Origin of the sequence: Methylosinus sp. Sm6, from assembly GCF_019802345.1 — a bacterium.
GTDB lineage: Bacteria > Pseudomonadota > Alphaproteobacteria > Rhizobiales > Beijerinckiaceae > Methylosinus.
In genome coordinates this window covers 1-55820 of sequence record NZ_JAINDZ010000003.1, presented here as the reverse complement: position 1 = coordinate 55820, position 55820 = coordinate 1, and the positions used below count along the sequence as shown (strand labels likewise).

Here is a 55820-nt window from a genome sequence, read left to right as displayed (position 1 = left end):
AGAAGAGATCATGCGCCGTCTCGAGGATGCGATCGCGGGCGGATTTGGTCTCGCGGGTCATGACCGAGCTATAGACAACTCTGTCCACCTGGGCTAGGCAGACGACGTAGACAGATCTGTCTACGTCGCCCGGAGCGCCCGCCGATGGAACAAAGACCGCCGCTTCCTCCATTTACCGAAGAGACCGCTCGTCAGAAGGTGCGCGCGGCCGAGGACGCCTGGAACTCTCGCGACCCGGCCCGCGTCGCCGGGGTCTACGCGCCGGATACGAAGTGGCGGAATCGGGCGGAGTTTCTCGAGGGTCGCGACGCCGCACGGGCCTTTCTCGAGCGCAAATGGGCGCGCGAGCTCGACTATCGCCTCATCAAGGAGCTTTTCGCCTTCACGGGCGATCGCCTCGCGGTGCGCTTCGCCTATGAGTGGCGCGACGACTCCGGCCATTGGTTTCGAAGCTATGGCAACGAGAATTGGGAGTTCGACGCGAACGGCCTGATGCGGCGTCGCTACGCCAGCATCAATGATTTGCCGATCGCACCGGAGCGGCGCATGTTCCATTGGCCGCTCGGCCGCCGGCCCGACGATCATCCGGGCTTGAGCGATCTCGACTTGTAACGGAGGGTTCGAACTGCGAGCTCGAGGCTCGCAGCCTCAATCGCCCCGCGCCGGAATGGCGATGCGCGGCGGATTGCCGAGCCGGCGGTCGAGATAGGCGTCGACCTCCGAGATCAGCGGCTCGATGCGGTTCTCGAAGAAGTGGTTGGCGCCCTGGACCACCGCATGCTCGATGACGATGCCCTTCTGCGTCTTGAGCTTCTCGATGAGCCCGGTGACTTCCTTCAGCGGCGCGACGCGGTCGAGATCGCCGTGGATAAAGAGGCCCGAGGACGGGCACGGCGCCAGGAAGGAAAAATCGAAGCGATTGGCCGGCGGCGCGATCGAGACGAAGCCCTCGATCTCGGGCCGGCGCATCAGCAATTGCATGCCGATCCAGGAGCCGAAGGAGACGCCGGCGATCCAGCAGGCGCGCGCTTCCGGGTTCACGGCCTGGGCCCAGTCGAGCGCGGCGGCCGCGTCGGAAAGCTCGCCCGCGCCGTGATCGAAAGCGCCCTGGCTGCGGCCGACGCCGCGGAAGTTGAAGCGCAGCACCGAGAAGCCGCGTTCGGCGAAGGCGTAATAGAGGTGGTAGACGATCTGATTGTTCATCGTGCCGCCGAACTGCGGATGCGGATGCAGCACGATGGCGATCGGCGCGCCGCGCTGCGCCGACTGATGGAAGCGGCCTTCGAGCCGGCCTGCGGGGCCGGTGAAAATGACTTCGGGCATGGAACTCCTCGTCGTGCCGACGCGAGAACGTCATTTTCGGTCGGGACGGTTTCCGCCGACGCCGAAAATGCGTTATGATCCGGACGGGCCAGTCCCGGCGGGGCGCCACGCTCCGACGCGCCCGGGCTCCCGCAGCCTGTCCGGCCGAGCGGGCCTTCTAGCATGTACGCCGGGGCGATAGGCAAGAGTTTTGAAGCTCCCGTCGCGCCATGACATCGGCCCGGCGCCGAACGGGAGCCCGCCGGGTTCGATGCGCGCCTATCTCGATCACAACGCCACGACGCCGCTGCGGCCCCAGGCCCGCGCGGCCATGCTCGCGGCGCTGGACATGGTCGGCAACCCGTCTTCCGTCCATGCCGAGGGCCGCGCCGCCCGAGCCGCCGTGGAAGGCGCGCGAGCAGAGATTGCCGCCGGCGTCGGGACAGCCACTAAAAATCTCGTCTTCACCTCGGGCGCGACCGAGGCCGCCAATCTGATTTTGACGCCTTTCTTACAACGCGGCCACGACGAAGCCACCTTCGATCTGCTGCTGGCCGGCGCCGGCGAGCATGCCGCCGTCCTCCAAGGCCGCCGCTTCCCCCCGGGGAATGTGGAAAGCGTTGCGCTGACCGCCGACGGGATCGTCGCGCTCGACGCCCTGTCCGGCTTGCTGCAGCGCAACAAAGAACGCCGCATTCTCGTCGCCCTACAGGCCGCCAACAACGAGACCGGCGCGGTGCAGCCGACGCGCGCCGCGGCCGATCTGATCCATGCGGCGGGCGGGCTCCTGATCTGCGATGCGACGCAGGCGGTCGGACGCATCGAGACGACATTCGCCTCGACCGGTGCCGATGCATTGTTCTTTTCCTCACACAAGCTCGGGGGACCCGCCGGCGCCGGCGCACTGGCGCTCGCCGACGACGCTCTCCATATCAGGGAGGCGCTTCTGCGCGGCGGCGGGCAGGAGAGCGGCCGGCGCGCGGGAACCGAAAACCTCGCCGCCATCCTCGGCTTCGCCGCGGCTTTCGCAGTCGCGAAAGAAACGCTCGCCGAGGAAGCCGAGCGGCTCTCCGGGCTGCGCGGCCTGCTCGAGGAAAAAGTAAAGGAAAGCTGGCCGGAAGCGGTGTTTTTGAGCGCCGGAGCTCCGCGTCTGCCCAACACGTCGGCCTTTCAGACGCCGGGCGGAAAAGCGCATACGCTGCTGATGGCGCTCGACATGGAAGGGATCGCCCTCTCCACGGGCTCCGCCTGTTCCTCGGGCAAGGTGCGGCGCTCGCATGTGCTCGCCGCCATGGGGCTCGAGGAAACGGAAGCTTTGCGGGCGAGTCTCGGTTGGTCGACGACCCGAGAGCATGTAGATTTGTTTGGTATCGCTTTTGCACGGATCGCGAAGAGGATCAGGGCGCGGCGGACGGCCGCCTGAAAAGGCCGCCCCGGCGGCCCGAAATTTCGGCCGGCGGGCCTTGAACCCGTCGAGACGAGGAGAGGACACATGGCGGCTCGCCAGGAGACGGTGGCGCGCGTCGAGGAAATCGACGTCGACGCGTATAAATACGGCTTCACGACCGATATCGAATCGGAAAAGGCCCCCAAGGGCCTCAGCGAAGATATCGTCCGCTTCATTTCGGCGAAGAAGAACGAGCCCGAATGGCTGACCGAGTGGCGCCTCGAGGCCTATCGGCGCTGGCTGACGATGGAGGAGCCCAAATGGGCTCGGGTCGACTATCCGCCGATCGACTATCAGGACCTCTATTATTACTCCGCGCCGAAATCGACGCCCGGGCCGACCTCGATCGAGGACGTCGATCCGGAGCTGCTGCGCACCTATGAGAAGCTCGGCATTCCGCTGCGCGAGCAGGAGATCCTCGCCGGCGTCGAACAGCGCAAGATCGCCGTCGACGCGGTGTTCGACTCGGTCTCGGTGGCGACGACCTTCAAGGAGGAGTTGTCCAAGGCGGGCGTGATCTTCTGCCCGATCTCGGAAGCGGTGCGCGAGCATCCCGAGCTCGTTCGCAAATATCTCGGCTCGGTCGTTCCGGTGACCGATAATTTCTATGCGACGCTGAACTCGGCCGTGTTCTCGGACGGGTCCTTCGTCTACATCCCGCCGGGCGTGCGCTGCCCGATGGAGCTCTCGACCTATTTCCGCATCAATGAGAAGAATACGGGACAGTTCGAGCGCACGCTCATCATCGCCGACGCCGGCTCTTACGTCTCTTATCTCGAAGGCTGCACGGCCCCCAAGCGCGACGAGAACCAGCTGCACGCCGCGGTGGTCGAGCTCGTCGCTCTCGACGACGCCGAGATCAAATATTCGACGGTGCAGAACTGGTATCCCGGCGACAGCGAGGGCAAGGGCGGCATCTATAATTTCGTGACGAAGCGTGGCGATTGCCGCGGCAAGAACTCGCATATCTCCTGGACGCAGGTGGAGACGGGCTCCGCGGTGACGTGGAAATATCCATCCTGCATTCTGCGCGGCGACAATTCGCAGGGCGAGTTCTATTCGATCGCAGTGTCGAACGGCTATCAGCAGGTCGACAGCGGCACGAAGATGATCCATCTCGGCAAGAACACCAAGAGCCGCATCATCTCCAAGGGCATCTCCGCCGGCAATTCGCAGAACACCTATCGCGGACAGGTGTCGGCGCATCGCAAGGCGGAAGGCGCCCGCAATTTCACCAACTGCGACAGCCTGCTGATCGGCGACAAATGCGGCGCGCATACGGTGCCCTATCTCGAATCGAAGAACGCCTCGGCTGTCTTCGAGCATGAGGCGACGACGTCGAAGATTTCCGAAGACCAGCTGTTCTATTGCATGCAGCGCGGCCTCTCGGAAGAAGAAGCGACGGCGCTCATCGTCAATGGTTTCGTGCGCGATGTGCTGCAGAAGCTGCCCATGGAATTCGCAGTCGAAGCACAGAAGCTGATCGCGGTGAGCCTCGAAGGCAGCGTGGGATGACAGCTCGAAAGATGCATCTCGTTTTGCCGGGCGATCTCGAGGCGGAAGTCGCCTCGGCCGTCGCGACAGGCGAATATGCATCTGAAGAAGATGTCCTTCGCGATGCTGTCGCCGAGTGGCGAGCGCAGAGATTGGCGGAGGCGATGGGGCTCGAGGAGCTGCGTCGTCTCTGGCAAGAGGGCGTCGAGAGCGGCGCGGGTCGGTCATGGTCGATCGATGAAATCAAAGCGGAAGCGCGCCGCCGAACGTCTCTCACGAGAAGCTGAGTGCGCATTGTTCGATCAGCACGCGCAGAAGAGGATTTGATCGAAATTTGGGCCTATGTGGCCCGGGACGACGAAAGCGCCGCGGATCGCCTGCTCGATCGTTTGGAGAGAAAAACCAGACTGCTCGGCGAGAATCCGAAGATAGGGCGCGAGAGGAATGACATAGCGGTCGGAGTGCGAAGCACCGTGTGCGGGTCTTACTTGCTGCTGTATCGGATCGAGGCCGATCACGTGGAACTGGTTCGCTACATCCACATGAGACGGAGCCTCGAAGGCGCGGCACGGTAATTGCGGTCACAGCGTAACGCCAGACGGAACGTCGTCGAGAGGAACCAGAGCAAATGATCGAAATCAAGAATCTCCACGTCTCCATCGGAGAACGCAAAATTCTCGACGGGCTGAACCTGACGGTGAAGGACGGCGAGGTCGCCGCCATCATGGGTCCGAACGGCACCGGCAAATCGACGCTCTCTTACGTGATCTCGGGACGCGAAGGTTATGACGTGACCGAGGGCGAGGTGCTGCTCGACGGCGAGAATATTCTCGGTCTCGAGCCGCATGAGCGCGCCGCCAAGGGCGTGTTTCTCGCCTTCCAATATCCGGTCGAGATTCCGGGCGTCGCGACGATGACCTTCCTCAAGGCCGCGGTGAACGCGCAGCGCCGCTCTCGCGGCGAGGAGGAGCTGCAGACGCCGGACTTCATGAAGATGGTGCGCGAGGCGTCGAGCAAGCTCGGCATCAATATGGACATGCTGAAGCGTCCGCTCAACGTCGGCTTCTCCGGCGGCGAGAAGAAGCGCATGGACATTCTGCAGATGAGCCTGCTGGAGCCGAAGTTCGGCATTCTCGACGAGACCGACTCCGGTCTCGACATCGACGCGCTGCGCATCGTCTCCGAGGGCGTCAACGCGCTGCGCTCGCCGAGCCGCGGCTTCCTCGTGATCACCCACTATCAGCGCCTGCTCGACTACATCAAGCCGGACACCGTGCATGTGATGGCCAAGGGCAAGATCCAGAAGACAGGCGGTCCGGAGCTCGCGCTGGAGCTCGAGAAGAGCGGCTATCGCGATTATGTCGGCGAAGCGGCGTGAGGTGAAGCCATGACCGTGCAGGCGATCGACAAGAAGAGCGAAGCCGAGACGGCGCTCGCTGGCGCCTTCGAGGCGATGAAGGGCAAGGGCGCCGCGGCGCTGCGCCAGGCCTCTTGGGAATTCTTCGCGCGCAAAGGCCTGCCGACGCGGCGCGTCGAGGCGTGGCATTACACCGATCTGCGCGCGGCGCTGCGCAGCGTGGCGCCGCTCGGCGCGCCGGGAACGGTCGCCGTTCCGGCTGCGGCGGACGGGCGCGTGCGCCTCGTCGTCGCCGATGGCGCGTTTCGTCCGGATCTGTCAGACGTCGCCGCTCTGCCGGCCGGCGTCGAGCTGTCTTCGCTCGCCGATGCGCTGGCAAAGGACGATTCCGCTGTTCTGACCGCGCTCGGCCTACCCGAGAACGCCGGCGCCGACGCGGTCGTCGCGCTCAACGCCGCGCTGATGCAGGACGGCGTGGTGCTGCGCATCGCCCCGGCGACCGAGGTGGCGAAGACGATCGAGATTCTGCTGCTATCCTCGGGCGACGCCGCGCGCTCGGCCTTCACGCGCTCGCTCGTCGTCGTCGGCGACGGCGCCAAGGCCAAGATCGTCGAAACCTCCGTCGCGCTCGCGCCTGCCGGCGTGCAGGAGAACCATGTGCTCGCCTTTTCGATCGGCGCGGGCGCCGAGGTCGAGCATATCGCCGACATCGGCCCGCAGTCGGAAGCGGCGATCCGCCTGTTCAGCCTGATGGTGACGGCGCAGACCAAGGCCTCGTTCAAATCGCTCGGATTCGTCGAAGGCGGCGGCCTCGTGCGCCGGCAAATCTTCGCGCGTCTCGCCGGTGAGCAGGCGAGCCTCTCGCTCGATGGCGTCGCCCTGCTCGGCGGCAAGGATCACGCCGACACGACGCTCGTCGTCGAGCATGCGGCGCCGCATTGCCAGAGCCGCGAGCGCTTCCGCAGCGTGCTCGACGGCCAGTCGACCGGCGTGTTCCAAGGCAAGGTCGTGGTGCGTCCCGGCGCGCAGAAGACCGATGGCTCGATGCAGTCGCGGGCGCTTCTCCTCAGCGAGAACGCCACGATGAACAACAAGCCGGAGCTCGAGATCTTCGCCGACGACGTCGTTTGCGGCCATGGCGCCACTTGCGGCCGCCTCGACGCCGACCAGCTGTTCTATCTCGAGGCGCGCGGCCTGCCCAAGCGCGAGGCCGAGGCGCTGCTGATCGAAGGCTTCGCCGGCGAGATCGTCGACGCGGTCTCCGAGGAGGCGACACGCGAATCCTATTTCGCGCGCATTCGCTCCTGGCTCGGCAGACGGGAGGACGGCAAGTGAACCAGCCGCTCTTGAAGGAAGCGACCGCGGCCTATGACGTCGAGGCGATCCGTCGCGATTTTCCGATCCTCTCGGAAAAGCCCTATGGCAAGGATCTCGTCTATCTCGACAACGCCGCTTCGGCGCAGAAGCCGAAACAGGTGATCGAGCGCATCTCCCAGGTCTACGAGCACGAATACGCCAATGTGCATCGCGGCCTGCATTATCTCGCCAATGCGGCGACCGACGCCTACGAGGGCGCGCGCGAGACCTTGCGCCGCTTTCTCAACGCCGAGTCGCGCGAAGAGATCATCTTCACCCGCGGCGCCACCGAAGCCATCAATCTCGTCGCCTCGTCCTATGGCCTCGCCCATATCGGCGAGGGCGACGAGATCATCCTCTCGATCATGGAGCACCACTCCAACATCGTGCCCTGGCACTTTCTGCGCGAGCGCAAGGGCGCGGTGCTGAAATGGATCGAGACCGACGATGACGGCGTGTTCTCGCTCGAGGATTTCGAGAGGCTGATCACGCCGAAGACCAAGATCGTCGCGCTGACGCATATGTCCAATGTGCTGGCGGCGCCGACGCCGGTCGCCGATGTCGTGCGCATCGCTCACGCCCATGGCGTGCCGGTGCTGGTCGACGGCTCGCAGGGCGCCGTGCATCTCGACGTCGACGTGCGCGCGCTGGACGTCGATTTCTACGTCGTCACCGGCCACAAGCTCTATGGGCCGACCGGCATCGGCGCGGTCTATGGCAAGAAGAAATGGCTGGAGAGCCTGCCGCCCTTCGCCGGCGGCGGCGAGATGATCGAGATGGTCACGCGCGACACCGTCACCTACAACACGCCGCCGCATCGCTTCGAGGCGGGCACGCCGCCGATCGTGCAGGCGGCGGGGCTCGGCGCGGCGCTCGACTATATGCAGAAGATCGGCCGTCCGGCGATCCGCGCGCATGAAGCCGATGTCACGGCCTATGCGCATGAGCGGCTCGCCGACGTGCCGGGGCTGCGCATCTTCGGCCACGCCAAGGACAAGGGCCCGATCGTCGCTTTCGACATGCCGGAGGCGCACGCCCACGACATTGCGACCATCATCGACCGCTCCGGCGTCGCCGTGCGCGCCGGCACCCATTGCGCCATGCCGCTGCTGCAGCGTTTCAACGTCACCTCCACCTGCCGCGCTTCGTTCGCCATGTATAATACGCGCGGCGAGGTGGACCGCTTGGCGGAAGCGCTGTTGAAGGCCAAGGCGCTGTTTTCCTAAAAAGGAGCGACGAGCGTGACCAAGACGGATGATGCGGTGGAGCCGCAGGAAATCGTCGGCGATGCCGGCCTCTCGGCCGAAGCCCCCCTGCCACACGGCCGCACCAAGGAGCAGGTGGAGCAGCTGACGCAAAACATCATCGCTGCGCTGAAGACCGTGCAGGACCCGGAGATTCCGGCCGATATTTTCGAGCTCGGCCTCGTCTATCAGATCGACATCTCGCCGGAGGATGTGGTCCATATCGAGATGACCCTGACCGCGCCGGGCTGCCCGGTCGCCGGCCAGATCGTCGAGCAGGTGCAGAGCTCGGTGAGCCTCGTGCCGGGCGTTCTGGCGGTGGTGGTGAAGCTCGTCTTCGATCCGCCATGGGATCAGAGCCGCATGTCGGACGAAGCGCGCATGACGCTCGACATGTGGTGAGATCGGAGGGGCCGAATGAACGCTCCCGCGCCGAGAATCGACGGCTGTCTCGAGACGGCGATTTATGTCGACGATCTGGCGCGGGCGGCCCGGTTCTACGAGACGACGCTCGGCCTCTCGCCCATGTTTTCGGACGAGCGGCTCGTCGCCTATGATTGCGGTCCGCGCAGCGTGCTGCTGCTGTTCTTGCGCGGGGCGACAACCGAGACGGTGAGATTGCCCGGCGGCGAGATTCCGCCGCACGACGGTTTCGGCAGGATGCATTTTGCTCTGGCTACGCCGGCCGAAGATATGGAGCGTTGGGAGCGGCGCCTCGGCGAGACGGGAGTCGCGATCGAGGCGCGGATGGAATGGCCGCGCGGCGGGCGGAGCCTCTATTTCCGCGACCCCGACGGCAATCTCGTCGAGATCGCCTCGCCGGGCCTTTGGGCGAATTACTGAGCGCGCCGAGCGCTGCGGACGAATGGACCTAAGGAGAGAACAATGACGGTCATGACCCTCAGCGACGCCGCTGCCGAACGCGTGCGCGGCCTGCTCGCCGGGCACGAGAACCCCAGCGCCGGGCTGCGCATCTCGCTCGAAAAGAGCGGCTGCGCCGGCATGGCTTATAAGATGGAGCTGGCCGCGCCGGCGCCCGGCGACGAGGTGATCGAGGAGAAGGGCGCGCGCGTCATCGTCGACGGAGCCGCAGTGCTCTATCTGCTCGGAACGCGCATGGACGTCGAGACCTCGATGTTCTCGTCGAGCTTCGTGTTCCAGAATCCCAACCAGACCTCGGCTTGCGGCTGCGGCGAGAGCGTGGAGCTGCATCCGGCCGATCAGGGCGAGGCCGAGAAGCAGCTGCACGGCTGAGAACGAGGCGTCTTCGATCTGCAAAAATCAGCGAGCCTGAAGGCTCGCGGTCCAGGGCGAAGTTCGGACCGCGAGCCTTCAGGCTCGCATCTCTCCGCCGCCCCGCGAAACCGATTGCGCCGGCGCGCGTAAGGCGTTAGGCCGCTGGCTCGAAATCATCGCGGGACAGGGCATGGCGGAAAAGGGCCTCACTTATGCGCAGGCCGGGGTCGACATCGACGCCGGCAATCGTCTGGTGGACCTCATCCGCCCCGCGGTTCGCGCGACCCGCCGGCCGGGCGCGGACGGCGAGATCGGCGGCTTCGGCGGCCTGTTCGACCTGAAGGCGGCGGGATTTGCCGATCCCGTGCTGGTCGCGGCCAATGACGGCGTCGGCACCAAGATCAAGATCGCGATCGAATCCGGCATTCACGACACGATCGGGATCGATCTCGTCGCCATGTGCGTGAACGATCTCGTCGTCCAGGGCGCCGAGCCGCTCTTCTTCCTCGACTATTATGCGACCGGGAAGCTCGCGCCCGAGGCCGCGGCAGCGGTCGTATCGGGCATTGCGGCCGGCTGCGTCGAAGCCGGCTGCGCGCTGCTCGGCGGCGAGACGGCGGAAATGCCGGGCCTCTACGCGCGGGACGATTATGACCTCGCCGGCTTCGCCGTCGGCGCCGCCGAGCGGTCGCGCCTGCTGCCGCGCGCTGTGAAGGCAGGCGATATTTTGCTCGGCCTGCCCTCTTCCGGCGCCCATTCCAACGGCTTCTCGTTGATTCGTCGCATCGTCGCGCTCTCGGGCCTCGCCTTCGACGCGCCCGCGCCTTTTGCGCCGGGCGCGAGCCTCGCCCGCGCGCTGCTGACGCCGACGCGGATTTACGTGAAGCCGCTGCTCGCCGCGCTGAAGGCGAGCGACGCCATTCTGGCGCTCGCGCATATCACCGGCGGCGGCTTCCCCGACAATCTGCCGCGCGTCCTGCCGAAGGGCCTCGGCGCCACGCTCGATCTTTCGGCTTTCGCCGCTCCGCCCGTGTTCGCCTGGCTGGCGCAGCAGGGCGGCGTGGAGCAGGCCGAAATGCTGCGAACCTTCAACTGCGGAATCGGCATGGTGGTCGTCGCCGCGCGCGGGGGCACCGAGGATGCGCTGGCGGCGCTGCGCGCGGCCGGCGAAGCGCCGATCGCGATCGGCGAGATCGTCGACGCGGGCGACGGCCCCCGCGTCACGACGCGCGGGACGCTTCGCTTATGAGGCGGCGTACGGCGATCCTGATCTCGGGACGCGGCTCCAATATGGATGCGCTGATCGAGGCTGCGCGCGCCCCAGATTTTCCGGCGGAGATCGCGCTCGTCGCCTCCAACAAGCCGGACGCCGCCGGGCTGGCGCGCGCCAAGGCGCAGGGAATCGCCGTCGCCGCGGTCGACCACAAGATCTACGCCGGGCGCGAGGAGTTCGAGCGCTCGCTGCAGATCATCCTCTCGACCCATCGCATCGAGCTCATCTGCCTCGCCGGCTTCATGCGGCTGCTGACGCCCTGGTTCGTCGAGCAATGGCGCGGGCGCATGCTGAACGTCCACCCTGCCCTGCTGCCTGCCTATCGCGGGCTGCACACGCATCGCCGCGCTCTCGCCGACGGCGCGAAAATCCACGGCTGCACGGTGCATTTCGTCGTGCCGGAGATGGATGAAGGGCCGATCGTCGCCCAGGCCGCCGTGCCCGTGCTGGACGCGGACACGGAGGAGACGCTCGCCTCCCGCGTGCTCACGCAAGAGCATCTGCTCTATCCGCGCGCGCTGCGGCTCATCGCCTCCGACGCGGTTCGCGTCGAGGGCAATCGCGTGCTGGGCGCGGGTGCCGTCGCCCCTGGGACGCTGGCGGTTCCCTCTTCGGCGGCGGACGCGGCGGAGCAGGAGGCGCCGTCGCGAAATCCGTGAGCGAAGGGATAGGCCGCGCCGCTGCGGCATGGGCTGCGCGCGACGAAGGCGAAAAAATAAGCGCAGAGCGCCAGCAATTTGGCGAGAACGATCGCGCCGTCGGACGGCGCCGCGAACACAACGGCGGCGAGCCCCGAAAGGCCCGCGATACGCCAGATCCATCCGCCTCGAGCCATCATCGCCTCCGCCCGGTTGCCTCTTCGCCAGTCCTGTAGAGCGCACGCCGTGATTTTCCAAACTGTCCTGCCGCTAGGTCGCAAAACAGCTTGACGTTCTTGTTTTGTTCGTTTATCCGCACGAATCACGCGATCACCGCGCAACATCCGAGGGTCGATTGTCATGATTACCCTTTATTCGTTCGGACCATTCTTCGGCCTGCCCGACGCCAGTCCCTTCGTGCTCAAGGCCATGACCTTGTTGAAGCTCGCAGGCCTGCGCTACGTCGAGGATCACGGCGGCTATTCGCGCGCGCCGAAGGGGAAGCTGCCCTATATCGACGACGAGGGGACGATCATCGCCGATTCGGCCTTCATCCGCTTCCATATCGAACGAAAATACGGCGTCGATTTCGACCAGGGCCTTTCGGCCGAACAGCGCGCGAGCGGCTGGGCGATCGAGAAGATGCTGGAGGATCACTATTATTGGGCTCTCGTCCACACGCGCTGGGTCGACGACGCCAATTTCGCGGCGAGCGCGGCGCAATTCTTCGCCGCGGTTCCGGCGCCGTTGCGACGGCTGGTCGAGGCGATCGTGCGCCGGAAGATCGCCACGAGCCTGAGGGCGCAAGGGATGGGCCGGCATTCGCGCGAAGAGATCGCCGAGCTCGGCCGGCGCGACATTGAGGCGCTCGCCACCCTTATGGGCGACAAGCGCTTTCTCTTCGGCGACGCGGCCTGCGGCGCGGATGCGACTGCCTTCGCCTTCGTCGCGGAGAGTCTTGCTCCCGAGCTCGATTCGCCCTTGCGCGCCGCGACTTTGGCGAACGCCAATCTGGTCGCCTATCGCGACCGCATGCTCTCGGCCTATTTCCAGAAATACGCCGCCTGACGCGCGCGCGTCGCGATCAGCCGACGATCTCGTTGCCGGAGAAGAACTGCGGAATCTCGATCGCGGCGGTCTCCGGCGCATCGGAGCCATGCACCGAATTCTCGCCGATCGACACCGCGAATTCCTTGCGGATCGTGCCCGGATCGGCGCTCGCCGGATTGGTCGCGCCCATCACGGCGCGATATTTGGCGATCGCGCCCTCGCCCTCCAGAACCTGCACGACCACCGGGCCGGAGGTGATGCTCTCGATCAGCTCGCCGAAGAAGGGGCGCTCCTTATGGACGCCATAGAAGGTCTCGGCCTGCTCGCGCGTCATGCGGATGCGCTTCTGCGCGACGATGCGCAGGCCCGCGTCCTCGATGAGGGCGTTGATCTTGCCGGTCAGGTTCCGCTTGGTGGCGTCCGGCTTGATGATGGAGAAAGTGCGTTCGATCGCCATGCGCGCGTCGTCTCGTTCGTTCGGAATTGAAGAAGCGCGGCGCTTATAGCGAGCGGCCGGGGACGCGGCAACCCGCCCCGCGCGAATTGTCGCGCGCAGCGCCTGAGGCCAGCCGAAGCCTCGCGCGCGGAACCTTCGCCTCCCCGCGCGAATTGCGGAAGCGCGGGGCCGCTGATATGGCCTCGCTCTCGCGTCCGCTCCGATTCTAGAGCAGTTTTCGTTCCGAATGGATCGAAAACGGCTCCAGGTCTTGTTTAATTTGGAGCGAATTCTGATCGATCGAACGATTCCGTTCGATCGGAACGCGCTCTAGAGGGAAGGCTCGCCATGGCTTCCGATCCGCGTCCGCTCGTCGCCGGAAACTGGAAAATGCACGGGCTGAAGGCCGCGCTCGGCGAAATCGAGGCGATCGCCGCCGGCTATGACGCCCTCCGCCCGCGCGTGGAGCTGGTCGTGTGCCCGCCCGCGACGCTGCTCGCGGCGGCGGCCGGCCTCGCGACGCGCTATGGCCTCGGGCTCGGCGGACAGGATTGCCACGCCGAAGCGTCGGGCGCGCATACGGGCGATATCTCCGCCGCAATGCTGGCCGACGCCGGCGCCTCTTATGTAATCGTCGGGCACAGCGAGCGGCGCGCCGATCACGGCGAGAGCGACGCGCTCGTGCGCGCCAAGGCCAGCGCCGCGCTGCGCGCCGGCCTGACGCCGATCGTCTGCGTCGGCGAGACGCGCGCCGAACGCGATGCGGGGCGCGCCGTCGAGATCGTCGAGCGGCAGCTCGCCGGCTCTCTCCCGGACGATGTCGCGGCGGAGCGGCTCGTCGTCGCCTATGAGCCGGTCTGGGCGATCGGCACGGGACTGACGCCGACGACCGCCGACGTCGCCGGCATGCACGCGGCGATCCGCGCGCATCTCGACGCTCGCTTCGGCGCCGGGGCGAGCGCGCCAGCGCGCATCCTCTACGGCGGATCGGTCAAGCCGTCCAATGCGCGAGAGCTGCTCGGCGCCGAGCATGTCGACGGCGCGCTCGTCGGCGGCGCCTCGCTGACGGCGAAGGATTTTCTGGCCATCGCGCAAGCCTGCCGATGATCCGCCGCCGAGCCGCGGCTTGACACGATCCCGCGCGCCGATTTAACTCCAGTCCCATGACCTTCGTGCCCGCCGCGCCCTTCTATTGGTATTTCGGCTATCCCGCGCCGGCGGCGAAGGGCATGCGGGCGGTCGACACCTGACCGTCAGACCCGCGAAACCCCTGGAGCCGCCAGACCCGCTGGCGGCTTTTTTTGCGTCGCCGGCCTCATTCACCGCAAGGAGCCGCGCCGTGCCGACCGAAACCGACGATCTGCGCATCGTCAAGATCAAAGAGCTGACTCCACCCGCGACGATCATGCGCGAATTGCCGCGCAGCGAGCATGCGAGCCACGTCGTCGCATCCGCCCGCGCCGAATTGCGGGAGGTTCTGCGCGGCCGCGACGATCGTCTCGCCGTCGTCATCGGCCCCTGCTCCATCCATGATCCGGACGCCGCCCTCGATTATGCGCGCAAGCTCGCGCGGGCGCGCGACGAGCTCTCCGACCGGCTCCTGATCATCATGCGCGTCTATTTCGAGAAGCCGCGCACGACGGTCGGCTGGAAAGGCCTCATCAACGATCCGCGCCTCGACGGCAGCTTCGACATCGAGACGGGGCTGCGCCTCGCGCGGCGCCTGCTGCTCGAGGTGAATGAGCTCGGCCTGCCCGCCGGCTGCGAGTTCCTCGACATGACGACGCCGCAATATATCGCCGATCTCGTGGGCTGGGGCGCGATCGGCGCGCGCACCACGGAGAGCCAGGTCCATCGCGAGCTGGCCTCCGGCCTCTCCTGCCCGATCGGCTTCAAGAACGGAACCGACGGCAATGTGCGCATCGCCGTCGACGCGGCGCTGTCGGCCGCGCAGCCGCATCATTTCCTCGCCGTCACCAAGGATGGGCGCTGCGCCATCGCCGCGACCAGCGGCAATGAGGATTGCCACCTCATCCTGCGCGGCGGCAAGACGCCGAACTTCGACGCCGCCAGCGTCGCCGCCGCCTGCGCCGAGGCGGGGAAATCCGGCGTCTCGCCTTTCGTCATGGTCGACGCCTCGCACGCCAACAGCGGCAAGAAGCCGGAGAACCAGCCTCTCGTGATCGAGGAGCTGGCGCAACGCATCGAAGCCGGCGAGCGCAGCGTCATCGGCGTGATGATCGAGAGCCATCTCGTCGGAGGCCGCCAGGACCTCGTCGCCGGACGCCCGCTCGTCTACGGCCAGAGCGTCACCGACGGCTGCCTCGATTGGCCGCTGTCGGTCGATTGCCTGCGCCGGCTCGCCGGGGCCGTCGAGCGCCGGCGCGTGGCGGCGACGATCGAGGCGAGGCTCTGACCCCGGGGCGCGGCCTGCGACGATCCGCCACATCGGAGTCGTACGAGCGCCGTGGGACAGACTTGGCGCGGCCACGAAGCGCGCCTGCGAGGGCCGATGGAGTCGACGCAAATGGAAGTTTCTCTGGACCAGGCCGTGGAGATCCACGCCCGCGTGCTCACGCATCGGCTGGCGCGCGAAGCGCCCGCCAAAGCGCGGGAACACGCGATGGATCTGCAGCGCGCCGGCGACGACGAGGGTCACGAGGTGTGGCTCAAAGTCGCCCACACGGCCGAGCGTTTGCTCGGCGGGGAGGCCGCCTCCACGGCCGAGGCGACGCAGCTTCAGTAATCTCCACAGGCGCGGCGTCACGAAAGGTCAGTCTGAGACCGTTAGAGCCCCCGTCGACTCGAAAGTCGACGGAGCCGATAATGACCTTCCTGACGGAATCGCTCGAGCCCTTCGGCCTGCCCTGCGTCCCGCAGTCGGCTCCGTCCGACGCGCATCAACGCAGGCTGAACAGCTATCTGCTCAACCGCCATCGCGGCGCGGCGGCGGTTCGCGACATCATCCTCGCCGACATTCGCGGCTTCGCCGATCTCGGCTTGCCCGATGTCGCCGCGGATCTCGCGATCGTCTTGCGACTGCTGCTCGTCAAATGCCCTGAGGCGCGCGCCGAGATGCGCCGGCTGCCGGCCTGGGACGATAGCGCAGCGGCGCGCCTCGGGCTATAGGCGGCGCTTCGGCCATTCTGCAGCCTCGAGAGCGAAGCCTTCAGGCTCGCCCTTTCACCCCTGTCAACTCGGCTGAATCACGCCACTAGGCGCTGGCCGGCGCGGAGAGCACGGAATCGAGAGCGGCGAGAATGCGCTCGACGGCGGCGCTCTCCTGTTCGAAATAAGCGCGCTCTTGCCGTTCCAGCTCGTCCGCGCCATCGGGCTCGCAAAGCTCGCGTCGAATATCGCACAGACGCTCCGCCCGCCGTCGCAGCGTGCCGACGAGCGCTTCCACGTCGCTGCGCGCGAGCGTGAGCACGACGGTCTGTTCCATCTTCCCCTCCTCGAGAAATAGAACAAATGGCGTCGGCGCCATGTGTACGCAACGAGCCGAGCGGGCAAAGCATTGATCCATCGCAAATGCGCTCCAAATGGGAAAAAACTTTTCCCGAACGAGGGAGGAACGACAAATGGAACGCCGTCAATTCGTCGCCGCCATCGGCGCCGCCGCCGCGGCGACGTCGGCCCGGGCTTTTGCTCAGGCGACCGCGCCGGGCGCGCCTGTCCATCACCATCCGGCAAAATTCCGCACGCTGATGGAGACGAGCGCCAAATGCGTGTCCACGGGCAATGAATGCCTGCGCCATTGCTTCGGCATGCTGTCGATGAACGACGCCAGCATGGCCGATTGCACCAAGGCGTCCTACGATCTCGTCGCCGCCTGCGCGGCGCTGGAGACGCTGTCCGCGGTCAATTCGCCCGCGACGCCGGCGCTGGCGAAGACCGTCTATGACGTCTGCATGGCCTGCAAGAAGGAATGCGACCGCTTCCCGCAATATGTGGAATGCAAGAATTGCGGCGATGCGTGCAAGGCCTGCGCGGACGAATGCCAGAGAGTGTCGAGCTGACCAGCCGCCGCGCTCGGCGCGCGCGAGAGACGCGAGGCGCCGCCGCTGGGCGCAGCGTCGCCTCCGCGCGGGCGAGCACGTTCGAGTCGTGATCTTTTGTCGTCCTTGCCAAAAACATGACGTCAGGGCATTCTTCGCGTGAAGCTCTAGCTGGCGCTCGAGGGCGTCCGTTTTTTCAATTTCTGCTCATGCGGGGAATTTTCACGATGAAGCTGCATCTGATCCTGGCGCTCGTCGTCACGGCGCTGTCCACTCTCGCCACGCAGCCGGCGCGGTCTGCGAGCTACTCGTTCACCTCGCTGACCTATTCAGGAAACTTCCAGCGCGGCGGCCAGATGAATGTCGTCGCCACGCTGACCTCGTCGGCGGCGATCAACTCGAATTCAGTGTGTGTGACTTTCGTCGCCGCGGACCAGTATAATTTCTGGAGCTGTCGCCCGGTGTCGCTCGCCGCCGGCGTCAACACGATCGATTTCGACCTGACCATACCCGCCAACTCCGAAATCACCAGCTACAACGGATTTATCACCGTCAACAACAACAATCCATGGACCGAGCTCGCTCACTCGCCGACCCTGGCGACATTGACGGTCTCCCAATTCTCGCCGGCTGTGCTCTTCACATTTTCTTCGCTCAATTACACCGGAGCCGCAGTGAGAGGCGGGCAGTTGAACGTGACCGCCGTTTTCAACGCCTCGACGGCGACAACCTCCGATTCGGTCTGCGTCGGATTCGTGGCGCCAGATCAATATGCATTCTGGAAATGCCTGCCCATGACGATCAACGCCGGCGTCAATACGAAGAATTTGACGGTCGACATTCCGGCCGACGCCGAGCTCACGACCTATACGGGGACGATCGGGATCGCTTATAACAATCCATGGACCGACATCGCGCGGTCGCCCGTGCTGTCGACAGTCGCCGTCGGCGCCAATCCCTCGACCAGCCCGCCGCCGCTCACCGGCAATGGGGCGGCTCTGGTTTGGCAGCAGGACTTCAGCGTCACGCCGCTGACCTTGCGGACCGGCGCGAACCCGACCGCGGGCGTGTGGATGCCGAACGACATGACCTGGCAGTCGCCCGTGCAGGGCTATGTCGATTTCGCCGTGCAGCCTTGCGCCGCGGCCGATGTCGCCTCCGGCGTCTGCACCCGCGCCGGCGGCACTTTCGACATCAATCCTAATGATCCGACCATGCTCGGCGTGAGCCCGTTCAGCCAGGGGAACGGCTATCTGACCATTTCCGCGCGCCCGACGCCGAGCAATCTCGTGTCGGCGATCCAGGCGGAGATGACGGCGCAGGGAAACGGCGGACTGGTCCCGTCCTACATCGGCGGACATCTCCAGACCAATCCGGCGGTCTTTCCCGGATTCACCTATGGCTATTTTGAATTTCGCGCCGCCTTTCCGAATGGCGGGCGAGGAATGGCTGCGGCGCTCTGGTTCTATTCGACGCCGGGGCAAAACCCCGGCAGGCCGCGCGCGGAAATCGATCTGGTCGAATTCTTCGGGCATTCCGACGTGTTCTACACGACGATATATTCCGGCATAGACAACAACAACGTCGGAACCAGCGTCGGAGAGCATGCAGCCTATATCGATGGGAACTTTCACACCTATGGCGTCGACTGGACGTCCGATTATATCGATTTTTATGTCGACTATCATCTGGTCTATTCGGCGCCGCCGTCGCTCGCCATCGCCTATCGTGGCCTGTCGCTGAGCCCGATGTTGAACTACGCCGCGGACTCGAACTGGATGGAGTCCAACATATATTTGCGTCCCGACGCGACGACGCCCTTCCCGCTCCTCATGCATGTCAACTACGTCCGGCTCTACGACAAGAGGCCATTCACTCCCGTACCGTGACCGCGCCCGCGCCGCGCGCATTTGCATAGAGCGATCGCGCGGCGCGCTCAGCCCGCGAGCATCCGCATCGCCGCCTCGTGCAGGCGGCGGTCGCCGGCCGCGATGATCGCGCCTCCCTGCGCGGCGGAGCCGCCGTCCCAGGTGGTGACGATCCCGCCCGCGCCTTCCACGATCGGGATCAGCGCGACAATGTCGTAAGAATTGAGATTGGTCTCGATGACGAGATCGACATGCCCCGCGGCGAGCGCGCAATAGGCATAGCAGTCGCCGCCATAGCGCGAGAGACGCGTCGTCGCCTCCACGCGGAAGAAGGCGTCGCGCAGCTGCTCGTCGATCAGCTTGGGCGACGTCGTCATCAAGGTTGCCTCGGCGAGGTCCGCGCAGGCGCGCACGCGCAGCCGGCGGCGCTCCTCGGCCGCGGGCTGCTGCGCCTTCCGCGCCGGCTCCGCTGGGCGTCGCGCCGGGCCGCGCCAAAAAGCCGCCTCCCCGTCCCCGGAAAAGCGCTCGCGCGTGAAGGGCTGATGCATCAGCCCGTAGCAGGGACGCCCGCGATGGGTGAGGCCGATCAACGTGCCCCACAGCGGAAGCCCGCAGATGAAGCTCTTGGTGCCGTCGATCGGATCGAGCACCCAGACATATTCGGCGTCCTCGCGCAGATTGCCGAACTCCTCGCCGATGATCCCATGGCTCGGAAAGGCGCCCTCGATCAGCCGGCGCATGGCGAGCTCGGCGGCGCGGTCGGCCTCGGTCACCGGATCGAAGGCGCCGCCATGGGCCTTGTCCTCGGCCGCCAGGCTCGTGCGGAAGAACGGCAGAATCGCCTCGCCCGAAGCGTCGGCGAGACGCTCGACGAATTTCTCGAAATCGACGGCGGTCATGCGTTCGCTCCTCGCGCGGCCTATTCGGCGGCGGCGCGCTGCTCGCGCGGTCCGACGGTCTGCGCCAGCAGTCGCGCCAGCTCGCCGAGCCGCGCGACGAGCAGATCGAACGCGTCATTGCGCGCGAGATCGCCCTCGTCCATGTAGAGGTTGCGCGCGATCTCGATCTGCACCGCATGCGACCCGGCGGACGGCCTGCCGTAATGCTCGGTGATATAGCCGCCCGCATAGGGCCGGTTGCGCTGCACGTGATAGCCCCATTGCTCGAGCCGCGTCTCGATCGTCTCGACGATCTCCGCGGAGCAGCTGGCGCCGAAACGGTCGCCGAGCACGAAATCGGGCTTGCGCCGATCGCCGCGCGGCGTCGGGCTCTCCTTGGCGACATTGGACGGCATCGAATGGCAGTCGACGAGCAGAGCGACGCCGAAGCGACGCCGCGCCCGCTCCATCAGCTCGCGCAGCGCCGCGTGATAGGGCTTGTGCAGCTTTTCGATGCGGCGCAGCGCCTCGCCGACGCGAAGCCGCGTGGCGTAGATCTCGCGGGCGTCGGCGACGACGCGCGGAATGGTGCCGAGGCCCGCGGCGACCCTCAGCGAGCGCGTATTGGCGAATTCCGGCAGCGGGTCCTCGAACATGCGGGGATCGAGCTCGTAAGGCTCGCGATTGAGATCGAGATAGGCGCGCGGGAAATGCGCCTTGATGAGCGGCGCGCCGGTCGCCGGCGCGAGAGCGAACAGCGCATGCACATGCGCATCCTCCGACCGGCGCAGGCTCGCAATGTCGAGCCGCGAGCTCGCGAGAAAGCCGGCCGGATAGAGGTCGCCGGAATGAGGCGAGGAGAAGACGAGCGGAGAGGCGAGCTCCTCGGGCTCGAGCACCTCGAAGGGAAAAGCGAGCTCGGGATCCGGCGGCGTCACGGCCTGCGTCCCCTCGCCACGCTCGTCTTCCTTCCTCGGCTCGGAACTCATCGACTGGGGCCCTCGATCTCTTCGCGAACGATCCGATCCATCACCATAGACCGATCGGCTGCGGGATTCCCGATTTTTTATCGATATGCGAAACAAGGGCCACGGCATGGCGGCTCGAGCGCCGCCGCGCGCTCGCCATTTCACCCGATTTTTACCAAACTGCGCCCTTATGCTTCGAAAAGCGAGGAGCGATATGACCGAGAAGATTTCCGCGAAAATCCTGCTGGCGGAGGACGACAACGACATGCGGCGCTTTCTGGTGAGAGCGCTGCAGACGGCGGGATTCGCCGTCAAATCGTTCGACAACGGGCTCGCCGCCTATGATCAGCTGAGAGTCGAGCCGTTCGAGCTGCTGCTCACAGATATCGTGATGCCGGAGATGGACGGCATAGAGCTCGCCCGGCGCGCGACCGAGCTCGACCCCGAGATCAAGGTGATGTTCATCACCGGCTTCGCCGCGGTCGCGCTCAATCCGGACAATCAGGCTCCGCGCCAGGCCAAGATTCTCTCCAAGCCCTTCCATCTTCGAGACCTCGTCAACGAGGTGCAGCGTCTGCTCGCCGCCTGACGCGGCTCCGCAACGAGACGCGCGCTTGCTCCTTGCCGCGCATTGCGCTAAGAGCGCGCCCAATCTGCGGATGTCGAGGAAAGAGATATGAAGAAGGAAATCCACCCCGATTATCATACGATCAAGGTCGTCATGACCGACGGGTCGGAATATTTCACCCGCTCGACCTGGGGCTCGGAGGGGGACATCCTGAACCTCGACATCGACCCCAAGACTCATCCGGCCTGGACCGGCGGCTCGCAGCAGCTGCTCGACCGCGGCGGCCGCCTGTCGCGCTTCAACTCGCGCTTCGGGAATATGTCTTTCGGCAAGAAGTGATCTGATTTCCGGCTGATCGGACAGCGGCCGCGTCGAGACCGCCGGTCCCCCCCGCCCCTCGGAGACGCCCGCGCAGCGGGCGTCTCCGAGGGGCGGGGCGCGCTGTCGCGCCTCCCGGAGCGTTTCTTGCTCAGCGCAGAAAGCGACTCAGTTTCGATTTTGCCGCGAGGCGCAGTGATCGATCGGAGCCATTGGAGCGGGAGCCGCGCGCGGCTCTCCCATTTCTGTTGCTCTCACTTGCCGGTCGCGAAGGCGTTGCGTAGCGTCTGCAGCTGCGCCTCGACCGGACTCGGCGAGGCGCTTGTCGCCGGAAGCGCGGTCGCGCCATAGATCAGCTGATCGAGATGGATGACGCGCGCCTGCAGGCGCAGCGAGTGGATGGCGATGTCGCGCAGCTTCTCCGGCAGATGCGAGAAAATCTCCGGATTGGATGCGAGCTCCTGCTGAGACAGCCTCACCTTGTGCTTGTCGCTCGCGGCCTGCGCCCGAGTGATCTCCCCTTGATTGACGGCGCGCTGCAGCAGCAGCCACGAGGCGATCTGCATGAGGCGGGTCGTCAGCCGCATGCTCTCGGCCGCGTAAGCAAGGGCCTCTGGACGCGGCAGCGATTTGGCGTCCTCCCGGCCAGAACCGTCGAGATAGGCGGCCGCCTCCTCGACCAGCGCCATGCCCTCCCGGAACAGGGCGCCGAACGCCTCCGAACCTGCGAGCTTCTCCGCGAAGGACACGGGAGGCTGCACGCTTTCGACCAAATCCGACGCTTGCGCCATTTGACACGCTCTCGAACGCTTCGCTACGCCGCGGAGTCTCACCATCCGCGGTCCGATCGGCTACCTATGTATCGCAATTTCGCCGGGCGCGCCTTATTAGGTTTTGCTTAACCTTAATCTTTGATTCCGTACGTAATGCCGCGCTCTGGCCGCGTAAGGCCGAAGCAGACGGCCGGCTCCGGGTCGGGCTGCGCGTGGCGAAACGCCTGCGCCAACTCGGGACTATGGTCGAGGCAACGCTGCTAGGCCGGTGAACTTTCAGATTTTATCGGTTGAGATTTACCAACGAGGCAAGCGCCCGGCGTCTCGGCGCTGCGGGCCGCCTGCGCTTTGGCCGCGCCCACATGGACGCCCGCCGCGCAAACGAGGCCCGCCGCCAGCAGCAGAGCCGCCCGCATGATCTGCGCGGTCGAGAGCGTGGCGCGCTGGGCGCGAAGCGGCGTGCGTGCGGCGCTCTCGCGCCGAGCTTGGCGCGTCATTTCCCGTATGCGCGCGACCGGCCGGCGACTCGTCCCCTCGGTAATCCTTCGCGCGTCCATCCGCCCCTCCTCGATGCTCCGCCGCCTCGATGCTCCACAGGGCAATTTGTCCGCATGGGATTTACGAAGCGTAAAAGTGCTTAGAGCGCTTTCCGATCGAACGGAATCGTTCGATCGATCAGAATTCGCTCAAAAGAAAGAAGGCTAGAGCGTCATCTCGATCCAATTGGATCGGATGACGCTCTAGCGACTTGCCGCAGCATCGGCGCCGGCGAACGCCCTTGCGTTGCGGCGCCGAACAGGCACGCTCACGCCATGAGCGAACCGATTCTCCTTTGCGCCGGCGCCGACGACCGGGCCTCCGTCTCGCCTCTCGGCGCGCAATTGCTGTCCTGGCGCGCGCAGGCGATCGAACTGCTCTGGTCGCCCGACGCCGCCGTCTGGAGCGAGACGGCGCCGCTGCTCTTCCCGGTCGTCGGCTGGACGCGCAATGGAACGACGCGCGTCGCCGATCGGGAGTTCACGCTCGGCCTGCACGGCTTCGCGCGGCGCAAGCGCTTTTCGCTCGTGGAGCGGTCGCAGGCGGCCGCGCGCTTCGTCCTCGAGGCGGATGAGGAAACGCTGACCCTCTACCCCTTCGCTTTCCGGCTCGAGGCGCGCTTCGCGCTGCGCCCGGGAGAGCTCGAGATCACGCTGCTCGCGACCAATCGCGACGAGCAGCCCCTGCCCTATGCCGCCGGCCTGCACCCCGGCTTCCGCTGGCCGCTGGCGGGCTCCCGCGCCGATCACACGATTCGCTTCGAGCGAGCAGAGCGGCCCGAGGTTCCGGTCATCGCGCCGGGCGGGCTGTTCTCGGAGCGCCGCCGGAGCATTCCGCTCGACGGCGCCGTCCTGCCGCTGACGCGCGAGCTGATGGCGCGCGAGGCGCTGTGCTTCCTCGACGCCGCGAGCCGGCGCCTCGCCTATGACAATGGCGCCGGCCTGCGCCTCCATGTCGAGCTCGATGATTTTCCTCATATCGCCTTGTGGTCGGCGCCGCCGGCGCCCTTCCTCTGCATCGAGGCGTGGACCGGCCATGGCGATCCCGAGGATTTCCGCGGCGATCTCTATGAGAAGCCGTCGATGCGCATCCTCGACCCCGGCGCGAGCGCGAGCCATCGCGCGACATTCCGCCTCGAGACAGGCGCCCCGGGAGCAGCGGAATAATCCTTGCTTCTACTGAGCCGATAGGATAGCGCGGCGCCATCCCGCGCAGAGGAAAAGCTCCATGAAATTCGCCGGAAATGTCATCGAAGCGATCGGCAACACACCGCTCATCGAGCTGAGGGCGGCCTCGAAGGCGACCGGCTGCCGCATTCTCGGCAAGGCGGAGTTCATGAACCCGGGCGGTTCGGTGAAGGACCGCGCCGCTCTGTCGATCGTGCAGGACGCCATCGCCCGCGGAACGCTGAAGCCGGGCGGCGTCATCGTCGAAGGCACCGCCGGCAACACCGGCATCGGCCTCGCGCTCGTCGCCAATGCGCTCGGCTTCCGCACGGTGATCGTGATTCCGGAGACGCAGAGCCAGGAGAAGAAGGACACGCTGCGCCTGCAAGGCGCCGAGCTGGTCGAGGTTCCCGCCGTCCCCTACGCCAATCCCAACAATTATGTGAAGCTCTCCGGCCGTCTCGCCGAGCGTCTCGCCGCCGAGCGTCCCGAAGGGGCGATCTGGGCCAATCAATTCGACAATGTCGCCAATCGCGACGCGCATGTGCAGACGACCGGGCCGGAAATCTTCGCCGACGCCAATGGCGAGATCGACGGCTTCGTCTGCGCGGTGGGCACCGGCGGCACGCTCGCCGGCATCGGCATGGCGCTCAAGGAGCGCAAGCCCTCGGTTGCGATCGCCATCGCCGATCCGATGGGCGCGGCGCTCTATTCCTATTACCAGACTGGAGAATTGAAGTCCTCCGGCTCGTCGATCACCGAAGGCATCGGCCAGGGCCGCATCACCGCCAATCTCGAGGGCGCGCCCATTGATCTCGCTTTTCAGATCGCCGATCAGGAAGCGCTGCCGATCCTGTTCGATCTCGCCGAGAACGAGGGGCTGCTGCTCGGCGGCTCGTCCGGCGTCAATGTGGCGGGAGCGATCCGGCTCGCCAAGGAGCTCGGCCCCGGCCATACCATCGTGACCATTCTCGCCGATCTCGGCACGCGCTACGCCTCCAAGCTCTATAATCTCGAATTCTTGCGCGGCCTGAACCTGCCGACGCCGCGCTGGCTCGAGCGCGCCGGCAAGATCGACCCGGGATACGTGTAGCGCGCCCGACTCACGGTGCGTGCGCCAATGTCTCGATCGCCTCGGCCATGTCGACGTCCTCCGGCCGGTTCACATTGAAGAACGGGTCGAAAGGCGAAACTGGCCATTCCGCGGTCACATTGGGATAGCGCTCGATGAAGGCGCTCACCTTGCGCAGATCCTCCTGCACCAGCGCATGGCGCAGCTCCTCGCGCAGAGCGACTGGCCAGAGCGCGACGGCATGATGCACGCGCTCGCCGGAGGAGGCGACCGCGATCGCCGCGCCTGCCGCAGCGCGCGCGGCGGCGAGACGTGCGACGAGATCGGGCGGAACGAAAGGCGTGTCGGCCGGAACGCTCAGCGCCAAACCGACGTCGGGATGCGCGGCGGCGACATGGTCGAGACCAGCGAGAACGCCGGCGAGCGGCCCCGCAAAGCCCGGAACGCCGTCGGCGAGGATCGGCAGGCCGAAAGCCGCGAAACGCTGGGGCTCGCCATTGGCGTTGAGCGCGAGGCCGACGCATTGCGGCGCGAGCCGGCGGATGACGTGCTCGAGGATCGAAGCGCCGCCGATCTCGATCAGCGGCTTGTCGGCTCCGCCCATGCGCCGCGCCTGCCCTCCCGCGAGAATGATCCCGAAGCACTGCGTCATTCGACTCCCCGCCGGCCGGCTGCTCTCAGAATCTATACCATAGGGCGCCGATGAGGCCGCGCTCCGAGGAATCATTGACGCCGCGCAAAGCCGCGCGCGCGCCGATCTGCACGGCGACCTCGCGGGTCACATCATAGACGGCGCTGAGCTGCAGGCGATGCGAGGCGGTGAAGGCGGAGCCCGAAGCCCAGGGCGTGAAATAGGCGAAGCCCTGCGCCAGCAGCAGCACGCTGTCCAGCGGCCGCAGGCCGGCGGTGGCCTCGGCGCGGACCTCGGCGCCGTTCTGTCCCGCCGAGCGATAGCCGACCACGATTTCGGAGAATCCCGGCATGCCGAGCAGCTCGACCGGCCAGCCGATCTGCAGGCGGCCATCCCCCTGAACATGCTCGCTCATGTCGAGAAACTTGCGCCCCTCGCCGACCGCGGCGCGCAGGCTCGCCTGCGCCGAGACGATCGCCGGCCCGAGCTGCAGCAGTTTTACACGCGCGCCGAGCGATTGCGAGCCTGGGCCGGCGTAGCGCGCCCCCTCGCCGACGCCCGGCGGCAGATGGAGCGGCGTGCGGGACTTCGCCTGCTCGATCAGGACGGCGAGCTGCGCGGCCTGCTTCTGCGCGTCGGAGCCGCGAAAGCGCAGATAATTGGTCTCGGCGACGAGCGTCAGCTCGTCGAGGAGTCCATATTCGGCGTAGAGCTGCGTCTCGAGCTTGTGATAGGAGGGCGCCGCGACGAGTCGGCCGAGAGAGTCATAGGCCTTATGCGCATCCGCGAAGCTCGTGGTGAGGATGGCGACGCCCTCGCCCACAGGTTGCAGAAAGGCTCCGGCGGCGCCGGGCGTCGTGAAAGAAATCGACGCGAGCAATCCATAAAGCCGAGGGTCCGCCCACCCACGCATGGAACCACGCACGAAAACGACTGAAAACGAAAGGCTAGAAGATACAGCTGCGACCACGCTATTGCGAAACGGATTCGCGGGCAAGTGGCGTGTGAAGGACGGAGATGGCGTTTTACCCTGCCTTTTAGGGGGAGGTTCGGACCTCGAAGAGTGGCCGTCCTTCGAGACGCCGCCTGCGGCGGCTCCTCAGGACGAGGGTTGGGGAATTTTATCCTTCACCCAATTACCCCCTCCCGAGCGCCTTCGGCGCAGGGCCTCCCCTCGCGGGGGAGGTGGGAACGCCCTTTCCAGCTATGATTCTCGTTCGCCCGATCGCCCTGCGGGCTCATGGCGGCAGCGCTGATCGCGATCGGCGCCAAACCAATATATTGGAGCAGCGTCCGCCCTGCGCGACGTTATTTCATGAATTTGACGGCTCGAGAATGAGGCCGCCGATCGCGATGAGCCGCCGTGGTCTCGATCTTGGCCTCGAGCCGCAGCTCGGACTCGCGCAGATCGGCCTTCGTCGCCACCGAGTCGCGCAACGCCGCGTCAAGCGCATCCGCCTGGGCGCGCGCCTGCTTGTCGTCGAAGCCGGCCTCTTTCAGCCTGCCGATATAGGCGAGCCGATCGAAGGTGATGGCGGGCGAGGTCATGCGCATAGGATAGGCGCAGGCAAGGCCGGAATCAATCGACAGGGGGGCGGGGCTCAGGGCAATCGTGAGAAGGACTATAGCCCCATCACCCTCGTCCTGAGGAGCCCGCGAAGCGGGCGTCTCGAAGGACGGCAATGGGGGGGAACCTTCGGTTTCGCCCTGCGGCCGTCCTTCGAGACGCCGCCTACGGCGGCTCCTCAGGACGAGGGGGTAGGGATTTTTATCCTTCACCTGATTGCCCTGGGGCGGGGCTGCGGCTCGGCTGGATTGGCGGCTCCGCGCCAGGAGTGGATATTCGACCTGCCGGAACCGTAGGTCGACTTTCCTCTGATCTCGCGGACGTTCGCGGCGCTGGATTCGCGGTAACAAGGTCGAATCCCGCGAGACCCGCCATTTTCTGCCGTATGGCTCCAAACGGTACGGGGGGCCGTCTCGATCCTGTACTTTAGCTTGAAGCCTCTCAGCACTTTTCCGATCGTGCTTCAGTTCACCCAGTTGCGACGGCCGTCTTCAACCAATCGCGCACAGCCCGCACATCGTTGCATGCCATCTTCTGCAGCGTCGCAACGACATGATACGTCTCGCCCTCGATCACAGGCCCGAATGGATGGACAAGCGCCCGAGCCCCGATTTCCGGCTGCGCGAGTACGAGACTGGCTATCGCGACGCCATGCCCGGCGATAGCCGCTTGGAGGGCGTGGCCATCCTCCGAAAGGCGCGGGCCCTCTTCAACGGCCAGGTCGGTGACGCCCGCCAATCTCGCCCATCTCCGCCAGTCGGGCGCTATACTCGGCTGCTTCCATTCGACATGCAGCAGCGTGGCGCGCCTGAGGTCGTCCGGGCTGGAAAGGCGAAGGCTTGGGCTGCACAGAACTCCGAATCGTTCAGATAGAAGCGGCTCCGCCACCAGTCCATCGAACGGTCCGGCTCCATAGCGAACGGCAATATCCGCGACACCCGAGACCAAATCGACCAATTCGTCGGAGGCGTGCAGCCGCAGATCGAATTCGGGGTGGTCTGATCGAAATGATCCTAGCGCGGGAAGTAGTCGTCGGGCCGTGAACAAGGTCGTCGCCGCCAGCGTCACTGCCTTGCGCCGGTGCTGTGGCGCAAGGTCCGCGATTGCGCGCTCAAAGGCGTCGAAGCCGTCGCGAAGGGTTGGATAGAGGCGCTGACCCGCCTCGGTCAGCGCAACACGTCGAACCTGACGGACGAACAACGCCATTCCCAGCGCTTCTTCCAGAAGTCTGATCTGGTGACTGATTGCGGTCGGCGTCACGAGCAGCTCATCGGCTGCTCTTCGGAAGCTGAGATGACGGGCGGCGGCCTCGAAGGCGCGCAGAGTTGCGAGCGGCGGCAGCCGTCGATGACGGGATAGAGATGAGTTCATCTCACTTATCAGATGAGCGATTTGCATTCGTTATATGCCATTGTTCAATGGTAATCGCATACGCAGAACAATTATAACAGATGAAGGGATTTCTCTATGCCGCCCGATGAGTCTCACTCGATCCGCCTTCTCCATATCGACGCCAGCGCCCGAACCGGCATATCGGGCCGCGATCGCCATGGCTCGCACACTCGGCGCCTGAGCCAACGCTTTATTGAGCGCTGGTTGGAAGCTCGGCCGATGGACGTGGTCACGTATCGGGACGTCGGAAGCGCGCCACCCAAACCTGTCAGCGAGGACTGGATCGCAGCCGCATTCTGCCCGCCGGATTGCCGTAAGGAAGCCCAGCAGGCTGTGCTGGCGGAAAGTGACCAACTGACGGCTGAGCTAGTGGCGGCCGATCTCATCGTCATTGGCGCGCCGATGTATAATTTCGGCTTGCCGGCGCAACTCAAGGCATGGATCGACAATATCGTGCGCGTCGGCGTTACCTTCGGCTTCGACCGGTCGCGCTCGGGCGAGCCCTATTGGCCAATGTTGCCTCTGGGCAAGCGGTTGGTCATTCTGACGGCGCGCGGCGATTTCGGCTACGATCATGGGGGCCGACTGGCTGGGATGAATCTCGTCGAAGCGGGCTTGAAGATTCCGATGGCCTATATAGGGCTCCACGACACCAATACCGTGGCAATCGAATATGACGAGTTCGCCGATGGACGCTTGATGGCTTCGATCGCAGCGGCGGAAGTGGCCGTCGATCATTTGGTTGGACGCCTCCTGGCGAGCGACCCGGCCGGGAATTGAATCGATCATTAACCCGGATTCGGAGCCCTGCGGCGGGCAGCGGCTCGGATTGACCGGCTGGCGCTGCGCCAAAAGCGAGCCTTCCCGCGCAGCTCCATAGTGGCGGGTTATGCGAATCTTAACTGGAAATCTGTAATATCGACCAAACTATCGAGACCGAGATTTAACGCCATGGATATACATGCCGGCTTGCCTGACCAAATCGATATGGCCGACGCGGAACAGGATAAATGGGTAAGGGCGAGCAACGATCCCGCTATCTGGCACGAAGCCGCAATCGCCGTCTTTCTTTACCTTGGCGATAAGCACGGTTTTCTGACCTGGCTCGTGCAGCAACCAGATATGGATCGGGCGACTGCAGGATGGTTGTTTCTCAGCCGGCGAGGATCGGAATATCTTCAGGGCGCGCGAGATGGCTTTTACTCAAAGCTTCCCGACGATGAACACTGCAAATTGCTAGACGCTCTCTGCAAAAGAAGCGAGAGATTGGGCTTTCGGTTCGATCGTATGGGAGTAAATTCCACTTGTGAAGAGGAGAGGCAACGCTGCGGTGAGGTCATCGCTAAAGGCAAGATTGCCGCTGGCATTGTTCCACCGGTGGCCATTCTCGAGAAGCCATTTACAAAATCACCGGGAGCGTCCATCTACGAATGCCATGACGGCGAACTCCTGAGCCTTAACTTCCTTCGGGCGTCGCTGCCCGAAATTTACGGAGATTGAGCAGGGCGGACGCTATGCTGCATTGCTGAACATCGATTGTTCTCGTGGAGGCTACGCAAGAGATTTTAAGAAAAAATCGCTGCCTGCCGATGCAACGCCTTCCTCATTCATTGCGTGTCCATCCGGTTGAGCTACCCGCGACGAGGGCAGGTGAAACACTTGGCCCGGCCGGCCTATTCGAGCTAGCTCGCGCATCCGGCGTCGTTCGGGAAAAGCTGCTGGAATCCGCGGGAAGCGACTTCGGAAACGCCAGCCCCGCGCGGTCGAGAACGAACTACATCTGGTGGGTGGATGCGAAGGGTCATGAGCGGTCGACTCCAAACAACCGCCACCGCAAGGCGCAATTGCGCTACACGGTAAACCTCTCGCCCTTGAAATCCACCCGCTCCAACCGCAGCTCGCCCTTCGCCTCGAACGCATCCGCCCGCAACCGCAGCGCGCCGTCGACCATTTCGATCCCGAGCAGCGCATAGGCGGCCGAGAGCATGCGCGCCGCGGCGCCCGAATACCAGGCCCAGCCGCCGCGCCCCTCATAGCCCGGCCCCTCATAGACATCGGCCGGCTGCTGATGCGGCGGCAGGCCGTAGATGTCGGCCTGCGCGGGGGTCGCGAGCTTGGAGAGCGGCGAGATCGCTGTCCAGGAGTCGAAAGCGCGCGCGAACAGGGCTTGCGCCTCGACTGTGTCGCCGCGCGACGCGGCGTCGACGGCGAGGCGTGTCAGCGCGTCGACCAGCCAGGAGACGCCATGCGAATATTGGCCGCCGTTCTCGCGCACGCCGGGCGGATATTCGGCGCTGCGGCCAGGATAGGGGCTCGAATGCTCGTCGAAGGGCGGCGTCACCAGCAAGATGCGGTCCGGCCGCGCGAGCTGCGCCAGCGCCGCGTCGAGCGCTTCCTTGCCGCGGGCGAAATCGACGGCGCCGGACAGCACTGGCCAGGAGGCGGTCATCGCGCTCATCGGCGCGACCTCGCGCCCATCATCCGCATAGGCGCGCAAAAAACGGTCGCCGCGCCAGCAGGCGTCCAGCGCCGCGCGCAGCGCCTGCGCGCGTTCGCGATAGCGCGCCGCCCGCTCGGTCTGCCCGCGCAGCTCGAACAGAGGCGCGATGTCGGCGAGAATGCCGTGCAGGAAGAAGCCGACCCAGACGCTCTCGCCGCGCCCCTGCGCGCCGAGGAGATTGAGGCCGTCGTCCCAATCGCCCGCGCCCATCAGCGGCAGCCCATGGGCGCCGAAACGATCGAGCGTGAAATCAATCGCGCGCGCGCAATGCCCGAGGAGATCGTCCTTGTCGCGCGAGGTCAGCGGCACGCTCGCATGGCCTTCTCGATCGGGCGGCGTCAGCTCCGCCTCGAGGAAGGGCTCGACCGCATCGAGAATGGCGACGTCTCCGGTCCCCGCGACATAGCGGATGGTGAGATAAGGCAGCCACAGATGCGGGTCCGAGGCGTGGGTGCGATCGGCGATCCCGCAGCCGCCGCCCGGCGCGTCATGCCACCATTTGACCGCATCGCCCTCGATGAACTGATGCGCCGCATGTTTTAAAATCTGCGCCCGCGCCAGCTCCGGCGCGAGATGGATGAGCGGCAGCACGTCCTGCAATTGGTCGCGATAGCCGGTGGCGCCGGAGCGCTGCGCCGGGCCGGTGCGGCCCCACAGACGCGAGGCGAGCAGCTGATAGGGCAGCCAGTCGTTGACCATGCGGTCGAAGTCCGGCCGATTGGTTTTTATGCGCAAGACGCCGAGCCGTGCGTCCCAGGCGCGCCGGGATTCTTCGAGCTCCTGCAACGCATAGTCGGGCTCGCGCGCGCGCAGCGCCAGCGCCTTCGAGGCGTCGAGCGAGCGCGTCTGGCCGAGCGCGACGACGACGAGCGCCTCGCCCTCCGCCGGCGCGTCGATGGTTCCGGCGAAGCTCGCCACCTTGCGTTCATGCTCGGGCGCGCCGGCATCGGGATGGCCGTGCTCGACCATGTAGGGAAGCTTCGGATCGCGGCTCTCATGGCCGAGGAAGCGGCGCCGCGAGGTCTCGGCGAATTCCGCCGGCAGCGAGGTCGACACGAACGCCCAGCCGTCGACGAAATTATTGCTCGGATTGCGGAAGTAGAGCGCGCGCTTGTCCTCGCCGACCAGCGCCTCGATGCGGCCGAGGCTCTCGTTGGGCGTCTCGGCCAGCACCATCTCCATCATCGGCACGATCTGCAGCAGCCGCTCGTGATCGCGGCGATTGCAGATGCGCAGCAGCCGGTATTCGACCGGCTCGTTCGGCGCGACGAAGACGGTGAGCTCGAGATCGAGCCCGTCGCGATGGGCGCGATAGATCGCATAGCCGAGGCCATATTCGACCTCATAACGCGCGTCGCGCCGGCGCAGCGGCACGAAGGTCGCCGAATGCGGATCCTGGCGGGCGAGGTCGTAGACATAGATCGCCTGCCCCGCCGGAGCCATGCGGCCCTCGCCCATGCGGAAGGGCGTCAGCGCATTGAGCCGCGAATTGCCGTGGAAGGAATAAATATCGCCGTGATTGCCGAGCACGGCGCCCTGGCCGAAGGCGTTGGCGATCACATGGGCGTAGGCGCGCGGCGTGTCGGGCGTGAGCGTCAGGCTGCGGCCGTCCTCGGCGAAGCGATAGCGATGCTCGGCCGGCGGCGCCGGATGAATCAGCGCGCGGCGCCTGGCGAGCGCCGTCTCCACCGCGTCGAAATCGACGCCCGTGCGCGCGAGATGCTTTTCGATCGCGCGCGCCGCAGCGCGAATGTCCTTCGCCCAGCCGTCGACGATGACGATCTCCGCCGAACCGCCGGGCGGAATTTCCAGCTCCGCGCGCAAGCTCGCGATCGGCTCGAAGCCATAGAGCAGGCCTTCGTCCGAACGGTCGCGCGGCGCGTCGCCGTCGAGCAGGCTGTCGGGCGCGCCGGCGGGCCCGAGGCCATAGAAGCGCGCCTTCACATCCTCATAGCCGATGACGCGAAGATGGGTCCCGTCGCCGGCGCCGATCGCATGAAAGCCGACCTCGGGCGAGAGACGGCGGTCGACATCGTGGCGCGCGCCGCCCTTCAGCAAGCGGTTCTGCGCGATGATCGCATCGAGCGCGCCGATGTACCATGTGCCGATGTGAATGGCGTTATAGGCCGCGTCGCGCTGCTCGACGCCGGTCTCGTTCAGCACCCATTCGCGCAAGCTCGCGAGCGTCAGCCGGCGCGGCCGCTGCTCGAGATCGACGAGCCGCAGCCGCGTGATCTCGACCGCCTCGTCGGGAGCGAGCGAAATCTTCGCCTCCATGGCGAAGCCGTTCTGCTCGCTCAAGAAGTAGAGGAAGGTGCAGCCCTCGCTCTCGAGCGAGATCTTTTCGCAGCGCGTGCAGGTCGGGGCGGAGCCGAACGACCACAGCTCGCCGCCCTCCTCGCGAAAGAACAGGAAGCGCCCGCGCGGATGGGCGTGATCCTCGGGACGGCGCGTCAGATCGATCGGCGGCCCGCCGCGCGCGACGCCTTCGACGCGCATCGCGCCCTGCCCGTCCTCGAACCATTGGCTGGAGACGAGGCCATTGGTCAGCTCGAAGGGCTTGGAGCCCGGCGCGCCGCCGCGGCCGGTGATGCCTTCCAGCGGCAGCTTGCCGGCGCGGGCGAGCTGCACCAGCAGGAAGATGACCAGCGCCAGCGCCAGCAGGCCGGCGTAAGCGAGATAGCCGCCGAAGAGATAGGCGTAGGACGGCGGCCGCAGCGTCGACATGCGCTCGGCGGCGCTCCAGGCGGAATCCCATTCGGCGCCGCGCGGAATGTAGAAGGGCAAAAGCAGCGGCGCCCAGGTGCCGAAGCGGCGCAGCCCTTCCGGGATCGCCCGGCTCTTCTGCGCCTTGCCGATGAAGCGCGCGGCCTTCTCGTCGGCGATATCGCCGCCGACGAAGGAGAGGTTGACGAGCGTCGCGACGCGCAGGCCCATGTGATCGAACCAGATCACGACGCGCACCACGTCATAGGCGAGCAGCGCGGTGAAAATGTCGAGGCTCCAGGCGCGGAAATCCTGGCCCGGCAGCGCATAGCCCATCCAGGCGGCGACGCCGGTGCGAATGAGTCCGTCCTGATTGTACCAGGTCGGATCGGGCGTCGCCTTCAGGAAGGAATAGATCACCGGCGCCATCCACAGGCCCCAGCGCAGCACGCGCACGGCGTTCTCGATCAGCATGTCGAGCCCCTCGAGGCTCGCGAGCTGACGCAAGGGGGCGAGGCTGCGCCTCACCAGCGCGGTGAGGAAGAACAGATTGATCGAGAACAAGGGCGCCGCGAACACCCATTGAATGACGCCCGAGAGCGACTCGTCGAAGAAGAGGCGCACGCCGCCGTCGACGACGCCGAGATCGGTCGCGCCCCATTTGGAGAACAGCGGACGGATCACATAGGCGTTGAGCGGACGGCCCTCGGCCGAATAGCTCAGCGCGATATAGGCATAGAATTTGTCGACGATGGTCTTCAGCTGACCGGCGTCGAGATACCAGCCGATGGCGCCGCCGACGAGGCCGCCGAGCAGCGCCCCGAGCGCATAGACGCGCCAGCTGCGCAAATGCTGGCGGCGGTCGTTCATCAGCGCATGGAGGTCGAAGCCGGCGTCGACGCCGGCATAGGCGAGCGCGCCGGCGAGCGCGCCGAACAGGAAGCGCGCGCCGCCATCCTGGTCCGGCAGGCCGAAGACCAGCGCGAGCCCGACCGCGGCGCCGGCCACCGCGCCCCGCGGAAAATTCTCGATGCGGCGATATTCGTGCTCGAGCCGGGCAAAGAAGGGCGGCGTCGAATCCGTGCTCTCGACGATGGCGCGCGCCAGCGGATAGGCCGCCGCGCCGATGATCGCGCCGCCGACCGGACCCGCGGCGGCGATGACCGCGAGCGCCGGCGGGAAGGTCACGACGAGTCCGACGACGAGCAGCAGCGCCATGAAGACGAGGCCATAGACGGCGCCCTTGGCGGCGCCTGTGCGCCAATCATTGAAGACGATGACCGGCAGCGAGGGCGTTCCGCGCAGCATCCCGGCCATCGCCTGGGTAACGAGATAGGTCTCGCCCCAGAGGCCCGCCTGGGCGACGGCGGCGAGCGTCGCGGCGGCGACGACCGCGACAGGGCCCGGGAGAGACGCGACGAAAGACGTCGAGGCGAGGCTGGCGATCTCGGGCGTGAGCGCCGCCGCGAGCGCGGCGAGGGACAGCACGCCATGCGGACGCCATTGCTGCGGAAGATAGCGGCCGAGCGCCAGCGGCGCGCCGACGATCGCCGCCTCGTTCAGCAGAAACAGCACCAAGGTCCGCCCGACGACCACGCGCGCCTGTTCCGGAACGGCGAAGCCGAGAAACAGCGCGCCGCCCAATTCGCCGATGACCGGTGAGCCGAGCGCCGCCAACAGGCAGAACAGAATGGGAAGAGCGAACAGCGCCGCGCGCATGGCGAAGCGCGAGGCTCCCGGCGCGACGGCGACGCCGACGAGATAGAGCGTAACCGCGACGGTCGCTCCGACCGGGGTCAGCGCGAGCAGCTGATCGAGCCGCTGCGGCGCCCGCCACAGGACGCCGGCAGGATCGCAGAGGAAGGCGAGCGCGCCCACAGCGGCGAAGTCGATCGCGAAATCGACGCCCTGGCGCAGGCGGCCGACGGCTGGGCGCAGCACATAGAGGGCCGTCGCGGCGAAAAAGCCGGCGATGAGGAGACGCTCGGAGCCGCCGCCTGCTTCGAAAGCCGCGGTCGCGGCGCAGAGCGTCCCGGCGACGAGGCGCTCGAAGCGCCCGATCGCGAAGGACAGGCCGACATCGGATGCCGCCATCGAGAAACCTCCAACTTGCGCACCGGCCGGCGACCGGCGCGCCAGGCCCGGAATCGAGCCGACGAGCCTCTCGGAAGACTTGCCGGATGGAGCGGCAAAAGTCGACCCTCTCCGCCGGCGGGCGAGAGTCGGACGGCGCAATAAGCGTTTTCACCGAGGCCGCGCGCCCTCGCGCGCGCCGATTGCCTTGCTTTCTCCGCTATCTCGATCAGAAAACGCAAGAATCATTCGCGATCCTGAGCCATGCCCGCGATCGCGCGGCGCCGGCCCGCGGCGACGCTTTCCGGTCGCCAGCCGAGCGCGGCAGGCTATAATGTCCGCAATGCGCCATGCGGCCCTTCGTGCGAATGAGTGAGATGGACGAATCCCAACGGCGCGGCCCGGGAGCCGCGATCGGCGACTTTCCCGCCGCGGCGGCCGTCGCGGAGCGGCGCGTTCCGCGGGCCCGCATCGCCAATGGAGCGCGCGCCGAGCCCGCGCCCCCCGAGACCAAGGAGGCGCGCGTCGCCAATCTGACCAGCGCGCTGCGGCGCGCCCGCCTCGCCAATGCGGAGCGTTCGGACGTGATCGCCGATCTGCGCGAAGCCGAGGTCGCCCGGCTGGAGATTTTGCGCGATCATCTCGCGCCGGTGCTCGCGCAGGTGCCGAAAGACTGCGATCTGTTCGACGTCGGCGTCACCCATGGCGAGCGCCCGCGCCTCTTCGTCGATCACGTCGGCTTCGTCGAGATGGGACGCGACCGCCGCGTCTATCGCTTTCTTCAGGACACGCGCCACGGCCGCGTCACCATCGGCGAGAGCGAGAATGTCGCGACCGTGGTCGACGCGATCACCGAATACATCGCCCATCGGCTGGTCGAGCGCGAGCGCGCCCTCGCCTTTGATTTCGCCGGACAGGGCGGCGCCCGCGCCTTCGCCGCCGAGGCGCGCGCCCCGCGCTCCGCCCTGCCGCGCCGCGCCGCCGGCCTGCGCGAATCGGCCTATTCGGCGGCGTTGTTCGTCGCCCAGGGCGCCGGCGCAGCGGCCTTCTTCGGCCTCGCATGGCTGCTCGCGACGCATTGGCTGCGCTGATCTGATAGAGCTGCTAGAGCGCCAGCGGCCCCAGATCCTCCACCGTCTCGCGGCCCTCGTCGATCCCGCGCGAGCGTCCGGTGACGACGACGCCCTCCCCGCCACGCTCGATCTCATAGAGATTATAAGCTGCGGCCCGATAATGCGCCCCCGGCCGCGCCGAGGCGGACGCCGTCCCGACCACCGGCGTCGGGCCGTCGCGGCCCGCGAGGCGATGCACGCTGATCGCGTGATTGTGCCCATGCAGCACCAGCTCGGCGCCGTGGCGGGCGATCGCCGCTTCGAATTCGGCCGCGTCGTCGAGCCCGCGCAGCGGCTTGGCCCCGCCCCGATACGGCGGATGATGCAGCAGCACCACGCGCGCGAGCCCTTCGGCCCGGGTCTGATCGAGCAGCATCCCCAGCCGCTCCAGCTGCGCCGAACCGAGCCGGCCGGAGGCGACGAAGGGCGCCGTCGGCACGGCCGAATCGAGGCCGATGAGCGCGACGCCGTCACGCCGGCGCAAATACGGGAATCCCTCGCCCTGCCCTGCGCTCGTCCATTCCGAGCTGGTCCATGGCGCGAAAGTCTCGGCGACCCGCGCGACCGAAGCGCGCACATAGGCGTCGTGGTTTCCGGGGGTGAAGCTCACCTGCTCCGGCCCGCCGAGCGTCATCAGCCAGCCCCGCGCAGCCTCGATCTCGGCGTCGAGCCCGACGTTCACAATGTCCCCGGTCATCGCGATATGGTCGGGCTTTTGCGCCGCTATGTCGGCGACGATGCGCGCGAGCACGCCCATGTCGTGGAACTGCGCGCGCTTGTGCAGCCAATTGGCGTAGCCGGTGATCCGCTTGGACGCGAGCTCACGCAGGCTCGGCCGCGGAATGGGACCGATATGGGCGTCGGAGAGATGCGCGAGGACGAAGGCCATTGGCGAATTCTCAAGCGCCGCCGATGATGACGCCGGCGGCGAGCACGATCGCCCCGCCGAGCACGATCTGGAACACGGCCTGCAGGAAAGGCGTGTCCATATAGCGTGCGCGAATGTAGGCGATGGTCCAGAGCTCGACGAACACCACCGCGGCGGCGATGGCAGTGGCGATCCTGAAGTGATCGGGGATCGAATCCGGCACGAGATAGGGCAGCGTGTGGCCGAGGCCGCCGAGCGCGGTCATCAGCCCGCTGACGCCGCCGCGCAGCAGCGGCGAGCCGCGTCCGGTGAGCGAGCCGTCGTCCGACAGAGCTTCGGCGAAGCCCATGCTGATTCCGGCGCCGATCGAGGCCGCGAGGCCGACGAGAAAGGTCTCCCAATTGTTCTGCGTGGCGAAGGCGGCGGCGAACAGAGGCGCGAGCGTCGAGACCGAGCCGTCCATGAGCCCGGCGAGCCCCGGCTGCACATATTGCAGGATGAAGAAGCGCCGATAGGCGACATCCTCGTCGCCGCGCGCGCCGGGCGTGAGGATGGTCGAGCCGAGCCGCACCGCGAGCGTCTCGTGGCCCTGCTCGGCCGCGGCGAGATCGCCGAGCAGCTTGCGCACGCCGACGTCCGTCGCCCGTTCCGCCGCCTTTTGATAAAAGCGCGCGCTCTCATATTCCATCACCTCCGCTTCCTTGCGGATCGTGTCGAGCGGGAGGTTGCGCGTGAGCCAGACGGGCCGGCGGCGCAGGAAGCCCTTCACGTCCTCGCGGCGGATCGGCGGCAGATGGGGGCCGAAGCGCTTCTGATAGAGGCCGAGCAGAGCGTGGCGATGCGCGGCCTCCTGCTCCGCCATCTCCTCGAAGACTTTCGCCGAGGACGGATAGCGCTCGGCGAGATCCTCGGCGAAGCTGAGATAGATGCGGCCGTCCTCCTCCTCGGAGGCGATCGCCACCGCCAGAATCTCGCGCTCGGAGAGGTCTGAAAGCGATTTCAAACGGTGTGGCTCCTTGCGGACGACGCCGGATCAGGGCTAGAGCGCTTTCCGATCGAACGGAATCGCTCGATCGATCAGAATTCGCTCAAATTAAAGAATGCTGCAGCGTTATCCGATCCATTCTGGGTCGGATAACGCTGCAGGCAGGCGTCGGACGACGCGACGAGATTGGACGTCTTCTTAAGATGCGCGAGACCGAAACGCCAGAAAAGAGCGCAGCGATGCGCGACGCCCGCGACGGCGGCTTGCTGAGCCGGCTCACGACCCGGCTCATCACCTATGGCGCCTTGGCGGCGCGGCCGCTGACGCTCGGCGTGCGCGGTCTCGTCGTCGACCCGGACGGCCGCGTTCTGCTGGTGCGGCACACTTACGTCTCCGGCTATTACCTGCCCGGCGGCGGCGTCGAGCCGGGCGAGACGCTGGAGCAGGCGCTGGCGCGCGAATTGTCGGAAGAAGGCAACATCGAGCTCGAAGGTCCGGCCGAGCTGCGCGGAATCTATCTCAACCGCAACGTCTCGCGGCGCGACCATGTCGCGCTGTTCGTGGTGCGCGCCTTCCGCCAGACGGCGCCGCGCACCCCCGATTATGAGATCGCCGAGGCGGGCTTCTTCGCGCTCGGCGCATTGCCCGAGACGACCACGCGCGCGACGCGCGAGCGGCTGGAAGAGGTTTTGGTGGCCGGCGCGGCCTCGCCTTATTGGTAGGCGGGCCGGGAGGGCGCGCATTTCGAAGAGGCGCTGTCTCCCCGCGAGAAGGCCCGCTTCTCAACCAAGGTCGCCGTCGCCCGCGAGCCGCGCCAGATCGCGCCAGCCATAGGCGAGCTGCGGAGCGCCGCGCCGAACCGTCTCGCGGCCGAAGCGGCGCCCGCCCAGCGCTTCATAGAAACGACGGGCCGGGAGATTGTCGCGGAGCACGACGAGGCCCGCCCATTTCAGCCCGTCGGCGCGCATCTCCTGCGCCATGCGCCGCATCAGCGCGCGGCCGAGGCCGCGGCGTTGCGCCGAGCGCAGCAGATAAATCGCCGAAATCTCGGCCCCACGGCCGATCCGCCCGCGAAAGGCGAATTGATGCGGCCGCCACTCCGAAAAGCCCACGGCGACGCCGTCGTCGTCGATCGTGAGCAGAACATTCGCCGTGTCCGCGGCGAAGGCCGCTCGCCAGTGATGGAGGCGCTCCGCCGATGTGAGCTCCGCCATCGTCTCGGCGGGGAGAAGGCCGGAATAGGTCTCGCGCCAGCAGGCGAGGTTCAGCGCGGCGATGCTCTCGGCGTCCGCGGCGCCGGCGGCGCGGATGCGAGAGCCGCTCACCAGGGTCTCGCCGGCGGCGGATCGATCAAAAGGCCGAGGTCGCGCCAGCCATAGGCGACCTCCGGCACGCCGCGCCAAGCTCCTTCGACGGCGATCTTGCGGCCGCCGATCTTCTCATAGAAGCGCCGCGCCGAAAAATTATGGCGCAACACCCACAGGCTCGCCCATTCGATCCCTCGCGCGCGCAAATCTTCCGCCATGCGCCGCATGAGCCGCCGCCCGAGCCCGCGGCGCTGCGCCTCCTTCAGCAGATAGATCGCCTGGAACTCGCCGGCATAGCCACGTTCGCCCAAGACGTCGTTCTGCTGCCCGCCGCAGGCGCAGAAGCCGACCGGGACGCCGTCCGCGCGCAGCGCCAGAAACACGCTCGGCGCCGGCCGTCCCGCGTCCGCGGCGCCGAGCGTCTCGCGCCATTGGGCGAGCCGCGTCTCGAGCGTGTAATCGGCGAGAACCTCCGCCGGCGCGAGGCTCGCATAGCTCTCCGCCCAGCTCGCCACATGCAGGGTCGCGATCGCATCGGCGTCGGCGGATGTCGCCGGTCTGATCTCGAGCTCGCTCATGACGGCCTTTCAGCAAGACCGAGGCCAGCCGCGCTCTTTTCTCACAGCCGGGCCGCGTGTTATGCGCGCTCGTCATGATCGATCTCGTCATTCGCTTCTCGCCGCAGACGCCGGCCGACGCGCCCGCCATCGAAAAGCTCGAGGAGCGGGCCTTCGGTCCGGGACGCTACGCGCGCACGGCCTATCGTCTGCGGGAGGGCGTCGAGGCCGATCTCGCGCTCTCCTTCGTCGCCCATGTCGGAACGCTGCTGGTCGGCGCCAACCGCATGACCAGGATTCTGATCGATTCCTCCCCGGCCCTGCTGCTCGGCCCGCTGACGGTCGAGCCCGCCTTCCGCTCGCAGGGCCTCGGCGAGGCGCTGGTCAAGAAGTCGCTCGACGCGGCGCGGGAAGCCGGCCATGGGCTCGTCCTTCTGGTCGGCGATCTCGACTATTACGCGCGCCTCGGCTTCGCCCGCGTGCCGCGGGGCAAGATCATCATGCCCGGCCCCGTCGATCCCGAACGGCTGCTCTATTGCGAGCTCTGCGAAGGCGCCTTTGCGGCGGCGCACGGCCGGATGCGGCGGCTGTGAGAGGGAGGCGGCATCCCCTCCTCGCCCGCTATGAGGCTCTCATCGCGAACGGCGCGCTCGAGCGCGATCCCGCTCAGCTCGAAGCGCTGGCGCGGCTCGAAGCGCTGGCGCTGCGCCTCTCCGAGCCCGAGCCGGGCGGGATCGGCGCGCGGCTGCGCGCCCTGCTGCCGGGCGGCGCGCGCGAGGCGCCGCGCGGGCTCTATATTCATGGGCTCGTCGGGCGCGGCAAGACGACGCTGATGGATCTGTTCTTCGACGCGGTCGCCGTCGAGCCCAAGCGCCGCGTGCATTTTCACGCCTTCATGGGCGAGGTCCACGCGCGCCTTCTGCGCGCGCGCCGCGCCGGCGAGAGCGATCCGCTGGCGCGCGTCGCCCGCGATATCGCCGGCGAGGCGCGGGTTTTGTGCTTCGACGAATTCTCGGTGACCGACATCGCCGACGCGACGATTCTCTCGCGCCTCTTCACCGCGCTGCTGGCGCAGCGCGTCATCATTGTCGCGACCTCCAATGTCGAGCCGCGCCGGCTCTATGAGGGCGGACGCAATCGCGATCTGTTCCTGCCCTTCATCGCGCTCGTCGAGTCGCGGCTCGACGTGCTGCGGCTCGACGCGCGCGCCGATTTTCGGCTGGAGAAGCCGGCGCTCGGCGAGGTCTTCTTCACGCCGGCCGACGCGCGCGCGCATGCGGCCGTCGACGCGCTGTTCGCCGAGCTCGCCGGCGCCGCGAAAGGCGTTTCGACGCGCCTTCGAGTCGGCGGCCGCGACGTCGAGATCCCCGAAGCGGCGAATGGCGTCGCCCGCTTCGACTTTACGGATCTCTGCTCGCGACCGCTCGGCGCCGCCGATTATCTCACCTTGGCCGAAAGCTTCGACGTGATCATCGTCGAGAATGTTCCCGCCATGACGCTCGACCGCCGCAACGAAGCGAAGCGCTTCATCACGCTCGTCGACATTCTCTACGAGAAGAAGACGCGGCTCATTGTCTCGGCCGAAGCGGAGGCCGACGCTCTCTACGCCGCGCCGACGGGCCATGAGGCGCAGGAATTCGCCCGCGCCGCGTCGCGGTTGATCGAGATGCGCTCCGGCTCCTATCTGGAGGAGAGCGCGGCTCAGACGTCGATCAGCCCGGCGTAGATGGCCTCGGCGACCGCCCGCGCGATCGATCGGAAAGCGCTCTAGCCGCCGATCGGGGGGACAAGTCGCGAGGCCAGTCGTATGAGATCGGCCTGACGCCCGACGCCGGTTTTTGCGAATATCGCCTTGAGATGCGTCTTGACCGTCGTCTGCGCAATGCCGAGCTCGGCCGCCGTCTCGTTCAGCGTTCGACCCGCGAGCAGGCTGGCGACCACTCTCGTCTCTCCCCGCGTCAGATCGAAAGCCTGACGCAGGAGATCCGCGCCGTCATCGTCTTGCGCCGGCGAGCCGATGAACACGGCCGCCGTCGCCTCCGGCTTCAATCGCGTGCGCAACTCGCTGCCGATCAGAGGAAGAATGTGAGCGAAGACCGGAGAGCATTCCGGGGCGGTGAGATGAATCGCCACTCCAGCCTGCCCTATTCCAGCCTCGTCGCGGGCGGCGACCGCGATCGCAGTCTTCATCTCCTCGCGGGCGGGAGAGCGCTTTGCGCGCAGAATGCCGCGGACGCATTCGAGACAGCCGTCGCGTTGCAGCATTTTTTCCGCCGCGCGATTGACATGCAGCACCGCCGCGCGCTCATTGGTCAGGATCACGCCGCACCTCAACGCGTCCAGCGCCTCGGTCATTCGAGCCCGCTCGATCGTTCGCGCGTCCAACACATTGCTGATCGTGATCGCGCGCCGAAGATGCGGAAGCAGCAGCGCGGAGAGCTCGAACTCGCGATCGGCGAAGACGCCTCGACGCTCGTGCCGGGCGAGCACCAACTCGGAGAAATGAGCCGACTGTCTCATGAGAATCAAATGCGCCATGTCGACGAGGCCTTGCGGGGCCAGGCAGTCCCGCACGTAGCGAGAGGCTTCGACGTATTCGCGGGGAAGAATCCGAGATGCGACGAAAGGCTCGTTCGACCGAGGATCTCGCGCGAACCATTCATGCAATCGCGCATGGATTTCGGGAAGGTGCTTTGTCCGCTCCTTCAGCCAATCGGGCTCCCAACCCATGGTCTTATAGATGACCGCTCGGTCGTAACGAAGATCGTTCAGCGATACTATCGCCTTCTCGCATTCGAATTCCCGAGCGAGGGCCAGAAGCGTCGTTTCCCATCGGGACGGATCGAGCGCGCAATCATAGATCGATCCGATGAGATCGGACAGCAGCCGAGGCGATAGCGTCGCGAAGTTCGACTGTTCCATCTCAGATAATGAGCCACGATGAAATAGCCGAGCCGCAGTGCGGCCGTTTCGGCGCCGGCGAGAGAAGGCCTTCGCCTTGGTTTACGGCATTGTTTCCGCGGCGCCCGGCGATGTCAATGACTTATGCCGGGCTGGTCGAAGCAATCGGGTGAACGCAGGAAAAGGCGTATCCCCTTTAGGGGCTACCACATGCACACATCTCGAAATGCACAGCGCCGTCATGGCCGGGCTTGTCCCGACCATCCACGCCAAGCCGCGGAAACAGCTCGGGAAAGCGCCCGCGATCTGCGGATTTCGTATGTTGCGGCAAGTCGCGGAGCCTGTCCCCGCAACGTCGTCGCCGTGCCTAAAATTTCAGAAAACCTCAGCGTTACGGCATCCAGCAACAATTCTCGTTCACCCGATTGCCCTGCCGGACTGGTGGGGCTCGCGCTGATCGGTCGCGCGGGTCGGCGGCGCTCCCGTCCGACAGCGGGACATGAGGCGGCGCGCGGACGATTGCGCCGGCCCTGCGAAATGCCCTACACGAGCGCCCATGCTCTCGATCGACGATCTCACCTATCGACTGGGCGCCCGAGTCTTGTTCGACAAGGCCGGCGTCTTCCTGCCGCCGCGGGCCCGCGCGGGCTTCGTCGGCCGCAATGGCGCGGGCAAGACGACCTTGTTCCGGCTCGTCTGCGGAGAGATCGCGCCCGAGAGCGGAAGCATTTCCCTGCCTGCGCGGCTGAAGCTCGGCCGCGTCGAGCAGGAGGCGCCGGGAGGGCCGACGGCGCTCATCGACTTCGTGCTCGCCGCCGACGCGGAGCGGGCCGAGCTGCTCGCACGCGAAACCTCGGCGACCGATCCACACGAGATCGCCGAGATCCAGACCCGCCTCGTCGACATCGACGCCCATGCCGCGCCGGCCCGCGCCGGCGCGATCCTCTCCGGCCTCGGATTCGACTCCGAGGCGCAGAAGCGCCCGCTCTCGGAGTTCTCGGGCGGCTGGCGCATGCGCGTCGCGCTCGCCGCGGTGCTGTTCGCGGAGCCGGAACTGCTGCTGCTCGACGAGCCGACCAATTATCTCGACTTCGAGGGCGCGCTCTGGCTCGTCGATTATCTCTCGCGCTATCCGGCCAGCGTCGTCGTCATCAGCCACGACCGCGACCTGCTCGACGCCGTCGCCACCCATATCCTGCATTTGGAGCGCGGCAAGCTCACGCTGTATAAGGGCAATTACAGCTCCTTCGAGACGCAGCGGCGCGAAGCCCAGGCCCTCGCCGCCAAGGCCGGCAGGAAGCAGGAGGAGCGCCGCCGCGAGCTGCAGGCCTTCGTCGACCGCTTCCGCGCCAAGGCGACCAAGGCGCGTCAGGCGCAGTCGCGCCTCAAGATGCTCGCCAGATTGGAGCCGGTCGCCGCGATCGTCGACGACGAGTCGCTGCCGATCTACCTGCCCTCGCCCGAGAAGCCGCTGTCGCCGCCGATCATCACGCTCGACCAGGTCTCGGTCGGCTATGGCGAGCGCATCGTGCTTTCTCGCCTCACGCTCAGCCTGTCGAATGATGACCGCATCGGCCTGCTCGGCTCGAACGGCAATGGCAAATCGACATTCGCCAAGTTGCTCGCCGGCCGGCTCGAGGCGGCGAGCGGGCATGTCGTGCGCGCGCCGAAGCTCGAGGCCGGCTTTTTCGCCCAGCATCAGATCGACGATCTGAACGAAAGGGATACGCCCTACTCCGTGTTCGCGGCCCTGATGCCCGCCGCGCCCGAGGCGCGCATCCGCGCGCGGGCGGCGCAGACCGGCTTTTCCGGCGCGCGCGCCGATACGAAGGTCGAGCATCTCTCCGGCGGCGAGAAGGCGCGGCTGCTGCTCGGCGTCGCCTCGTTCCATGGGCCGCATCTGCTCATTCTCGACGAGCCGACCAATCATCTCGACATCGACAGCCGAGCGGCGCTCGTCGAGGCGATCAACGCGCATGAAGGCGCGATCGTGCTCGTCTCGCATGACCGTTACCTGCTCGAGGCCTGCGCGGACCGCTTATGGCTCGTCGACGGAGGAACGGTGCGCGCCTTCGACGGCGACGTCGACGATTATGCGCGGATGGTGCTCGGCCGCTCCGGCGGAGAGGGTCGCAAGGAGCGCGAGACGCGCGAGGACGCGCCTGAGAAGCGAGGGAAGCCCGCGCGCAAGGACGCCGGACAGGCGCGCCGTCGGCTCGCGGCCGCGGAGGAGCGGATGCAGAAGCTCGGCGTGCTGTTGGCGCGCGTCGACGCGGCGCTCGCGGATCCGCAGGCGTTCTCGCGCAATCCGCAGGAGGCGAGCCGTCTCTCGCAGCAGCGCGCCGAGCTCGCCGAAGCGCTCGCCGGAGCCGAGGAGCAATGGCTCGCGCTCGCCGACGAGGTCGAGCGCGCCTCAGGCTGAGGCGCGCGGCGCCGCCAGCAGATCGGCGTATTGCGGATTGCGGACGATGAGCTCGGCCACGAAGGGACATTCGGGCACGACCTTCAGCCCGCGCGCCCGCGCCCAATCCAGCGCGCCGCGAATGAGCTGCGAGGCGGCGCCGCGTCCGCGCAGCGGCTCCGGCGTGTAGGTGTGGACGAAGACGACCGAGTCCGGCGTCAGCCGATAATAGGCGACCGCCGTTCCTTCGTCGAAGTCCAGCTCGAAACGATCGAGCTCGACATTGTCGTGAATGGCGCCCTGCGCCTTGCCGCTCGGGCGGTCCAGATGGACGATCGAATTCATCGCGCAGTCTCCTGGAATTGCCCCCGCTCCCATCGCCGAGCCCCTGTCAAGCAAGACACAGGCCAGACATTCCGGCGGGATGATGCGCCTCGGAACGCGGATATAGGACGTCGTCCGTCGATTTTCCGTCAACGCCGCGCCCGGCCGTCGCTGTTTTCTGGCGCCGGCGACGGGAGGACGCCGCACGGCTGTTGCGCATGCCGCTCCGGTCGAGCTAAGGTCGGAGCGAATCCGTACGGCTGATTTGTTGCGACGACGGCTCGGGGCGCTCATGATCCGATTGGCGACGATGCTTTTTCTCTGCTTGGCGCTGGCGTCGCCCGCCCTTGCCGCGACGAAGATCGGCGGCGCGACATCGATCGAGAAGGACGTGCGCGGAGACACGGGCGCCGGCGCGCAGAAGCTCGGCGTGGGCGATGCGGTCTATGCCGACGAGGTGCTGACCACGGCGGCGGCGAGCCGCGGCAAATTCGTCTTCGACGATCGCACCGATCTGCAAATGGCCCCGTCCTCGCGGGTAAAGCTCGACAGCTTCGTCTATTCGGGAAACAAGGGCGTCGTGTTCGACGCGGCCAAGGGCGCCTTTCGCTTCGTCAGCGCGCCGGCCGGACACAAGGACTATAATGTCCGCACGCCCACGGCGACGATCGGCGTGCGCGGCACGGGCTTCGCCGTCCGCGTGATCGGCGGCCGCACCGACGCCCTGCTCTATTCCGGCGTCATCGAAGTCTGCAGCCGCGCGACCGGACAATGCCGTACGCTCGACGCGGCCTGCACCTTCGTCACCGTTTCCCGCTCCGGCGTCACGCAGCCCAAGGGGGTCGGCAAGAACGACTGGACCTTCGACTCGACCTGCCGCGTCCCGGGCCGCCGCGGCGACAATTCTCCGCCGGCCGGGGCGCCGCCCATGGGTCCGGGCGGGCCTTCCGGCGACGAGCCGCCGGCCCCGCCCTCCTTCGGCTTCGGCGGACCGTCCTTCGGCTTCACGGTCGGCTCGGCGATCGGCGACGGCGAATTCGCCGATCCGGTGCCGATGAACGGCGCCGGCTTCCTCGGCGGCCTGCGCCTCGGCTACGACTTCCAGCCGACCCCGGACATTCTCGTCGGTTTCGAGACGGATGCGCAATATCGCAGCGATCTCGGCGGCGGCAGCAACGGCCATGGAACGATCTCGGGCGTTCGCGGCGGCTATCTCGGCACGTTTCGCGGCCGGCTCGGCTATGTCTTCGAGCGCTGGCTGGTCTACGGGACCGGCGGCCTCGCCTATGGCCACATATTGGCGCCGCGAAGCTTCTCCGGCGCCGGCGTGATCAATTCCTTCCCGACTTATGGAACCAGCCAGAGCCATGAATTCGTGCCGGGCTGGACGATCGGCGGCGGCGTGCAATTCGCCCTCGCGCCGGGCCTCTCGCTGCGCGCCGAATATCTCTATATTCGGCTCCAGCACACAAATCCGACCTATATGACCACCGCCTCGCCGATTCCGGCGGAGGTCTGCACCAAGACCGCAATGCACGGATTGCGCGTCGGCGTCGATTTCGGTTTTTCCGCCCTCGATCTGCTGACGCGGCCCGCTCACTGAGGATATCTCCTCGCCGTCCGTGTGGAGCGATTGCCGTCTCTCCCGCGAGCGCCTATAAATTCCCAGCGTTCCGCCGAGGCGGCGCGCTTCATGTCCCGCCAGCCGAAGATATCGACATGCCCTGGAGCAATCAAGGCGGTCCGCGCAAGCCCAACGACAATAGTCCTTGGGGACAGCAGAATCCGTGGGGCTCCCCCGGCGGCGGACCCCCGGATCTGGAGGAGCTGCTGCGGCGCAGCCAGGAGGGGCTGCGGCAGATCCTGCCGTCCGGATTCGGCGGCCGCGGAATTGCAATTCTCACGCTGTTGACCCTGCTCGCTTGGCTCGCCAGCGGTTTCTATACGATCGGCCCGAACGAAGTCGGGCTCAATATGATCTTCGGCAAATATCGGGGGAAGACCCAGGCTGGCCTCAACTATAATCTGCCGTCGCCGGTCGGCTCCGTCGTCAAGCTCGCCGTGACCGACCGCAATGTCATCGATATCGGCTTCCGCGAGCAGCCCGCGACGCGCCGCGGCGGGGTCCAGAGCCCCGAAGCGCCGGAAGAGAGCCTGATGCTCACCGGCGACGAGAATATCGCCGATGTGAAGTTCCGCGTGTTCTGGCAGATCGATCCGGCCAAGCCCGAGGAATTCGCCTTCAATGTCGCCGATCCGCCGGCGACCGTGAAGGCGGTGGCCGAGAGCGCCATGCGCGAGATCGTCGGCCAATCGCAGATCCAGAAGATTCTCACCGCCGACCGCAAGCTGATCGAGCCGGCGAGCCAGCAGCTGATGCAGAAGGTGCTGGACGATTATCACAGCGGCGTGCTGGTGCTGCAGGTGCTGCTGCTGTCGGTCGACCCGCCGGCCTCGGTGATCGCCGCCTTCCGCGACGTGACCGCCGCCCAGCAGGATTTGCAGCGCCTCGGCAACGAGGCCGAGGCCTACGCCAACCGGGTGGTGCCGGAGGCGCGCGGCGCGGCGGCGCGCATTCTGCAGGAGGCCGAGGCCTATCGCGAGCAGGTCGTCGCCGAAGCGCGCGGCCAGGCGGCGCGCTTCGACCAGATCTACGACGAATACAGGAAGGCGCCGGCCGTGACGCGCCAGCGCCTCTATCTCGAGACAATGGAGCGCGTGCTCGGCGGAGCCGATAAGGTGATTGTCGATGAAGCCGCGTCCGGCGGCGGCGGCTCCGGGGTGGTTCCTTATCTGCCGCTGCCCGGCTTCACGACCCAGGGAGGCAGAAAGTGAGAGGCGTGTCCTTCCTTCTCGCGCTGTTGGTCCTCGCGGGACTGATCGCCGCCAGCGGCGCGCTGTTCACCGTCAGCCAGACCGAGCAGGCGCTGGTGCTGCGCTTCGGCGAGCCGGTCGCCGGCCGCGGCCTCGTGACCCAGCCCGGCCTGCACTATAAATTCCCGATCGTCGAGAATGTGATCTACCTGGACAATCGCATCCTCGATGTGGAGAGCCCGGGCCTCGAGGTGCTCGCCTCGGACAATCAGCGGCTCGAGGTCGACAGCTTCATCCGCTATCGCATCGTCGATCCGCTGCGCTTCTACCAATCGGTGGGCGGCATCGCCGGCGCCAACAACCAGCTCGCCTCGGTGCTGAACTCGGCGGTGCGCCGCGTGCTGAGCGAGGCCAATCAGCGCGAGATCGTGCGCGACGAGCGCGCCGCCCTGATGGTGCGCATCAAGGAGCAGGCCAATCTCGAGGCGCGCAAATTCGGCGTGACGGTCGTCGACGCGCGCATTCGCCGGGTCGATCTGCCGCAGCAGATTTCCGAGAAGGTTTATGGGCGGATGCAGACCGAGCGGGCGCGGGAGGCGGCCGAATATCGCGCCCAGGGCGCCGAGCAGGCGCAGAAGATCACCGCCAAGGCCGACCGCGACGTGATCGTGCTGAAAGCCGAGGCGCAGCGCGAGGCCGACCGCCTCAAGGGCGAGGGCGACGCCGAGCGCAACCATATCTTCGCCGACGCTTTCGGCAAGGATGCGGATTTCTTCTCTTTCTACCGCTCGATGCAGGCTTATGAGACCGCGCTCAAGACCGGCGACACGCGCTTTCTGATCAGCCCGCGCTCCGAATTCTTCCGTTATTTCGGCGCGGCGGGCGGCAAAAGCGGCGAAGAGCCGACGCCGTCCAAGAAGTAATTTCGGGTCACCGATCGAAAAGGTAAGGTAAAGAACCGAATACGCCTAACTCTCGCCGTTTTGCTGGCAGAGTGCCGTTGGCGCGGCGATCCGGACCCCCGCCCGAATGTACCCGGCCTCTTCCCCGGCCGCCGCGCGGACATGGAGCGCCGATCGAATTGCACGCGCCCGAACACGAAACGCGCCTCAGGAGAGCAAGAGTTATGACATCAGCCGCCAGCGTTTGGTTCCTCTCGGCGCGACGAGCGCGGCGCGCGCTCGCCGCATTGCTGCTCGTCCCCGTCCTCGCCGGCCTGCCGGCGATCGCGCCCGCGGCGGCCAAGGGCCCGGACTCGCTCGCCGATCTCGCGGTCACCGTGCAGGACGCGGTGGTCAATATCTCCGCGACGCAGACGGTCGACCCCAAATCCACGCAGAAGGGCGGACCCGACGCCGGCCCTGGCGGGCCGCCCGGCACGCCCTTCGACGATCTGTTCGAGGAATTCTTCCGCCGCCGCCAGCAGGGCCAGAGCGTCCCCGAGCTGCCGCGCCCACGCAAGTCGAGCTCGCTCGGCTCGGGCTTCGTCATCGATCCGGCCGGCATCATCATCACCAATAATCACGTCGTCGCCGACGCCAATGAGGTGACGGTGATCTTCACCGACGGCCAGAAGCTCAAGGCCGAGGTCCTCGGCAAGGATCAGAAGGTCGATGTGGCCGTGCTGAAGGTGAAGCCCGACAAGCCTCTGAAGTCGGTCAAATTCGCCGACAGCGACAAGGCGCGCGTCGGCGACTGGGTGCTCGCGGTCGGCAATCCGTTCGGGCTCGGCGGCTCGGTCACGGCCGGCATCGTCTCGGCCCGCAACCGCAACATCGACAGCGGTCCCTACGACAACTACATCCAGACCGACGCCTCCATCAACAAGGGCAATTCCGGCGGCCCGCTGTTCAACATGGACGGCGAGGTGATCGGCATCAACACGGCGATCCTGTCGCCCTCGGGCGGCTCGGTCGGCATCGGCTTCGCGACGCCGTCCAACACCGTGCAGCCGGTCATCGAGCAGCTGCAGAAATTCGGCGAGACGCGCCGCGGCTGGCTCGGCGTGCGCATTCAGAAGGTCGACGACGCGATCGCCGAAAATCTCGCGCTCGGCCAGCCGCGCGGCGCGCTGGTGGCCGGCATCGACGACAAGGGGCCCTCGAAATCCGCGGGCCTCAAGGCCGGCGACGTGATCGTCAAATTCGACGGCAAGCCGATCAAGGAGTCGCGCGATCTCCCCAAGCTCGTCGCGGCGACGCCGGTCGGCAAGGAGGTCGAGGTCGTCATCATCCGCGGCGGCAAGGAGCTGGCCAAGACGATCAAGCTCGGCCGGCTCGAGGATGGGGAGAAAGTCGCCTCGAACGGCGCGCCGGAGGGCGGCTCCACCGACAAGCCCTCGTCGCAGAAGGCTCTCGGCCTCGAGCTGTCGAGCCTCTCGGACGAGCTGCGCAACCGCTTCCAGATCAAGGACGCGGTCAAGGCCGGCGTGCTCATCACCGGCGTCGATCCGCGCTCCGACGCGGCCGACAAGCGGCTGCAGCCGGGCGAGATCCTGCTCGAGATCAATCAGGAGCCGGTCGCCGATCCGGCCGATGCGGTCAAGAAGGTCAAGGCGCTCAAGGACGGCGGCAAGAAATCGGCGCTGCTGATCGTCGCGAATGGCCAGGGCGACACGCATTTCGTCGCGCTGAGCATCGACTGACGCCGTAGAGCGTCCGATCGAACGGAATCGTTCGATCGATCAGAATTCGCTCGAAAGAAAGAAGGCTGGAGCGTTATCCGATCCAATTGGATCGGATAACGCTGGCGCAGGCCCCCTTCTCCCGCTTCGGCGGGAGAAGGGCAATTCCTCCTTCACGTTCCGCGCGGCTTCGCCCTCGTGGTCGGCGCGGCCTTGGCCGGATCGTCGGGCCAGAGATGGCGCGGATAGCGGCCTTTCATCTCGCGCTTCACCTCCGCCCAGGAGCCGGCCCAGAATCCGGGCAGATCGCGCGTCGTCTGGATCGGGCGATGCGCCGGCGACAGCAGCTCGAGCGTCAACGGCGCCCGCCCGCCCGCCAGGGTCGGGTGGACCGAGAGGCCGAACAGCTCCTGCACTCGCACCGAGAGCAGCGGCCCGTTTGCCGCGGCATAATCGAGCGCATGGCGTGAGCCGGCCGGCGTCTCGAAAAAAGCCGGCGCCTCGCGATCGAGCCGGCGCGTGAGCTCATAAGGCGCGAGAGCGGAGAGCGCGGCCTCGAGATCCTCCGCCGTGATGGCGGCGAGGCTCGCGCGGCCGATGACAAAGGGCGCGAGCCAGTCCTCGGCGCGCGCGGCGAGCCCCTCGTCGGAGACATCCGGCCAGATGTCGCCGTCCGCGCGGCGCAGGAAGGCGAGCCGGTCGCGCAGCTGCATCTGCGCCTTGCTCCACGGCAGCCGTCCGATCCCGAGCGTCGCGGCGCCGCGCGCGAGGATCGCCGCGCTCTCCTCATTCGGCTCCGGCGGCAGATTCTGCTCGGCCAATCGAATGGCGCCGAGCCGGCGAAAGCGCCGCCGCCGCAAGGCGCCGCTCGCCGGATCGAACAGGGTCTCGTCGCGCGTCTCGATCCGCTCGCCGCCGAGACGCTCGACCTCCTCGGCGCCGAGCGCGCAGGCGGCGAGCACACGGGCCTGGGCGGCGCGGCCGGCGACCTCGGCGATCGCGAGGAAAGGCGCGCCGGCGAGCGGCTCCTGCGGCGCCACGGACGCGGCGCGCCCGCTCGCCATCAGAAATTCGCCGCCGGAGCCGCGCGCCTTGGCGATGCGATCGGGAAAGGCCATGGCGATCAGCGCGCCGTCCGAAAGATCGGCGGGCGCGCCGCCAGCGGCCGCCGCGCGCGCCTGCTTCGCCCATGACGCCGACAGCCGCCGCGCGTCGCGGGCGCGGCGCGAGCCGTCGGAGCGGAAGCGCTCCAGCCTTTCGGAGAGATCGCAGGAATTGCCGCCGAGGCCGCGCTCGGAGAGCAGCAGGGCGAGATCGGCGGCGCGCTCCGCCTCGCCATGGCGCGCCGCCGCGAGCGCCATGCGCGCGAGCCGCGGCGCGAGCGGCAGAGCGCGCATCGCCCGCCCGAGGGACGTCAGCGCGCCGGCCTCGTCGAGCGCGCCGAGCGCCCGCAACAGCTCGACCGCCTCCGTCCAGGCGGGACGCGGCGGGGGATCGAGGAAAGGGAGCTTGCCCGGATCGTCGACGCCCCAGGCGCGCAGATCGAGCGCGAGGCCGGAGAGATCGGCGGCCAGAATTTCCGGGGCGGCAAAGGCGGGAAGCGAAGCCGTCGCCGCCTCGTCCCACAAGCGATAGCAGACGCCCGGCTCGGTGCGACCCGCCCTGCCCCGCCGCTGGTCGACCGAGGCGCGCGAGGCGCGCACCGTCTCGAGCCGGGTGAGGCCGAGATCGGGCTCGAAGCGCGCGACGCGGGCGAGCCCGCAATCGACGACGATGCGCACGCCTTCGATGGTCAGCGAGGTTTCGGCGATCGACGTGGCGAGCGTGACCTTGCGCCGCCCCGGCGCGGCGGGCGCGACGGCGAGGTCCTGGTCCTTGCGCTCCATTGCGCCATAGAGCGGCGCGACGTCGACGTCGCCGGGCGGGCCGCGCTCGGCGAGCAGCGCCGCGACGCGCTGGATTTCCGCCTGGCCGGGCAGGAAGACGAGCAGCGAGCCGCGCTCCTCGGCGAGGGCCCGGCGCAAGGCGCGCGCCACCGCATCCTCGATGCGCTCATTGGCGTCGCGGCCGAGATAGCGCGTCTCCACCGGAAAGGCGCGGCCCTCGCTCTCGACGATCTCGGCTCCGCGCATCAAGGTCGCGACGCGCGCGCCGTCGAGCGTCGCGGACATTGCGAGGATGCGCAGATCCTCGCGCAGGCCGGACTGCGCGTCGAGCGCCAGAGCGAGGCCGACGTCGGCGTCGAGCGAACGCTCGTGGAACTCGTCGAACAGGACCGCCGCGACGCCCTCGAGCATCGGATCGTCGAGGATCATGCGGGCGAACACGCCCTCGGTGACGACCTCGATGCGCGTGCGCGCGGAAATTTTGGATTCGAGGCGCATGCGCAGACCGATCGTCTCGCCGACGGGCTCGCCGAGCGTCGCCGCCATGCGGCTCGCCGCCGCGCGCGCCGCCAGCCGGCGCGGCTCCAGCAGCACGATCTTGCCGCCCTTCGCCCATGGAGCCCCGAGCAGGGCGAGCGGAATGCGCGTCGTCTTGCCGGCGCCGGGCGGCGCGACGACGACCAGATTGCCGCGCGTCTCCAGGGCCGTTTCGATCCGCGCCAGGACGTCGTCGATCGGCAGGCGGTCACTGAAGACGCGAGTCAAGCGCGCCCCCGGCGCGCGCTCGCGCTTCTCGATGATCTCCTCATGGACGCTCTCGAATGGTGTCGCTCTCCGCCGTCATAGGGACGGCGCCCGCCCTTGGCGAGTCCCGAGTAGCGACGCCCTATTCGAAGGTCGTCTGGAAGCGCACGATCGCTCGCGCCATCGGGCGCGTCGGCAGATAGCAGAAGGAGTTGGTCGCGATCTGCGCTTCCTTGCAATGGTCGTGATCGGCGTTCCACTCGTAGCCGAGCCGCTGCATGCAGCCGACGATGTAATCATGCAGCACTCTGCTGTTCTTGTGCCGCTCCTCGGGCAGCTTGCTCTCGCCGTCGAGCTCGCAGTCGGTGACGTCGACCTTCAGGCCGGCGAAATACCGCCCGGAGCTGCTGGAGGTGACGAAGATGAGCTCGGTCGCGACGAGGAAGGCGAGGCCGATGGCGAAGGCGACGCGCGATTTGAACTTGCTCTCGAAATAATCGACCCCGAGGAAGGACAATGCTCCGAGCGCCAGCAGCCCACCCCCGAGGATGAGCGTGAGCGGCGCGACAAAAGCCGCAATATCCTCGTTCATCGGCGCCTTTCTCCAGTCTGTTCCGACAGGGCGCCGCATCCCCTCTTCGTCTCATCATAAAGTGGAGCGGGTCCGAAGGGACGGCAAGCGCGGCGCCCAAAAACCGAGCTTAGCCGCGCCGCCGCCGTTTCGCTATTCGAATCTCAGCTGCAGTGCAGTAATGGCGCGGTCGAAGGAGCCCGTCGGCAGGTAGCAATAGGGATTGGTGGCGACCGCCGCGTCTTTGCAATTGTGGTGGCCGGGCGACCATTCATAGCCTGCGTCCTGCATGCAGGCGCGAATATGCTTCTGGATGACCTCCGCGTCGGCGCCGAGCCGCGCCTCGGGATGAGCGGACTCGCCTTCGAGCTCGCAGGCCGAGGTTTGCACCTGCTGCGCCTTGAAGAAGGAGACGCTGCTGCCCGCCAGCACGACCTCGAGCGCGCCGAGCACCGCGAAGCCGGCGACGAGCGAGGCGATCGCCTGCGTCTGCGAGCGCAGGAAGCGGATGTCGATGAAATAGAGAATGCCGCCGGCGACCAGCGCGCATCCGATGATGAGCGCGAATGGGGTGACGAAGACCGAAAGATCCTGATTCATTACGTTCCTCCTGCTCCGAGAGCGCGACCGCCCTCGTTCGGCGGTCAGATCGATCGCCGAATTCACGCAGGAGTCATCAGCCTCTTCGGCGGTTATAGGGGGCACCCCATCCCCTGGCGCGGAGCGCTGCGCGACCGCGACCTTGTGTAAAAAAATCGATACAGAAGGGCGGGTGGAGCGTCAATGCGCGGCGAAAGGCCGACAGGGCTCTGAATCCGGGTTAACGGTCTGAGGCTTCCAAGGCGATGGCGAGATAATCCTCGCGCCAGCTGGCGATTT

At 66.8% G+C, this 55820-nt stretch carries 56 protein-coding genes and 1 riboswitch (1 of these 57 running past the window's edge); of the genes, 34 read left to right on the top strand and 22 right to left on the bottom strand.

Features of this window, described 5'->3' with window-relative positions; all coding sequences use genetic code 11:
* Positions 1 to 61, bottom strand: partial view of a TetR/AcrR family transcriptional regulator gene (locus K3F48_RS03090; protein WP_222573941.1) — the beginning only. It extends 557 nt beyond the left edge of the window; 61 of the gene's 618 nt are visible here — the first part of the coding sequence; it begins with the start codon at positions 59 to 61; the stop codon falls past the left edge of the window.
* Positions 62 to 144: 83 nt separating this feature from the next.
* Here K3F48_RS03090 and K3F48_RS03085 point away from each other — a divergent pair, with 83 nt between their 5' ends.
* A complete protein-coding gene (locus tag K3F48_RS03085) occupies positions 145 to 612 on the top strand; it encodes a nuclear transport factor 2 family protein (RefSeq protein ID WP_222573940.1) in 468 nt (155 codons plus the stop codon).
* Between the two features lie 36 nt (positions 613 to 648).
* Here the strand turns inward: K3F48_RS03085 and K3F48_RS03080 are convergent, their stop codons facing one another.
* Positions 649 to 1323, bottom strand: coding sequence for an alpha/beta hydrolase (locus tag K3F48_RS03080; RefSeq protein ID WP_222573939.1), 675 nt, complete (start codon positions 1321 to 1323; stop codon positions 649 to 651).
* Between the two features lie 250 nt (positions 1324 to 1573).
* Between K3F48_RS03080 and K3F48_RS03075 the strand changes: the two genes are divergently transcribed.
* From K3F48_RS03075 to K3F48_RS03020, 12 genes are all read left to right on the top strand, one after another.
* Positions 1574 to 2725, top strand: coding sequence for a cysteine desulfurase family protein (locus tag K3F48_RS03075; protein ID WP_222573938.1), 1152 nt, complete (start codon positions 1574 to 1576; stop codon positions 2723 to 2725).
* Between the two features lie 69 nt (positions 2726 to 2794).
* On the top strand, positions 2795 to 4264 hold the full coding sequence (gene sufB / locus K3F48_RS03070) for a Fe-S cluster assembly protein SufB (RefSeq protein WP_222573937.1): 1470 nt from the start codon (positions 2795 to 2797) through the stop codon (positions 4262 to 4264).
* A gap of 266 nt (positions 4265 to 4530) precedes the next feature.
* Positions 4531 to 4818: a type II toxin-antitoxin system RelE/ParE family toxin gene (locus K3F48_RS03065; RefSeq protein ID WP_222573936.1), complete on the top strand. Its 288-nt coding sequence runs from the start codon at positions 4531 to 4533 to the stop codon at positions 4816 to 4818.
* A 53-nt stretch (positions 4819 to 4871) separates the two neighbouring features.
* Positions 4872 to 5621 (top strand): Fe-S cluster assembly ATPase SufC, encoded by a 750-nt coding sequence (gene sufC / locus K3F48_RS03060; RefSeq protein ID WP_003610798.1) that lies wholly within the window; start codon positions 4872 to 4874, stop codon positions 5619 to 5621.
* Between the two features lie 9 nt (positions 5622 to 5630).
* Complete coding sequence (gene sufD, locus K3F48_RS03055) at positions 5631 to 6935, top strand: Fe-S cluster assembly protein SufD (RefSeq protein ID WP_222573935.1); 1305 nt, start codon at positions 5631 to 5633, stop codon at positions 6933 to 6935.
* On the top strand, positions 6932 to 8182 hold the full coding sequence (locus tag K3F48_RS03050) for a cysteine desulfurase (RefSeq protein WP_222573934.1): 1251 nt from the start codon (positions 6932 to 6934) through the stop codon (positions 8180 to 8182). The genes sufD and K3F48_RS03050 overlap by 4 nt, the downstream gene beginning before the upstream one ends.
* Positions 8183 to 8233: 51 nt before the next feature.
* The gene (locus K3F48_RS03045) at positions 8234 to 8602 is read left to right on the top strand and encodes an iron-sulfur cluster assembly protein (protein ID WP_222574091.1); all 369 of its coding nucleotides are present in this window, start codon (positions 8234 to 8236) and stop codon (positions 8600 to 8602) included.
* A gap of 15 nt (positions 8603 to 8617) precedes the next feature.
* On the top strand, positions 8618 to 9043 hold the full coding sequence (locus K3F48_RS03040) for a VOC family protein (RefSeq protein ID WP_222573933.1): 426 nt from the start codon (positions 8618 to 8620) through the stop codon (positions 9041 to 9043).
* A 42-nt stretch (positions 9044 to 9085) separates the two neighbouring features.
* Complete coding sequence (locus K3F48_RS03035; protein ID WP_222573932.1) at positions 9086 to 9454, top strand: iron-sulfur cluster assembly accessory protein; 369 nt, start codon at positions 9086 to 9088, stop codon at positions 9452 to 9454.
* A 172-nt stretch (positions 9455 to 9626) separates the two neighbouring features.
* Positions 9627 to 10685 (top strand): phosphoribosylformylglycinamidine cyclo-ligase, encoded by a 1059-nt coding sequence (gene purM / locus K3F48_RS03030; RefSeq protein ID WP_222573931.1) that lies wholly within the window; start codon positions 9627 to 9629, stop codon positions 10683 to 10685.
* Entirely contained in the window at positions 10682 to 11368 is a 687-nt protein-coding gene (gene purN, locus K3F48_RS03025) for a phosphoribosylglycinamide formyltransferase (RefSeq protein WP_222573930.1), read from the top strand. Before purM ends, purN begins: the two co-directional genes overlap by 4 nt.
* A 339-nt stretch (positions 11369 to 11707) precedes the next feature.
* Positions 11708 to 12415 carry a glutathione S-transferase family protein gene (locus K3F48_RS03020; RefSeq protein WP_222573929.1) on the top strand — a complete coding sequence of 236 codons (708 nt, stop codon included), beginning with the start codon at positions 11708 to 11710 and terminating at the stop codon, positions 12413 to 12415.
* A 16-nt stretch (positions 12416 to 12431) separates the two neighbouring features.
* Here K3F48_RS03020 and ndk read toward each other — a convergent pair whose 3' ends face one another.
* Complete coding sequence (gene ndk / locus K3F48_RS03015; RefSeq protein WP_222573928.1) at positions 12432 to 12854, bottom strand: nucleoside-diphosphate kinase; 423 nt, start codon at positions 12852 to 12854, stop codon at positions 12432 to 12434.
* Between the two features lie 327 nt (positions 12855 to 13181).
* Here ndk and tpiA point away from each other — a divergent pair, with 327 nt between their 5' ends.
* From tpiA to K3F48_RS02995, 4 genes are all read left to right on the top strand, one after another.
* The gene (gene tpiA / locus K3F48_RS03010; RefSeq protein ID WP_222573927.1) at positions 13182 to 13940 is read left to right on the top strand and encodes a triose-phosphate isomerase; all 759 of its coding nucleotides are present in this window, start codon (positions 13182 to 13184) and stop codon (positions 13938 to 13940) included.
* Positions 13941 to 14172: 232 nt separating this feature from the next.
* A complete protein-coding gene (locus K3F48_RS03005) occupies positions 14173 to 15249 on the top strand; it encodes a 3-deoxy-7-phosphoheptulonate synthase (RefSeq protein WP_222573926.1) in 1077 nt (358 codons plus the stop codon).
* A 111-nt stretch (positions 15250 to 15360) separates the two neighbouring features.
* Positions 15361 to 15579, top strand: a complete 219-nt coding sequence (locus K3F48_RS03000) for a hypothetical protein (RefSeq protein ID WP_222573925.1) — start codon at positions 15361 to 15363, stop codon at positions 15577 to 15579.
* An 80-nt stretch (positions 15580 to 15659) separates the two neighbouring features.
* Positions 15660 to 15962 carry a hypothetical protein gene (locus tag K3F48_RS02995; protein WP_222573924.1) on the top strand — a complete coding sequence of 101 codons (303 nt, stop codon included), beginning with the start codon at positions 15660 to 15662 and terminating at the stop codon, positions 15960 to 15962.
* Between the two features lie 85 nt (positions 15963 to 16047).
* Here K3F48_RS02995 and K3F48_RS02990 read toward each other — a convergent pair whose 3' ends face one another.
* Complete coding sequence (locus tag K3F48_RS02990; protein ID WP_222573923.1) at positions 16048 to 16278, bottom strand: hypothetical protein; 231 nt, start codon at positions 16276 to 16278, stop codon at positions 16048 to 16050.
* Between the two features lie 136 nt (positions 16279 to 16414).
* On the opposite strand from K3F48_RS02990, the gene K3F48_RS02985 reads away from it, so the two are divergent.
* Both K3F48_RS02985 and K3F48_RS02980 read left to right on the top strand, forming a co-directional pair.
* Positions 16415 to 16852 (top strand): four-helix bundle copper-binding protein, encoded by a 438-nt coding sequence (locus K3F48_RS02985; protein WP_222573922.1) that lies wholly within the window; start codon positions 16415 to 16417, stop codon positions 16850 to 16852.
* Positions 16853 to 17058: 206 nt separating this feature from the next.
* Complete coding sequence (locus K3F48_RS02980) at positions 17059 to 18720, top strand: family 16 glycosylhydrolase (RefSeq protein ID WP_222573921.1); 1662 nt, start codon at positions 17059 to 17061, stop codon at positions 18718 to 18720.
* A gap of 47 nt (positions 18721 to 18767) precedes the next feature.
* On the opposite strand, the gene hisN is transcribed toward K3F48_RS02980, so the two are convergent.
* Complete coding sequence (gene hisN, locus K3F48_RS02975) at positions 18768 to 19598, bottom strand: histidinol-phosphatase (protein WP_222573920.1); 831 nt, start codon at positions 19596 to 19598, stop codon at positions 18768 to 18770.
* A 20-nt stretch (positions 19599 to 19618) separates the two neighbouring features.
* A complete protein-coding gene (locus K3F48_RS02970) occupies positions 19619 to 20566 on the bottom strand; it encodes an N-formylglutamate amidohydrolase (protein ID WP_222573919.1) in 948 nt (315 codons plus the stop codon).
* Positions 20567 to 20759: 193 nt separating this feature from the next.
* Here K3F48_RS02970 and cpdR point away from each other — a divergent pair, with 193 nt between their 5' ends.
* The gene (gene cpdR / locus K3F48_RS02965) at positions 20760 to 21134 is read left to right on the top strand and encodes a cell cycle two-component system response regulator CpdR (protein ID WP_003610918.1); all 375 of its coding nucleotides are present in this window, start codon (positions 20760 to 20762) and stop codon (positions 21132 to 21134) included.
* Between the two features lie 87 nt (positions 21135 to 21221).
* Complete coding sequence (rpmE, locus tag K3F48_RS02960) at positions 21222 to 21452, top strand: 50S ribosomal protein L31 (RefSeq protein WP_222573918.1); 231 nt, start codon at positions 21222 to 21224, stop codon at positions 21450 to 21452.
* Positions 21453 to 21685: 233 nt separating this feature from the next.
* On the opposite strand, the gene K3F48_RS02955 is transcribed toward rpmE, so the two are convergent.
* Positions 21686 to 22222 (bottom strand): DUF1465 family protein, encoded by a 537-nt coding sequence (locus K3F48_RS02955; protein ID WP_222573917.1) that lies wholly within the window; start codon positions 22220 to 22222, stop codon positions 21686 to 21688.
* 242 nt (positions 22223 to 22464) lie between these two features.
* Positions 22465 to 22701 carry a hypothetical protein gene (locus tag K3F48_RS02950; RefSeq protein ID WP_222573916.1) on the bottom strand — a complete coding sequence of 79 codons (237 nt, stop codon included), beginning with the start codon at positions 22699 to 22701 and terminating at the stop codon, positions 22465 to 22467.
* A 315-nt stretch (positions 22702 to 23016) separates the two neighbouring features.
* Between K3F48_RS02950 and K3F48_RS02945 the strand changes: the two genes are divergently transcribed.
* A complete protein-coding gene (locus K3F48_RS02945) occupies positions 23017 to 23907 on the top strand; it encodes an aldose 1-epimerase family protein (protein WP_222573915.1) in 891 nt (296 codons plus the stop codon).
* A 61-nt stretch (positions 23908 to 23968) separates the two neighbouring features.
* Entirely contained in the window at positions 23969 to 25000 is a 1032-nt protein-coding gene (locus tag K3F48_RS02940; RefSeq protein WP_222573914.1) for a cysteine synthase A, read from the top strand.
* A 10-nt stretch (positions 25001 to 25010) separates the two neighbouring features.
* On the opposite strand, the gene mobA is transcribed toward K3F48_RS02940, so the two are convergent.
* The 4 genes from mobA to K3F48_RS02920 form a co-directional block, all read right to left on the bottom strand.
* Positions 25011 to 25631, bottom strand: a complete 621-nt coding sequence (gene mobA / locus K3F48_RS02935; protein ID WP_222573913.1) for a molybdenum cofactor guanylyltransferase MobA — start codon at positions 25629 to 25631, stop codon at positions 25011 to 25013.
* Between the two features lie 25 nt (positions 25632 to 25656).
* On the bottom strand, positions 25657 to 26490 hold the full coding sequence (locus K3F48_RS02930) for a hypothetical protein (RefSeq protein ID WP_255608085.1): 834 nt from the start codon (positions 26488 to 26490) through the stop codon (positions 25657 to 25659).
* Between the two features lie 428 nt (positions 26491 to 26918).
* Positions 26919 to 27158: a hypothetical protein gene (locus K3F48_RS02925; RefSeq protein ID WP_255608084.1), complete on the bottom strand. Its 240-nt coding sequence runs from the start codon at positions 27156 to 27158 to the stop codon at positions 26919 to 26921.
* A 487-nt stretch (positions 27159 to 27645) separates the two neighbouring features.
* Complete coding sequence (locus tag K3F48_RS02920) at positions 27646 to 28575, bottom strand: LysR substrate-binding domain-containing protein (protein ID WP_255608083.1); 930 nt, start codon at positions 28573 to 28575, stop codon at positions 27646 to 27648.
* Between the two features lie 69 nt (positions 28576 to 28644).
* Here K3F48_RS02920 and K3F48_RS02915 point away from each other — a divergent pair, with 69 nt between their 5' ends.
* Positions 28645 to 29349 (top strand): FMN-dependent NADH-azoreductase, encoded by a 705-nt coding sequence (locus tag K3F48_RS02915; RefSeq protein ID WP_222573910.1) that lies wholly within the window; start codon positions 28645 to 28647, stop codon positions 29347 to 29349.
* A 171-nt stretch (positions 29350 to 29520) separates the two neighbouring features.
* A complete protein-coding gene (locus K3F48_RS02910; protein WP_222573909.1) occupies positions 29521 to 30069 on the top strand; it encodes a hypothetical protein in 549 nt (182 codons plus the stop codon).
* Positions 30070 to 30418: 349 nt separating this feature from the next.
* Here K3F48_RS02910 and K3F48_RS02905 read toward each other — a convergent pair whose 3' ends face one another.
* On the bottom strand, positions 30419 to 35869 hold the full coding sequence (locus tag K3F48_RS02905; protein ID WP_222573908.1) for a GH36-type glycosyl hydrolase domain-containing protein: 5451 nt from the start codon (positions 35867 to 35869) through the stop codon (positions 30419 to 30421).
* A gap of 356 nt (positions 35870 to 36225) precedes the next feature.
* Here K3F48_RS02905 and K3F48_RS02900 point away from each other — a divergent pair, with 356 nt between their 5' ends.
* A complete protein-coding gene (locus K3F48_RS02900) occupies positions 36226 to 36939 on the top strand; it encodes a hypothetical protein (RefSeq protein ID WP_255608080.1) in 714 nt (237 codons plus the stop codon).
* Between the two features lie 13 nt (positions 36940 to 36952).
* On the opposite strand, the gene K3F48_RS02895 is transcribed toward K3F48_RS02900, so the two are convergent.
* A complete protein-coding gene (locus tag K3F48_RS02895) occupies positions 36953 to 37849 on the bottom strand; it encodes a metallophosphoesterase (protein WP_222573906.1) in 897 nt (298 codons plus the stop codon).
* A gap of 10 nt (positions 37850 to 37859) precedes the next feature.
* The gene (gene mbfA, locus K3F48_RS02890; RefSeq protein ID WP_222573905.1) at positions 37860 to 38831 is read right to left on the bottom strand and encodes an iron exporter MbfA; all 972 of its coding nucleotides are present in this window, start codon (positions 38829 to 38831) and stop codon (positions 37860 to 37862) included.
* A gap of 221 nt (positions 38832 to 39052) precedes the next feature.
* On the opposite strand from mbfA, the gene K3F48_RS02885 reads away from it, so the two are divergent.
* Positions 39053 to 39535: an NUDIX domain-containing protein gene (locus K3F48_RS02885; protein WP_222573904.1), complete on the top strand. Its 483-nt coding sequence runs from the start codon at positions 39053 to 39055 to the stop codon at positions 39533 to 39535.
* 60 nt (positions 39536 to 39595) lie between these two features.
* Here the strand turns inward: K3F48_RS02885 and K3F48_RS02880 are convergent, their stop codons facing one another.
* Together K3F48_RS02880 and K3F48_RS02875 are read right to left on the bottom strand one after the other, a co-directional pair.
* On the bottom strand, positions 39596 to 40138 hold the full coding sequence (locus K3F48_RS02880) for a GNAT family N-acetyltransferase (protein WP_222573903.1): 543 nt from the start codon (positions 40136 to 40138) through the stop codon (positions 39596 to 39598).
* Positions 40135 to 40698 carry a GNAT family N-acetyltransferase gene (locus tag K3F48_RS02875; RefSeq protein WP_222573902.1) on the bottom strand — a complete coding sequence of 188 codons (564 nt, stop codon included), beginning with the start codon at positions 40696 to 40698 and terminating at the stop codon, positions 40135 to 40137. The genes K3F48_RS02880 and K3F48_RS02875 overlap by 4 nt, the downstream gene beginning before the upstream one ends.
* A 74-nt stretch (positions 40699 to 40772) precedes the next feature.
* On the opposite strand from K3F48_RS02875, the gene K3F48_RS02870 reads away from it, so the two are divergent.
* Entirely contained in the window at positions 40773 to 41270 is a 498-nt protein-coding gene (locus K3F48_RS02870; protein WP_222573901.1) for a GNAT family N-acetyltransferase, read from the top strand.
* Entirely contained in the window at positions 41267 to 42403 is a 1137-nt protein-coding gene (gene zapE / locus K3F48_RS02865; RefSeq protein ID WP_222573900.1) for a cell division protein ZapE, read from the top strand. Before K3F48_RS02870 ends, zapE begins: the two co-directional genes overlap by 4 nt.
* Positions 42404 to 42444: 41 nt before the next feature.
* Here the strand turns inward: zapE and K3F48_RS02860 are convergent, their stop codons facing one another.
* Positions 42445 to 43599 carry a helix-turn-helix transcriptional regulator gene (locus K3F48_RS02860; protein ID WP_222573899.1) on the bottom strand — a complete coding sequence of 385 codons (1155 nt, stop codon included), beginning with the start codon at positions 43597 to 43599 and terminating at the stop codon, positions 42445 to 42447.
* A 535-nt stretch (positions 43600 to 44134) separates the two neighbouring features.
* Here K3F48_RS02860 and K3F48_RS02855 point away from each other — a divergent pair.
* A complete protein-coding gene (locus tag K3F48_RS02855; RefSeq protein WP_222573898.1) occupies positions 44135 to 46000 on the top strand; it encodes an ABC-F family ATP-binding cassette domain-containing protein in 1866 nt (621 codons plus the stop codon).
* Here K3F48_RS02855 and K3F48_RS02850 read toward each other — a convergent pair.
* The gene (locus K3F48_RS02850; protein WP_222573897.1) at positions 45992 to 46324 is read right to left on the bottom strand and encodes a GNAT family N-acetyltransferase; all 333 of its coding nucleotides are present in this window, start codon (positions 46322 to 46324) and stop codon (positions 45992 to 45994) included. The two genes, K3F48_RS02855 and K3F48_RS02850, sit on opposite strands and share 9 nt — an antisense overlap.
* 289 nt (positions 46325 to 46613) lie before the next feature.
* On the opposite strand from K3F48_RS02850, the gene K3F48_RS02845 reads away from it, so the two are divergent.
* The 4 genes from K3F48_RS02845 (at position 46614) to K3F48_RS02830 (ending at position 51761) form a co-directional block, all read left to right on the top strand.
* Positions 46614 to 47906 carry a FecR domain-containing protein gene (locus K3F48_RS02845; protein WP_222573896.1) on the top strand — a complete coding sequence of 431 codons (1293 nt, stop codon included), beginning with the start codon at positions 46614 to 46616 and terminating at the stop codon, positions 47904 to 47906.
* 116 nt (positions 47907 to 48022) lie between these two features.
* Positions 48023 to 49138 carry an FtsH protease activity modulator HflK gene (gene hflK / locus K3F48_RS02840; protein WP_222573895.1) on the top strand — a complete coding sequence of 372 codons (1116 nt, stop codon included), beginning with the start codon at positions 48023 to 48025 and terminating at the stop codon, positions 49136 to 49138.
* Entirely contained in the window at positions 49135 to 50040 is a 906-nt protein-coding gene (hflC, locus tag K3F48_RS02835) for a protease modulator HflC (protein ID WP_222573894.1), read from the top strand. Before hflK ends, hflC begins: the two co-directional genes overlap by 4 nt.
* A gap of 203 nt (positions 50041 to 50243) precedes the next feature.
* The gene (locus K3F48_RS02830) at positions 50244 to 51761 is read left to right on the top strand and encodes a Do family serine endopeptidase (RefSeq protein WP_222573893.1); all 1518 of its coding nucleotides are present in this window, start codon (positions 50244 to 50246) and stop codon (positions 51759 to 51761) included.
* Between the two features lie 152 nt (positions 51762 to 51913).
* Here K3F48_RS02830 and hrpB read toward each other — a convergent pair whose 3' ends face one another.
* The 3 genes from hrpB to K3F48_RS02815 form a co-directional block, all read right to left on the bottom strand.
* Entirely contained in the window at positions 51914 to 54391 is a 2478-nt protein-coding gene (gene hrpB / locus K3F48_RS02825) for an ATP-dependent helicase HrpB (RefSeq protein ID WP_222573892.1), read from the bottom strand.
* A 121-nt stretch (positions 54392 to 54512) separates the two neighbouring features.
* The gene (locus K3F48_RS02820) at positions 54513 to 54962 is read right to left on the bottom strand and encodes a hypothetical protein (protein WP_222573891.1); all 450 of its coding nucleotides are present in this window, start codon (positions 54960 to 54962) and stop codon (positions 54513 to 54515) included.
* 132 nt (positions 54963 to 55094) lie between these two features.
* Positions 55095 to 55541: a hypothetical protein gene (locus K3F48_RS02815; protein ID WP_222573890.1), complete on the bottom strand. Its 447-nt coding sequence runs from the start codon at positions 55539 to 55541 to the stop codon at positions 55095 to 55097.
* 60 nt (positions 55542 to 55601) lie between these two features.
* Positions 55602 to 55664, bottom strand: a riboswitch (Fluoride riboswitch).
* Positions 55665 to 55820 lie beyond the last annotated feature (156 nt).

Coding starts and splice junctions, on each gene's coding strand:
- tpiA (WP_222573927.1), top strand. CDS start 13,182: ATGGCTTCCGATCCGCGTCCGCTCGTCGCCGGAAACTGGAAAATGCAC.
- K3F48_RS02860 (WP_222573899.1), bottom strand. CDS start 43,599: ATGGAACAGTCGAACTTCGCGACGCTATCGCCTCGGCTGCTGTCCGAT.
- purM (WP_222573931.1), top strand. CDS start 9,627: ATGGCGGAAAAGGGCCTCACTTATGCGCAGGCCGGGGTCGACATCGAC.
- K3F48_RS02990 (WP_222573923.1), bottom strand. CDS start 16,278: ATGGAACAGACCGTCGTGCTCACGCTCGCGCGCAGCGACGTGGAAGCG.
- hisN (WP_222573920.1), bottom strand. CDS start 19,598: ATGACCGCCGTCGATTTCGAGAAATTCGTCGAGCGTCTCGCCGACGCT.
- K3F48_RS02820 (WP_222573891.1), bottom strand. CDS start 54,962: ATGAACGAGGATATTGCGGCTTTTGTCGCGCCGCTCACGCTCATCCTC.
- K3F48_RS03075 (WP_222573938.1), top strand. CDS start 1,574: ATGCGCGCCTATCTCGATCACAACGCCACGACGCCGCTGCGGCCCCAG.
- K3F48_RS02970 (WP_222573919.1), bottom strand. CDS start 20,566: ATGAGTTCCGAGCCGAGGAAGGAAGACGAGCGTGGCGAGGGGACGCAG.
- K3F48_RS02905 (WP_222573908.1), bottom strand. CDS start 35,869: ATGGCGGCATCCGATGTCGGCCTGTCCTTCGCGATCGGGCGCTTCGAG.
- K3F48_RS02925 (WP_255608084.1), bottom strand. CDS start 27,158: ATGACCTCGCCCGCCATCACCTTCGATCGGCTCGCCTATATCGGCAGG.
- K3F48_RS02950 (WP_222573916.1), bottom strand. CDS start 22,701: ATGACGCGCCAAGCTCGGCGCGAGAGCGCCGCACGCACGCCGCTTCGC.
- K3F48_RS02875 (WP_222573902.1), bottom strand. CDS start 40,698: ATGAGCGAGCTCGAGATCAGACCGGCGACATCCGCCGACGCCGATGCG.
- K3F48_RS02850 (WP_222573897.1), bottom strand. CDS start 46,324: ATGAATTCGATCGTCCATCTGGACCGCCCGAGCGGCAAGGCGCAGGGC.
- K3F48_RS03035 (WP_222573932.1), top strand. CDS start 9,086: ATGACGGTCATGACCCTCAGCGACGCCGCTGCCGAACGCGTGCGCGGC.
- K3F48_RS02955 (WP_222573917.1), bottom strand. CDS start 22,222: ATGGCGCAAGCGTCGGATTTGGTCGAAAGCGTGCAGCCTCCCGTGTCC.
- K3F48_RS02980 (WP_222573921.1), top strand. CDS start 17,059: ATGAAGCTGCATCTGATCCTGGCGCTCGTCGTCACGGCGCTGTCCACT.
- sufD (WP_222573935.1), top strand. CDS start 5,631: ATGACCGTGCAGGCGATCGACAAGAAGAGCGAAGCCGAGACGGCGCTC.
- K3F48_RS02995 (WP_222573924.1), top strand. CDS start 15,660: ATGACCTTCCTGACGGAATCGCTCGAGCCCTTCGGCCTGCCCTGCGTC.
- sufB (WP_222573937.1), top strand. CDS start 2,795: ATGGCGGCTCGCCAGGAGACGGTGGCGCGCGTCGAGGAAATCGACGTC.
- K3F48_RS03040 (WP_222573933.1), top strand. CDS start 8,618: ATGAACGCTCCCGCGCCGAGAATCGACGGCTGTCTCGAGACGGCGATT.
- K3F48_RS02945 (WP_222573915.1), top strand. CDS start 23,017: ATGAGCGAACCGATTCTCCTTTGCGCCGGCGCCGACGACCGGGCCTCC.
- K3F48_RS02985 (WP_222573922.1), top strand. CDS start 16,415: ATGGAACGCCGTCAATTCGTCGCCGCCATCGGCGCCGCCGCCGCGGCG.
- K3F48_RS02910 (WP_222573909.1), top strand. CDS start 29,521: ATGGATATACATGCCGGCTTGCCTGACCAAATCGATATGGCCGACGCG.
- K3F48_RS02900 (WP_255608080.1), top strand. CDS start 36,226: ATGGACGAATCCCAACGGCGCGGCCCGGGAGCCGCGATCGGCGACTTT.
- K3F48_RS02920 (WP_255608083.1), bottom strand. CDS start 28,575: ATGCAAATCGCTCATCTGATAAGTGAGATGAACTCATCTCTATCCCGT.
- mobA (WP_222573913.1), bottom strand. CDS start 25,631: ATGACGCAGTGCTTCGGGATCATTCTCGCGGGAGGGCAGGCGCGGCGC.
- K3F48_RS03020 (WP_222573929.1), top strand. CDS start 11,708: ATGATTACCCTTTATTCGTTCGGACCATTCTTCGGCCTGCCCGACGCC.
- K3F48_RS02870 (WP_222573901.1), top strand. CDS start 40,773: ATGATCGATCTCGTCATTCGCTTCTCGCCGCAGACGCCGGCCGACGCG.
- cpdR (WP_003610918.1), top strand. CDS start 20,760: ATGACCGAGAAGATTTCCGCGAAAATCCTGCTGGCGGAGGACGACAAC.
- K3F48_RS02895 (WP_222573906.1), bottom strand. CDS start 37,849: ATGGCCTTCGTCCTCGCGCATCTCTCCGACGCCCATATCGGTCCCATT.
- sufC (WP_003610798.1), top strand. CDS start 4,872: ATGATCGAAATCAAGAATCTCCACGTCTCCATCGGAGAACGCAAAATT.
- K3F48_RS02855 (WP_222573898.1), top strand. CDS start 44,135: ATGCTCTCGATCGACGATCTCACCTATCGACTGGGCGCCCGAGTCTTG.
- K3F48_RS02885 (WP_222573904.1), top strand. CDS start 39,053: ATGCGCGACGCCCGCGACGGCGGCTTGCTGAGCCGGCTCACGACCCGG.
- K3F48_RS03000 (WP_222573925.1), top strand. CDS start 15,361: ATGGAAGTTTCTCTGGACCAGGCCGTGGAGATCCACGCCCGCGTGCTC.
- rpmE (WP_222573918.1), top strand. CDS start 21,222: ATGAAGAAGGAAATCCACCCCGATTATCATACGATCAAGGTCGTCATG.
- K3F48_RS03085 (WP_222573940.1), top strand. CDS start 145: ATGGAACAAAGACCGCCGCTTCCTCCATTTACCGAAGAGACCGCTCGT.
- hflK (WP_222573895.1), top strand. CDS start 48,023: ATGCCCTGGAGCAATCAAGGCGGTCCGCGCAAGCCCAACGACAATAGT.
- ndk (WP_222573928.1), bottom strand. CDS start 12,854: ATGGCGATCGAACGCACTTTCTCCATCATCAAGCCGGACGCCACCAAG.
- K3F48_RS02940 (WP_222573914.1), top strand. CDS start 23,969: ATGAAATTCGCCGGAAATGTCATCGAAGCGATCGGCAACACACCGCTC.
- K3F48_RS02815 (WP_222573890.1), bottom strand. CDS start 55,541: ATGAATCAGGATCTTTCGGTCTTCGTCACCCCATTCGCGCTCATCATC.
- K3F48_RS03080 (WP_222573939.1), bottom strand. CDS start 1,323: ATGCCCGAAGTCATTTTCACCGGCCCCGCAGGCCGGCTCGAAGGCCGC.
- K3F48_RS02915 (WP_222573910.1), top strand. CDS start 28,645: ATGCCGCCCGATGAGTCTCACTCGATCCGCCTTCTCCATATCGACGCC.
- purN (WP_222573930.1), top strand. CDS start 10,682: ATGAGGCGGCGTACGGCGATCCTGATCTCGGGACGCGGCTCCAATATG.
- K3F48_RS02845 (WP_222573896.1), top strand. CDS start 46,614: ATGCTTTTTCTCTGCTTGGCGCTGGCGTCGCCCGCCCTTGCCGCGACG.
- K3F48_RS02830 (WP_222573893.1), top strand. CDS start 50,244: ATGACATCAGCCGCCAGCGTTTGGTTCCTCTCGGCGCGACGAGCGCGG.